This window comes from Salsuginibacillus kocurii DSM 18087, from assembly GCF_000377705.1.
GTDB lineage: Bacteria > Bacillota > Bacilli > Bacillales > Marinococcaceae > Salsuginibacillus > Salsuginibacillus kocurii.
The window spans coordinates 1-57,671 of sequence record NZ_KB898630.1; the positions used below are offsets into that span (position 1 = coordinate 1).

At 42.8% G+C, this 57,671-nt stretch carries 55 protein-coding genes, 1 other RNA gene, 1 pseudogene and 1 other annotated feature (1 of these 58 running past the window's edge); of the genes and pseudogenes, 14 read left to right on the forward strand and 43 right to left on the reverse strand.

Annotation, left to right across the window (positions count from 1 at the left end; translation table 11 throughout):
* Positions 1 to 263: pseudogene (locus tag D469_RS0114385) on the reverse strand (RNA polymerase subunit sigma-70); the annotation flags it as partial.
* A 146-nt stretch (positions 264 to 409) separates the two neighbouring features.
* Between D469_RS0114385 and D469_RS0114390 the strand changes: the two are divergent.
* Positions 410 to 976, forward strand: a complete 567-nt coding sequence (locus D469_RS0114390; RefSeq protein ID WP_018924107.1) for an HAD-IIIA family hydrolase — start codon at positions 410 to 412, stop codon at positions 974 to 976.
* A gap of 198 nt (positions 977 to 1,174) precedes the next feature.
* Here D469_RS0114390 and D469_RS21290 read toward each other — a convergent pair whose 3' ends face one another.
* Positions 1,175 to 2,014, reverse strand: a complete 840-nt coding sequence (locus tag D469_RS21290; protein WP_018924108.1) for an NlpC/P60 family protein — start codon at positions 2,012 to 2,014, stop codon at positions 1,175 to 1,177.
* Positions 2,015 to 2,226: 212 nt separating this feature from the next.
* Here D469_RS21290 and D469_RS0114400 point away from each other — a divergent pair, with 212 nt between their 5' ends.
* Entirely contained in the window at positions 2,227 to 2,538 is a 312-nt protein-coding gene (locus tag D469_RS0114400; protein WP_018924109.1) for a HesB/YadR/YfhF family protein, read from the forward strand.
* A gap of 350 nt (positions 2,539 to 2,888) precedes the next feature.
* On the opposite strand, the gene D469_RS0114410 is transcribed toward D469_RS0114400, so the two are convergent.
* A complete protein-coding gene (locus D469_RS0114410; protein ID WP_018924111.1) occupies positions 2,889 to 3,803 on the reverse strand; it encodes a hypothetical protein in 915 nt (304 codons plus the stop codon).
* Between the two features lie 301 nt (positions 3,804 to 4,104).
* On the opposite strand from D469_RS0114410, the gene D469_RS0114415 reads away from it, so the two are divergent.
* Together D469_RS0114415 and D469_RS0114420 are read left to right on the forward strand one after the other, a co-directional pair.
* Entirely contained in the window at positions 4,105 to 4,548 is a 444-nt protein-coding gene (locus tag D469_RS0114415) for an Lrp/AsnC family transcriptional regulator (RefSeq protein WP_018924112.1), read from the forward strand.
* A gap of 30 nt (positions 4,549 to 4,578) precedes the next feature.
* Positions 4,579 to 6,570 (forward strand): S9 family peptidase, encoded by a 1,992-nt coding sequence (locus tag D469_RS0114420; protein ID WP_018924113.1) that lies wholly within the window; start codon positions 4,579 to 4,581, stop codon positions 6,568 to 6,570.
* A 235-nt stretch (positions 6,571 to 6,805) separates the two neighbouring features.
* Here D469_RS0114420 and D469_RS0114425 read toward each other — a convergent pair whose 3' ends face one another.
* Complete coding sequence (locus tag D469_RS0114425; protein WP_018924114.1) at positions 6,806 to 7,009, reverse strand: hypothetical protein; 204 nt, start codon at positions 7,007 to 7,009, stop codon at positions 6,806 to 6,808.
* Between the two features lie 170 nt (positions 7,010 to 7,179).
* On the opposite strand from D469_RS0114425, the gene D469_RS0114430 reads away from it, so the two are divergent.
* A complete protein-coding gene (locus tag D469_RS0114430; RefSeq protein ID WP_018924115.1) occupies positions 7,180 to 7,827 on the forward strand; it encodes an NUDIX hydrolase in 648 nt (215 codons plus the stop codon).
* Between the two features lie 95 nt (positions 7,828 to 7,922).
* On the opposite strand, the gene mtnN is transcribed toward D469_RS0114430, so the two are convergent.
* Positions 7,923 to 8,615 carry a 5'-methylthioadenosine/S-adenosylhomocysteine nucleosidase gene (gene mtnN, locus D469_RS0114435; protein ID WP_018924116.1) on the reverse strand — a complete coding sequence of 231 codons (693 nt, stop codon included), beginning with the start codon at positions 8,613 to 8,615 and terminating at the stop codon, positions 7,923 to 7,925.
* Positions 8,616 to 8,727: 112 nt separating this feature from the next.
* Here mtnN and D469_RS0114440 point away from each other — a divergent pair, with 112 nt between their 5' ends.
* Positions 8,728 to 8,943: a DUF2536 family protein gene (locus tag D469_RS0114440; protein WP_018924117.1), complete on the forward strand. Its 216-nt coding sequence runs from the start codon at positions 8,728 to 8,730 to the stop codon at positions 8,941 to 8,943.
* A gap of 414 nt (positions 8,944 to 9,357) precedes the next feature.
* Here the strand turns inward: D469_RS0114440 and D469_RS0114445 are convergent, their stop codons facing one another.
* From D469_RS0114445 to putP, 11 genes are all read right to left on the reverse strand, one after another.
* Positions 9,358 to 10,035, reverse strand: coding sequence for a YrrS family protein (locus D469_RS0114445; protein WP_018924118.1), 678 nt, complete (start codon positions 10,033 to 10,035; stop codon positions 9,358 to 9,360).
* 133 nt (positions 10,036 to 10,168) lie between these two features.
* Positions 10,169 to 10,642, reverse strand: a complete 474-nt coding sequence (gene greA, locus D469_RS0114450; protein ID WP_018924119.1) for a transcription elongation factor GreA — start codon at positions 10,640 to 10,642, stop codon at positions 10,169 to 10,171.
* A gap of 168 nt (positions 10,643 to 10,810) precedes the next feature.
* A complete protein-coding gene (locus D469_RS0114455) occupies positions 10,811 to 12,097 on the reverse strand; it encodes a peptidase U32 family protein (RefSeq protein WP_018924120.1) in 1,287 nt (428 codons plus the stop codon).
* Between the two features lie 13 nt (positions 12,098 to 12,110).
* Positions 12,111 to 13,043, reverse strand: coding sequence for a peptidase U32 family protein (locus D469_RS0114460; protein WP_018924121.1), 933 nt, complete (start codon positions 13,041 to 13,043; stop codon positions 12,111 to 12,113).
* Entirely contained in the window at positions 13,027 to 13,737 is a 711-nt protein-coding gene (locus D469_RS0114465; RefSeq protein ID WP_018924122.1) for an O-methyltransferase, read from the reverse strand. Before D469_RS0114465 ends, D469_RS0114460 begins: the two co-directional genes overlap by 17 nt.
* A gap of 86 nt (positions 13,738 to 13,823) precedes the next feature.
* A complete protein-coding gene (gene mltG / locus D469_RS0114475) occupies positions 13,824 to 14,945 on the reverse strand; it encodes an endolytic transglycosylase MltG (protein ID WP_018924124.1) in 1,122 nt (373 codons plus the stop codon).
* 210 nt (positions 14,946 to 15,155) lie between these two features.
* Complete coding sequence (locus D469_RS0114480) at positions 15,156 to 15,449, reverse strand: DUF1292 domain-containing protein (RefSeq protein ID WP_018924125.1); 294 nt, start codon at positions 15,447 to 15,449, stop codon at positions 15,156 to 15,158.
* 138 nt (positions 15,450 to 15,587) lie between these two features.
* Positions 15,588 to 16,010, reverse strand: a complete 423-nt coding sequence (gene ruvX, locus D469_RS0114485) for a Holliday junction resolvase RuvX (protein WP_018924126.1) — start codon at positions 16,008 to 16,010, stop codon at positions 15,588 to 15,590.
* A 9-nt stretch (positions 16,011 to 16,019) separates the two neighbouring features.
* Positions 16,020 to 16,280 carry an IreB family regulatory phosphoprotein gene (locus D469_RS0114490; RefSeq protein WP_018924127.1) on the reverse strand — a complete coding sequence of 87 codons (261 nt, stop codon included), beginning with the start codon at positions 16,278 to 16,280 and terminating at the stop codon, positions 16,020 to 16,022.
* Between the two features lie 76 nt (positions 16,281 to 16,356).
* The gene (alaS, locus tag D469_RS0114495) at positions 16,357 to 18,996 is read right to left on the reverse strand and encodes an alanine--tRNA ligase (RefSeq protein WP_018924128.1); all 2,640 of its coding nucleotides are present in this window, start codon (positions 18,994 to 18,996) and stop codon (positions 16,357 to 16,359) included.
* 421 nt (positions 18,997 to 19,417) lie between these two features.
* Positions 19,418 to 20,896 (reverse strand): sodium/proline symporter PutP, encoded by a 1,479-nt coding sequence (gene putP, locus D469_RS0114500; RefSeq protein WP_018924129.1) that lies wholly within the window; start codon positions 20,894 to 20,896, stop codon positions 19,418 to 19,420.
* Between the two features lie 461 nt (positions 20,897 to 21,357).
* Between putP and D469_RS0114510 the strand changes: the two genes are divergently transcribed.
* The 3 genes from D469_RS0114510 to D469_RS0114520 all read left to right on the forward strand — a co-directional run bounded on the left by D469_RS0114510 (position 21,358) and on the right by D469_RS0114520 (position 25,835).
* Positions 21,358 to 22,767, forward strand: coding sequence for a sigma-54 interaction domain-containing protein (locus D469_RS0114510; protein WP_018924131.1), 1,410 nt, complete (start codon positions 21,358 to 21,360; stop codon positions 22,765 to 22,767).
* A gap of 153 nt (positions 22,768 to 22,920) precedes the next feature.
* Positions 22,921 to 24,468, forward strand: a complete 1,548-nt coding sequence (gene pruA / locus D469_RS0114515; RefSeq protein ID WP_018924132.1) for an L-glutamate gamma-semialdehyde dehydrogenase — start codon at positions 22,921 to 22,923, stop codon at positions 24,466 to 24,468.
* Between the two features lie 455 nt (positions 24,469 to 24,923).
* Complete coding sequence (locus D469_RS0114520) at positions 24,924 to 25,835, forward strand: proline dehydrogenase family protein (protein ID WP_018924133.1); 912 nt, start codon at positions 24,924 to 24,926, stop codon at positions 25,833 to 25,835.
* A 58-nt stretch (positions 25,836 to 25,893) separates the two neighbouring features.
* Here the strand turns inward: D469_RS0114520 and D469_RS20475 are convergent, their stop codons facing one another.
* The 9 genes from D469_RS20475 to D469_RS0114560 all read right to left on the reverse strand — a co-directional run bounded on the left by D469_RS20475 (position 25,894) and on the right by D469_RS0114560 (position 34,208).
* Positions 25,894 to 27,006 carry an AI-2E family transporter gene (locus D469_RS20475; protein WP_083910829.1) on the reverse strand — a complete coding sequence of 371 codons (1,113 nt, stop codon included), beginning with the start codon at positions 27,004 to 27,006 and terminating at the stop codon, positions 25,894 to 25,896.
* 117 nt (positions 27,007 to 27,123) lie between these two features.
* Complete coding sequence (locus D469_RS0114530) at positions 27,124 to 27,303, reverse strand: hypothetical protein (protein WP_018924135.1); 180 nt, start codon at positions 27,301 to 27,303, stop codon at positions 27,124 to 27,126.
* Between the two features lie 25 nt (positions 27,304 to 27,328).
* A complete protein-coding gene (locus D469_RS21745) occupies positions 27,329 to 27,502 on the reverse strand; it encodes a hypothetical protein (protein WP_205621074.1) in 174 nt (57 codons plus the stop codon).
* Between the two features lie 147 nt (positions 27,503 to 27,649).
* Entirely contained in the window at positions 27,650 to 29,971 is a 2,322-nt protein-coding gene (recD2, locus tag D469_RS0114535; protein WP_018924136.1) for an SF1B family DNA helicase RecD2, read from the reverse strand.
* Positions 29,972 to 29,989: 18 nt separating this feature from the next.
* Positions 29,990 to 30,652, reverse strand: coding sequence for a tetratricopeptide repeat protein (locus D469_RS0114540; RefSeq protein WP_018924137.1), 663 nt, complete (start codon positions 30,650 to 30,652; stop codon positions 29,990 to 29,992).
* 97 nt (positions 30,653 to 30,749) lie between these two features.
* The gene (gene mnmA, locus D469_RS0114545) at positions 30,750 to 31,862 is read right to left on the reverse strand and encodes a tRNA 2-thiouridine(34) synthase MnmA (protein WP_018924138.1); all 1,113 of its coding nucleotides are present in this window, start codon (positions 31,860 to 31,862) and stop codon (positions 30,750 to 30,752) included.
* A 104-nt stretch (positions 31,863 to 31,966) separates the two neighbouring features.
* Positions 31,967 to 33,109: a cysteine desulfurase family protein gene (locus D469_RS0114550; protein WP_018924139.1), complete on the reverse strand. Its 1,143-nt coding sequence runs from the start codon at positions 33,107 to 33,109 to the stop codon at positions 31,967 to 31,969.
* A gap of 45 nt (positions 33,110 to 33,154) precedes the next feature.
* Positions 33,155 to 33,574, reverse strand: a complete 420-nt coding sequence (gene cymR / locus D469_RS0114555; protein ID WP_026286258.1) for a cysteine metabolism transcriptional regulator CymR — start codon at positions 33,572 to 33,574, stop codon at positions 33,155 to 33,157.
* On the reverse strand, positions 33,507 to 34,208 hold the full coding sequence (locus D469_RS0114560) for a DUF6198 family protein (RefSeq protein WP_018924141.1): 702 nt from the start codon (positions 34,206 to 34,208) through the stop codon (positions 33,507 to 33,509). Before D469_RS0114560 ends, cymR begins: the two co-directional genes overlap by 68 nt.
* A 211-nt stretch (positions 34,209 to 34,419) precedes the next feature.
* Between D469_RS0114560 and D469_RS0114565 the strand changes: the two genes are divergently transcribed.
* Positions 34,420 to 35,694, forward strand: coding sequence for a replication-associated recombination protein A (locus D469_RS0114565; RefSeq protein WP_018924142.1), 1,275 nt, complete (start codon positions 34,420 to 34,422; stop codon positions 35,692 to 35,694).
* Between the two features lie 105 nt (positions 35,695 to 35,799).
* On the opposite strand, the gene D469_RS0114570 is transcribed toward D469_RS0114565, so the two are convergent.
* Entirely contained in the window at positions 35,800 to 36,252 is a 453-nt protein-coding gene (locus D469_RS0114570) for a sensor histidine kinase (RefSeq protein WP_018924143.1), read from the reverse strand.
* 376 nt (positions 36,253 to 36,628) lie between these two features.
* Between D469_RS0114570 and D469_RS0114575 the strand changes: the two genes are divergently transcribed.
* Positions 36,629 to 36,904, forward strand: coding sequence for a cache domain-containing protein (locus D469_RS0114575; RefSeq protein WP_156817007.1), 276 nt, complete (start codon positions 36,629 to 36,631; stop codon positions 36,902 to 36,904).
* 586 nt (positions 36,905 to 37,490) lie between these two features.
* A complete protein-coding gene (locus D469_RS20480; protein WP_240473350.1) occupies positions 37,491 to 38,123 on the forward strand; it encodes an RsfA family transcriptional regulator in 633 nt (210 codons plus the stop codon).
* 317 nt (positions 38,124 to 38,440) lie between these two features.
* Here the strand turns inward: D469_RS20480 and D469_RS0114590 are convergent, their stop codons facing one another.
* The 4 genes from D469_RS0114590 to ssrS all read right to left on the reverse strand — a co-directional run bounded on the left by D469_RS0114590 (position 38,441) and on the right by ssrS (position 40,593).
* The gene (locus tag D469_RS0114590) at positions 38,441 to 39,133 is read right to left on the reverse strand and encodes a class D sortase (protein ID WP_018924147.1); all 693 of its coding nucleotides are present in this window, start codon (positions 39,131 to 39,133) and stop codon (positions 38,441 to 38,443) included.
* Between the two features lie 147 nt (positions 39,134 to 39,280).
* The gene (locus D469_RS0114595; RefSeq protein ID WP_026286259.1) at positions 39,281 to 39,622 is read right to left on the reverse strand and encodes an LPXTG cell wall anchor domain-containing protein; all 342 of its coding nucleotides are present in this window, start codon (positions 39,620 to 39,622) and stop codon (positions 39,281 to 39,283) included.
* Positions 39,623 to 39,681: 59 nt separating this feature from the next.
* Positions 39,682 to 40,023 carry an LPXTG cell wall anchor domain-containing protein gene (locus D469_RS0114600; RefSeq protein WP_026286260.1) on the reverse strand — a complete coding sequence of 114 codons (342 nt, stop codon included), beginning with the start codon at positions 40,021 to 40,023 and terminating at the stop codon, positions 39,682 to 39,684.
* Between the two features lie 387 nt (positions 40,024 to 40,410).
* Positions 40,411 to 40,593: non-coding RNA, 6S RNA (gene ssrS / locus D469_RS21750), on the reverse strand.
* Between the two features lie 147 nt (positions 40,594 to 40,740).
* On the opposite strand from ssrS, the gene D469_RS0114605 reads away from it, so the two are divergent.
* On the forward strand, positions 40,741 to 41,037 hold the full coding sequence (locus D469_RS0114605; protein ID WP_018924148.1) for a hypothetical protein: 297 nt from the start codon (positions 40,741 to 40,743) through the stop codon (positions 41,035 to 41,037).
* 118 nt (positions 41,038 to 41,155) lie between these two features.
* Here D469_RS0114605 and aspS read toward each other — a convergent pair whose 3' ends face one another.
* The 12 genes from aspS to D469_RS20495 form a co-directional block, all read right to left on the reverse strand.
* Entirely contained in the window at positions 41,156 to 42,931 is a 1,776-nt protein-coding gene (aspS, locus tag D469_RS0114610; RefSeq protein WP_018924149.1) for an aspartate--tRNA ligase, read from the reverse strand.
* Complete coding sequence (gene hisS, locus D469_RS0114615) at positions 42,931 to 44,211, reverse strand: histidine--tRNA ligase (protein WP_018924150.1); 1,281 nt, start codon at positions 44,209 to 44,211, stop codon at positions 42,931 to 42,933. The genes aspS and hisS overlap by 1 nt, the downstream gene beginning before the upstream one ends.
* Before the next feature lie 381 nt (positions 44,212 to 44,592).
* Positions 44,593 to 44,825 (reverse strand) — a binding site (T-box leader).
* A 46-nt stretch (positions 44,826 to 44,871) separates the two neighbouring features.
* Positions 44,872 to 45,045, reverse strand: a complete 174-nt coding sequence (locus tag D469_RS22160) for a hypothetical protein (protein WP_018924151.1) — start codon at positions 45,043 to 45,045, stop codon at positions 44,872 to 44,874.
* Positions 45,046 to 45,108: 63 nt separating this feature from the next.
* Positions 45,109 to 45,546 (reverse strand): D-aminoacyl-tRNA deacylase, encoded by a 438-nt coding sequence (gene dtd / locus D469_RS0114625; protein ID WP_018924152.1) that lies wholly within the window; start codon positions 45,544 to 45,546, stop codon positions 45,109 to 45,111.
* A gap of 27 nt (positions 45,547 to 45,573) precedes the next feature.
* Complete coding sequence (locus D469_RS0114630) at positions 45,574 to 47,757, reverse strand: RelA/SpoT family protein (protein WP_018924153.1); 2,184 nt, start codon at positions 47,755 to 47,757, stop codon at positions 45,574 to 45,576.
* A gap of 226 nt (positions 47,758 to 47,983) precedes the next feature.
* A complete protein-coding gene (locus D469_RS0114635) occupies positions 47,984 to 48,496 on the reverse strand; it encodes an adenine phosphoribosyltransferase (RefSeq protein ID WP_018924154.1) in 513 nt (170 codons plus the stop codon).
* A complete protein-coding gene (gene recJ / locus D469_RS0114640) occupies positions 48,486 to 50,864 on the reverse strand; it encodes a single-stranded-DNA-specific exonuclease RecJ (RefSeq protein ID WP_018924155.1) in 2,379 nt (792 codons plus the stop codon). Before recJ ends, D469_RS0114635 begins: the two co-directional genes overlap by 11 nt.
* Positions 50,865 to 50,944: 80 nt before the next feature.
* Positions 50,945 to 51,274: a LapA family protein gene (locus tag D469_RS20485; RefSeq protein WP_018924156.1), complete on the reverse strand. Its 330-nt coding sequence runs from the start codon at positions 51,272 to 51,274 to the stop codon at positions 50,945 to 50,947.
* An 18-nt stretch (positions 51,275 to 51,292) separates the two neighbouring features.
* Positions 51,293 to 52,201 carry a cation diffusion facilitator family transporter gene (locus tag D469_RS0114650; RefSeq protein WP_018924157.1) on the reverse strand — a complete coding sequence of 303 codons (909 nt, stop codon included), beginning with the start codon at positions 52,199 to 52,201 and terminating at the stop codon, positions 51,293 to 51,295.
* Between the two features lie 385 nt (positions 52,202 to 52,586).
* Positions 52,587 to 53,522, reverse strand: coding sequence for a protein translocase subunit SecF (gene secF / locus D469_RS22610; protein WP_018924158.1), 936 nt, complete (start codon positions 53,520 to 53,522; stop codon positions 52,587 to 52,589).
* Positions 53,512 to 54,825, reverse strand: coding sequence for a protein translocase subunit SecD (gene secD / locus D469_RS22615; protein WP_018924159.1), 1,314 nt, complete (start codon positions 54,823 to 54,825; stop codon positions 53,512 to 53,514). The genes secF and secD overlap by 11 nt, the downstream gene beginning before the upstream one ends.
* Before the next feature lie 251 nt (positions 54,826 to 55,076).
* The gene (locus D469_RS20495) at positions 55,077 to 55,394 is read right to left on the reverse strand and encodes a post-transcriptional regulator (protein ID WP_018924160.1); all 318 of its coding nucleotides are present in this window, start codon (positions 55,392 to 55,394) and stop codon (positions 55,077 to 55,079) included.
* Positions 55,395 to 55,541: 147 nt separating this feature from the next.
* Here D469_RS20495 and spoVB point away from each other — a divergent pair, with 147 nt between their 5' ends.
* Positions 55,542 to 57,098, forward strand: a complete 1,557-nt coding sequence (gene spoVB, locus D469_RS0114665) for a stage V sporulation protein B (RefSeq protein ID WP_018924161.1) — start codon at positions 55,542 to 55,544, stop codon at positions 57,096 to 57,098.
* A gap of 227 nt (positions 57,099 to 57,325) precedes the next feature.
* Here spoVB and D469_RS0114670 read toward each other — a convergent pair whose 3' ends face one another.
* Positions 57,326 to 57,671 carry the 3' portion of a DUF421 domain-containing protein gene (locus tag D469_RS0114670; protein WP_018924162.1) on the reverse strand. The gene runs 299 nt beyond the window's last position, so only the last 346 of its 645 coding nucleotides appear in the window; its start codon lies off the right edge, out of view — the gene reads right to left on this strand; the stop codon is at positions 57,326 to 57,328.

Sequence of the window (57,671 nt, forward strand, 5' to 3'; positions counted from 1 at the left end):
ATTAAACCAATCGTACCGATTGAAATGAGATCCTCGGTTTCTTCTTTTGTATTTTCAAATTTCTTAACGATATGGGCCACTAGTCGCAAGTTATGCTCGATCAGACGGTTTCTTGCTTCCTGGTCGCCTTCCTGCATAGCCTCTAAACATCTCGCTTCTTCCTCTTTAGACAAAGGTTGTGGAAAGGCATGATTTTTCATGTACGCGACAAAGACCATCACTTCACGGAACACAAATCCCAGCAAGGTCATAACACTCGACATTCCCATCCCTCCTTTTTGCCTCTCCTTTACGCTATGCAGGCTATTGCCTACCCGTGCGTGTACACTTAAGAAAATAAGTATAAGCTTTTTTAGAGCATAACTCGTTCTGCGTTAAGTTCTAAGCGTATAAGAAAGGATGGGATGCAATGAACCCGTTTTCGAAAAACATTGAAGCAGTATTTATTGATCGCGACGGAACACTGGGAGGAGATGACTATGAGCTTTTACCGGGAGACTTTTGGTTTTATCCGGGCATAAAGAATTCTATTAAGCGATTAAAACAACATAACATCCCGCTGTTCACCTTCACCAATCAGCCACTGATTGCTTACGAAAAAACAACGATAGAGGCGTTTAAAAAGGAGCTGAAAGGTGTGGGGTTTGATTATATATATGTATGCCCCCATGACCCAAAGAGTAAATGTGAGTGTAGGAAACCAGCGTCAGGCATGTTAGAGGCCGCTGCATTGAGACATGGGTTACATTTGAAGCATTGTGTTGTAATCGGTGATAGATGGACGGACATGCTAGCAGCTGAAAAAACAGGCTGTCACAAAATTTTAGTTAAAACAGGAGCAGGGAAAGACGCTTTTGAACGATTGTACAACGATAAATATCGGGGCGAATGGGCAAACGTTTCACTTGAGTTTGCAGCCGAGGATTTTAACAAGGCCGTCACTTGGATACTAGAACGTATCAATTCCAACAGGTAAGCGGCGAGGTCTGACAGCAGGTCATTTTTACCCCTTTTACTACTAAGCTATATAAGGCATCAAATAGGTTCACCTATCCTAAAATAATTTAAAAAGTCGTTTAAAACTAACGAAAACCGGTTATATCGTAACTAGAGGCGGTGGGTGCGCCAATAAGAAAAACCCGCCCATGTTAGTGGACGGGTAAGAACAAGCGAATTACTGGGTGATACTAACTGTCTGGGTGGCTTCATCCCACTCTACTTCTGCACCAAGAGTCTCACTTACAAAACGCAAAGGTACCATCGTGCGATCATTCATAGTTTGAGCCGGCTCATCTAGTTCAACTGTTCCGTTATGCGTTTCAACTGTAGTCTGTCCAAGTTGCATAGCTACGTGCATATCATCTAACGACCCGTTAACTAGTCGGTCTGCTTTCTCATAGTTCACTTCAGCCCCTAAAGCTTCAAACGTTCCTCGCATAGGGACAAGCGTTCTCTCATCTGCCATCACGGCATCTTGACCATCAAACGTTAGCGTTTCGCCGTTCAGAGTGACTTCAACTGTTTGTTCTGCTGCGGACTCAGCTTCAGCCAGTACATCTTGAGACTCTTGCTCTTCTAATACTCGGCGTGCGCCAAGGTAGCGTTCAGACCAATAAGGGTTATTCATGCTGGTGATCGAAACGCCTTGCGAAGAAGAAGCATGAATAAATTCATTTCCCCCAATATAAATACCATTATGGGAAGCTCCAGAACTGTATGTAGTAAAAAATACAAGATCACCAGGCTGCAACTCATCTTGATTCACTGACTCACCTACGTTGTACTGTTCGGCTGCCGTCCGCGGCAGGTCGATTCCAGCTGCTGAGAAGGCATGCTGAGTAAATCCAGAGCAGTCAAAAGCAGAAGGAGTAGTTCCGCCCATTTGATAAGGTGTGCCGAGTTGTTCTTTCCCTGCATCAATTACATTTTGTGCTTCACTTGCTTCAGCTTGTTCAAGCGAAGCAACCGGATATATTAAAAAGAATGCTAGAATTGTCATAAAGAGTTTTTTCATAGTACTTTCTTCCCCCTGATCAATTTCTCACAAATGTCATTTTAACACGCAAATTTATATAAAAGATTACAGGGAGATAACAAGATGATAAGAATTGTATAACATTTCTTATCAAAGCTATGTTACTTTTGTAATATCATTAACACCCAGACAACTTATGTTTGTCTTTTTTTATTAGATTCATGTTTAGCTCACTAATAAGGAGATTTTGTATGAATATAACAGTTACTGAAAAGGCATTTGCATGGTTTGACGAAGAATTTAACCTTGATTCAGAGGAATCTATTCGCTTTTTTATACGGTACGGGGGACACAGTCAAATCTTAAAAGGGTTTTCTGTCGGGATTTCCCAGGAGTTTCCTAAACGGCCAGCTGTAACCTCAGAACTACACAACGTTCAATTTTTTATTGAAGAAGACGATCGTTGGTTTTTTAACAACTATGACTTGCATATTACATATGATACTAAAAAAGAAGAAATTGACTTTGAATTCCACTCCACTTCCCAAGGAAATGAAGCGTAGTACCCTGGTAAAAGCAAGTTCATGCGCGTGGATTCATAAAAACACGCCAGCTATTATTACCGTCACTCTTGTTTTTCATCAACTAAAGACTTATAGAAATAAACAGCAACAGCACAAAAAAAGACCTGCCCAATCTACTGGGCAGGTAAAGCTAGAGGGGAGAGAGGTGAATACTGCAGAGACTCACATGGATTGGGGCATCCATGCGACTTTCATCCAGGGGAAATGAGCATCAATGGATGAATCGGTACGTCTCATGAAGACTATCACCGGACAATCTTAGTATAACTAAAGATTTCCCTCTCGTAATAATTCTTGTTAAAAGAGCTCACACACTTTTTCGAAAGTATTTATTGGCCCGTCGATAAATTGCGATCAAAACCAGCAGGAGTGTTATCAACATGGGTGTCCATATCCAATGTCAATGTTTGTTGATTGTCTTCAGGGGCTGGAATCCTACCTTCTTCGGTAATATATAATCCGTCAATAATCAAATGTTCCGGGCTTCCTTCAGCGTCTGGGAACTCCATTACAGCCAGATTCTCACGTCCTGGTGACAATTCTGACTGAAAAGTCCCTTTCTCGGTGTATAATGTCCCCATAGCGGGATTCTCCCCGAATCCTAAGCGCACATCCTCTTCGTCCTGTGAAGCTTCTAATTGTAAATCAATCCGCAACCCCTCAACCATTTCATAAAAAGTAGTGTCTTTATATTCAATGGCTCCCTGGCTTCCTTCATCAAGATCATTGGCTTCACGAACTCCAGCCATATCAACTTCCCAATTTCCATTTTTATTAGAGAGCAAGATGGACTCTTCCTCTTCAATGCGTTCTTCCTTTTCAGAAGAAGTAGCTGAAATTACAGCCCTTCCATGAGCAAATGTATCATCGATAGCCTCTACGCCGGTAATCTCAATTTCTTCATAGGATAGTTCATTTGACTCAATGTGGGTTTCCATCATAGTTATCCATTCATCGACCGAAGCTTGGGGAGTTACACTCCAATTAAAAGCCTCAGCATGTAAGTAAGTTGAAGCTTTTTCTATATCATCTTCTACCATTGCTTGATAAAAAGCTTCCAATACATCGTCCGGCGGCACTTCTTCTTTCTCTTCGCCTATATCGTCATTCTCAGCATCTTCCTCTTCATCTTTCATGGTATCAGCCAGTGTATGACTTTCTGTATCTATATCATCCAAGGCTTCTTCATAAGTAAGCCCACAACCGCTGAGTACGATTAAAGTAAGCAGCATGGTTGTTTTCATCTTTATCACCCAAATGTTTTTATTATAGTATACTCGACTAGTTCAACCAGTGACAGCAGGGCTAAAGAACCACTTCTCTTCCTAAAGTTAATAGTTGTCAGTGCTGTAATATACTTTATTTTCTATTCTGAACTGAGTTGTCAATTTCACTTTTATCTATTATACTTCTACCATTAGTAAAAAGACGAAATCCTTCTTCTTTTTTAATTATTTTAAAGGAATTCGTCTGACTTTTCTTTAAAAAGGTTCTTTTTATCTGTTTTGATTTGTAAAATGGGTCGAATTTCGGGAGTGTGAATGAATGGAATACCTAGATGAACTGGACCGAGCCATCATCCGCTGTTTATCACAAGATGGCCGCCGCTCGTTTACGGATATTGCTCAAACTCTTGATGTGACGGAAAAAACAATCCGAACACGTTACAGAAACTTGACAGATTCAGGGTTATTACAAGTTGGGGCTATTGTAAATCCAGTGGCCCTAGGTTTAAAAGTGAGTGCAATTGTTTTAATTAAAGTAAATAATACTTATTTTGAACCTGTTCATGATGTTCTGGAAAACTATCAAGAGGTTCGCTATGTCTCCTTTACTTCGGGAGAATATCCTTTACTTATTCAAGTTCAAGTCGAAGACCATGAAGCATTGACTGACTTTTTAAAACAATTGCATCAGCACGAAGGTATTCAAAGCACAAACGTAATGATCCAATTAGAAGTTTCAAAAAACACCTTTGAAATCTATTGAAGTACCTAGTGAACTAGAGGAGGAATCAGGATGGGAAGAAATAAACGTCCAATGCAAGCTGAAGACTTATTAAATATCTCCGTAGTAGGAGAGCTGACTTTGTCGCCTGATGGCAAGACGTATATGTACACAGAACAAACGGTAAATGAAGATCATTCCTATCAAAAACACCTCTTCATGCAACCGCTCGACCCGAATCAAGAAGCTAGACAATGGACGTTCGGGGATGTAAAAGATTCTCATCCAGCCTATTCACCAGCTGGAGATACGATTGCTTTTTTATCTAACCGAAGTGGCAAAAACCAAATATGGATCCTGCCTGTTCATGGAGGCGAACCCCAACAATTAACCCACCTTAAACACGGGGCTGGCGCTCCAAAATGGTCTCCGGACGGAAAGTCAATTTATTTTTCTGCTCCACTTGCACCAGATGAAGACATTAATTCTACTACTCATGTCGATGAGCAAAAAGATGAAAAACAACTCAAACCTCTTGTCGTAGAAACGTTAAAGTATAAATCTGACAGTGCTGGCTTTCATGATGAGAAGCGCCAACAATTAGTATTATGTGAAGTCGAAAACGGCTCATGTCGAAAGTTAACAAATGCTGACGCCGACCACACGCCTGGGTCTTTTTCACCTGATGGCCGCATGGTTACCTTTACAGCCAATCGGGAACGAGATGCAGACGAGAGGCTGTGCCAGGACGTATATACACTTGATTTAATTACTTCTGATATCACCCGTCTTACCGATTCAACTGGCATGTACGTTCAACCTGTTTACTCACCAGATGGTTCAAAAATCGCCTGCCTGGGGCATGAATATGAATTCGATGGCGCAACGATTAATCAAATTTGGATCATTGACCCTGTAACAAAGAAACGTACTTGTATGACCGAAAAATGGGATGTGCAATTGGGTGATGCTATGATTGGCGACTTGCGCAGCGTGCCAAATCCAGGCCCTGTTTGGTCTAAATCGGGGGATAACCTGCTGTTCACAGCCAGTGATCATGGCTTCACCGGTCTTTATCAAATAGATATGGAAGGTGAAATTACTACTGTTTATCAAGAAGATAATCATGTATTTACATTCGGCCTTCATAAAGAAAGCGGCAAAACAATCCTCGGTGTAAGTGATCCGTCTAACCCGGGAGATTATTTCTTACTTTCTCCTGAAGAAAAGGGAAAAAGACGCTTAACTGATGTGAATGCCAACTTTTTAAAAGAAGTCCACGTTTCTATTCCGGAGCCAATTACGGCCAAAGCTGAAGATGGCTGGGAAATCAATGGTTGGATCCTTCGTCCCGTCGATTTTGATGAAACACGAAAGTATCCGCTCGTTTTAGAAATCCATGGTGGCCCGCATGCCATGTACGGGCAAACATTTTTCCATGAGCTTCAGCTTTTAGCGGCTAAAGGCTACGTCGTCCTTTATACAAATCCGCGCGGAAGCCACGGTTATGGCCAACGTTTTGTCGATGCTGTACGCGGTGACTATGGTGGAAAAGATTATACCGACCTCATGTCTGCTGTTGATCATGTGTTAAACACATACGATTTCATTGACCAACATCGCCTAGGTGTAACAGGCGGAAGCTATGGCGGCTTTATGACCAATTGGATTGTAAGCCATACGACTCGCTTTAAAGCCGCAGTAACTCAGCGTTCGATCTCAAACTGGATTAGCTTTTTTGGCGTGAGTGATATTGGTTTCTTCTTTACAAAATGGGAGATCGGCCACCATTTACTTGAAAATCCAGACAAGCTATGGGAGCATTCTCCTCTCAAATACGCAGGCAATATTGAAACACCATTGCTCATCCTGCACGGCGAGCGTGATTTCCGTTGTCCAATCGAGCAAGCCGAGCAACTTTACATCACGTTAAAACACCGCGGCAATGAAGTGAAATTTGTACGCTTCCCTGAAGCCAACCACGAACTCAGCCGAAGCGGTCAGCCTGCCTTGCGCCTAGAACGCTTAAACCACATCACCACCTGGTTCGAAACCCACTTGTAAAAAGAAAAGCGGAGGCGCTTTGCTCAGATGCGACAAGTTTTTCAGCATCCGCGCAGCGTGGCTTGCCGCGCGGAGCCGGAAGCTGAAAAAACCTCGAGCATCTAAGCGCCGCAGCTGGACAAGAAAAGCGGAGCGGGCTTGCTTAGCGGCGACAAGCAATAGATGAACGCCCCACCCCACTCTCCTGTCCTAACAAAAAGACCCGTACTCTTCTAATAAAACAGAAGAGACGGGTTTATTTATTTTTGCCACGATCTGACGGTTTCGTTTCTTCAGGGGGATGCTTTCTTTCATCGCGTAAATCTTTCTCCACTTCTTCTATCGGGATTTCATCATGAAAAATGCTTTCCTGGCCAATCCCCGTTTGTTTATTTTTATCCGTTTTTGCCTCGTTTTCACCTTGTACTCGAAGGCGGTCATATTTTTTCTCTTGCCCCATTATCCTTCCCTCCTTCATTTGTATTCTCGAGCCAATATTCCCTCTTCTCCGACTACATAAACCTAGGCACACTAAGCCATGGGCAAATCCCTGTAGCAACGATGGTGCTGAAATGAAGTAGCCACTTCATAGGAAGTTACGATACAATAATAATAACGAGGAGGTACTCTATGCGTAAAAGTGATTCAATCCAAACCATCAAAAACCAATTATACGAACGTGAAGCAGGTATCCTTGGTGAAAACACCTTCGTTCACTCTGCTATCGTCCTACCATTAATTGAAAAAGAGGGCGAAGTGCATCTACTATTTGAAGTGAGAGCCAAGCATTTAAGCAGCCAGCCCGGCGAGATTTGTTTTCCAGGTGGCAAAGTTGATGTGACAGATGCTTCGACTGAAGCAGCTGCTGTGCGAGAATGTGTAGAGGAAACAGGGATACAAGCAAATGAAATTGATATTATAGCTCCTCTCGATAAATTAATCACCCCTTTTCGAGCAATTGTTTACCCTTATGTAGCTACTATTGATCCTGAGAGCCAGTTTTCACCTAACCGCGCCGAAGTAGAAGAATTGTTTACTGTACCGCTTTCATTTTTTCGCTCAACTCAGCCTCTGTATCACGAAGTGCACCTACGGGTGGAGCCTGAAGCACAGTTTCCTTATCACTTAATTCCCGGCGGGGAAAACTATCCATGGCGACGTTCCATAGTACCAGAGTATTTCTTTCAGTACGGCCCATACATTATATGGGGGATGACTGCTCGCATACTCATTCACTTCATGCAGACCACGCAGGAAAACTTATATAAAGAGCATTAAGAGGCAGGGGTAAAATAATATGACAAACCTTAAAAGCAAAAAAGGCTACTCGTCTTATCAGTAACGCGAGCAGCCTTTTCATTTTATATTTCCTATTAGTCGATCTTCTTTATCATAGCTGTGACAAGCTTTGCCGATTCATGCCCAGCTTTTTTCAGAAATTGATCATAGGACATTTTAGCATCCTGGCCGGCTATGTCGCTCAATGAGCGAATAATTACAAATGGAGCTGCAAATTGATGACAAACATGAGCGATAGCAGCCGCCTCCATTTCAGCACATTGTGGCTCTGTGAAGGTTTCCCGCAGAAACTGAATGCGTTTTTCATCACTCATAAACGAATCTCCGGAAATAATCAACCCAGGCTGTGCTTTTAATCCGACTTCTGCAGCGGCATCTTTTGCCGTAGCCACAAGCGAGACGTTCGGTTCGTAAAATGCTGGCATACCAGGTACTTGCCCAAATTCATAACCAAAAACACATGCGTCAACATCATTGTAGCGCACTTCTTCTGAAATGACAAGATCGCCGACTTCAAGCTCACTATTAAAGCCGCCAGCTGAGCCTGTATTAATCACTACATCTGGCTCAAAAAGTTGCATTAAAAGGGAAGTAGCAATTGCTGCATTCACTTTTCCAATACCTGAACGTAATAATACAACGTCCTTCTCCTCCAATTTACCATGATAAAAGAGGACACCCGCCCGCTCTGACTCCTTTACTTCTTTCATGTCGTCTTTTAACCAATCGACTTCTTCATCCATTGCACCAATGATTGCAATTCTCATTCCATTCAACTCCTGTTATCTGCCATATCGCTTATTCTTCACTTTCTTCCTGATCTATTCTATAATACGAACGGGTTTTAAAAAAGGGATACTTCAGAAATGGGGAATGACAATGGAGTTAAAAATTGAGCAATTACGAGATAAAGTGGAGTTCTTTGAAGCAAAAAGCCTGCAAGAGCTTGAGTCTGCCATTCAGCAAAAAATTGAGACAAATGAGCAGATAATGCTGGAGGTACATCATGTACAGCATAATGTATACAGCGACCCTAAAACATCCCGGCCAGTCTATACGGCTCATGTTCATTTCAAACTAAGAGCGATTACGTAATATAAAGATGAGGATTAATCAGTTTATGAAGATTTAGCTTCACATGAAATTATCGTGACAAATTTTTCGGTTTGCTTGGGGAACAGTGGAAGCCGCAAAGAGGAGCTTTCTTTGCTAAAAGCTCCTCTTTGCGGCTCCATATTTAACGCTCTTGAGGGGTTGTCCCATAAGTCAGTTCTCAGAATTAGCAGTTGGAATAGAACGACAGGGCATACATCGACTTCGCCTTCACTGCATGTGATATCATCACGTCTTCTTCGTTGCGGCTAGACATCGGTTTAACAGCCATGCCAACAAAAAAACACTCACTGGGAGCTTTTCACCCTTTCGCATTTGCTCCCAGATGCTTGGCGCATTCTGGTTGGTGACCAGCTTTCATACCATAAACGAACGTTTTGGTAAGCCTACTCGTCGTTAACTAGGATTATAATCAACTTGTTCCACTTCTGTTGGAAGCCAGCCTTCCCCTTCAATAAATTCCATTTCCACCCGGTACGGCGAACTCCGATTTTCATTTGTACTGGCATATCCAGTGACTAAATTAGGGCCGCCTCCATTTTCTATGCGCCAAATTTGAATGTCATCTTCGTTTATACCAGTAGCATAGCGTAAAGCCTCTTCCATCTCTTCCCAATTTTGTGAATTAGTATTAAAATCATGATTAAATTCTCCGCTCTGCTCCGTTCCAATTGGTTCAAAATCCCCGTGAGGTCCTGCCAGCTCTTCTTCTGTCTCCTCTTCGTCCACTTCTATATCATCTGCTTCCTCGTTTTCTTCAGGGTCTTGATTTTCTTCGCTTTCTTCTTCAGCCAGGTCCGGTTCTTCTTCCGGTCCGCCGTCATCTAGCTCATCTTCTTCAATCATATCATCATCCGGAATTTCTTCTTCCTCTTCTTGTGGTTCTTCAGGTTCTTCATCTTCCTCATTTGCTTCTTCTTCTGCGACATCATCAGAAGAGAAAAAGAGTTGAACACCGAAAAATAAGATTAAAGCTGCTACCAGGCCAATTGCCCCATTCATAAGGCGGTTCATCCGTTTTTTCCGCCGCATGTCAACTCGGCGTGTTTCATTTCCATCTATACGCTCTGACATCGTATCATCACCTTCTATAGCAATAATTCCTCATCCATATCATAAAAGATTTTAAGATGAGAAGCGAGAGACTTTTATCATTTTTGTTAGGTAAGCAAAAACGCCCTTCATCAAGAAGGGCGTTTACGTGGTATTAAATGATTTCTACAATTTTTACTTCCATTTCGCCGCCAGGTGTATTTACAGTAACAGTATCTCCTACTTTACGCCCCATCAAGCTTTGTGCCATTGGCGAATCATTAGAAATTTTCCCTTCAAGTGGGTCCGATTCTGCGCTTCCTACGATGGTATATAGCTCTTCTTCGCCATCTGGAATTTCTTGAAACTTAACTGACTTACCAAGGCTGACTTCGTCTTTATTGCCATCGTCTTCGATAATTTCTGCGTTTCGGATCATTTGTTCGATTTGATTGACCCGTCCTTCTACAAACGCCTGCTCATCTTTGGCTGCATCGTACTCGGAATTCTCGGATAAATCACCAAAATCACGCGCGATTTTAATGCGTTCCACCACTTCTTGGCGCTTGGTTGTTTTTAAATATTCAAGTTCTTCCTCAAGATTCTTTAATCCTTCTTCTGTCATATAATGAGTCTTTTCTTCTGCCATTTGATTCACTCCTCTAAAACATAACAATGATAGCGTTTAATGTATCATTTAATAATAAGAGGAAAAGCAAGAGGATATGCCTCTCACTTTTCCAGCTGACCAACCAATCCTTTCCATACACATGAATGATCATACCTGCTTTTACTTTTTCACGCAACCCTTACACATTTAATCCCATGCTGCTAATCGGCTTACATGGTCTTTTCTCATCATGTTTTTCGGATAAACCGGCCGGTCCACTCGGAAAGTTACAATTTGCAGCGGATGTCTGGCTGCATCGATCTCCTTTCCGTTTTCATCCCAGATGGTTTCAACTTCTTGCGAAAAGACCTCAATCTCTGGCCCGAAAAATTCGATAACATCTCCGGGCTTAAAATAATTTCGTTGTTGGAGGGTCACCATTTGTGTGTCTTGATTATAATCAAGGACAAGACCAGCAAATTCATAACGGGTATTCTTTTTTGATTCATTGTCCCAAATCTGTTCATCATACGTTGGCACATTTTCAAAGAAAGCCGGAGCAGTGTCGCGATTGGCGCACTTATTTAATTCCTCGATCCATTCTTTTTTAATCGTAAAATTCTCCGGGTCTTCATAGTAAGCATCTATGACTTTCCGGTATACGGAAGCAACCGTAGCGACATAATGAATAGATTTCATACGTCCTTCAACTTTCAAGCTATCTATACCTGCGTCCATTGCCTTTGGTATTGATTGGATTAAATTTAGGTCTTTAGGGCTCATAGTGAATTGTTCTTCATTTGGATGAAAAAGTGGAGCTGCTTTTGAGCCATCGCTCTCATATAAATCATAATCCCAGCGGCAGGACTGACAGCATCCGCCACGATTAGAATCGCGAGCTGTCATGTGATTGCTTAATACACAGCGACCGGAGTAGGAAATGCACATCGCTCCGTGTACAAATGCTTCAATCTCAATATCAACATGTTTTTTGATCTCTAGCATTTCTTCGAGGCTCACCTCTCGGGCTAACACCACCCGGTCCAGTCCTTCGTCTTTCCAGAACTTAACGGCTAACCAGTTGGAAAGTGACTGCTGAGTGGATAAATGAACTTCAAGCAAGGGCGCTACACGACGGCATGTTTCAATAATTAACGGGTCAGCCACAATTATTCCAGTCACTTTGGCTTCCTGCAAAGATGACAAGTACTCTTCAAGCCCGATCATGTTTTCATTGTGAGCATAAATATTCGTAGTTACATACACTTCCGCCCCGTAGCGGCTCGCAAATTCAGCCCCTTCTTTCATTTCTTCAAACGTAAAGTTATCAGCATTTGAGCGAAGGCCAAATTCCTGCCCGCCAAGGTAAACTGCATCCGCCCCGTAATGAATAGCGACTTTTAATTTTTCAAGGTTCCCAGCTGGCAGCAATAGTTCTGGCTTCTTAGTTATTTTTCGTTGTGGTGCCTGTTCATAGGCAACTGTTTCGGCCATCTCCACGCCCCCCTTAATAAACTGTTTCCTTAAAGAAAAACCCAGTATCAATGTCCCGCGCTTCAGGTTGTAATGTTTTTGCCTTATTCAGTAATTCTTCTCTTTTCTCGTTATAACGAGCCGGATCGTTAAGATAAAGATGTATAGCTTCATGGTACAGCTTGGTAGCCTCAATGACATATTGACTCGATTTTAACAGCCCTTCAATCTTCATACTGCTCACTTCGGCATCTAGTAGTTCATCTAATTCATCTATAATACAAATATCCTTGGCACTGATAATATGGGTCCCATTTGCATCTTCAAAGATCGGATACGCTGCATTACGTTCTGGGTCATGTAAAAACAGGTTTCGGGATTGATCCGTTTTTTCCACTTCCAACTGCTTTCCCTGAAATGCCATGTAGTTACCTACGAGCTTCCGTTTGGATTGAAACATACAGGTTGCCCCGTGTACCTGTACTTCAGTCTCCACTTCAGCATGGTCAGCAATCTCTGTAATCGCATCAAAATTAATTTCTCGGGAAAGTACAGCCCGCTCTGCTCCTTTACGTCCCCAATAATTGGCAGTATACCAATTGGTGGCTGTGGTTTCCGGATTCCAATGTAACTTTAGGCCAGGCGCTACTTCCCGTGCGGCCACAAGTACGGCCGGATCTCCAAAAACTATCGCATCAACGTTAAGTTCGTTTAAATAGCAAAGATAATCATAGAGTTGGTCTATATAGTCATTATGAAACAGGGCATTTACCTTAACATAAACCTTTTTCGCATAGTTTTTTCCAATGTTAACTACCTCTTCAAGCTGAGCTCTATCGAAATCTCCGGCCAAACGTAATCCATATGTTTGCTCACCTACTAAGACCGCATCAGCACCCGCCTCATAAAGAGGGGCAATGTCTTCAACAGCAGTTGGTGTAACTAAAAGTTCAGGTAAGTAAGTCATGCCTATCCCCCCTGGCTCTTCTATTACATTTTTGACTAATCGCTACACCGTCTCCCACCGAATAGAAGGTTGTATTTAAATCAGTCCGCTCGCTTAACCACTGATTATAAGTAAAAATTCTTTTGGCCATCGTTTGCATCCGTTTTGGCGCTTCATCAGGGTTTAAGGCATGACCTCGGCATAAGATGTTATCAGAAATAATATAGCCATCAGTACGCAAATACGGCTCAAATTTCTCAACAAAGCGTTTGTATTGACCTTTAGCAGCATCAATAAATATTACATCAAACGCCTCTTCATCTTCAAGGTCAAAACCTCCATCTAATGCATCAGTACAATGGATGGTAATTTGATTGCTCAGTCCTGCTCTTTCCACAAAACTTCTAGCATCTTGAGCATGATGCTCCTCTTTTTCTATAGTGACTACATGCCGTAAAGCGTCGCCGGCCCCAGCAAATTGTATTGCTGAATAACCAATAGCCGTCCCTACTTCAAGAATACGCTTTACTTGCCCCATGCCTAAAGCAGCTTGAATAATTGCTAATGCTTCTTTTTCAATAATTGGGATATTTTCTTCGGCTGCTTTACGCTCCATGTCTTTGAGAACATTTACGACCTGAGCATATTGTTCTCCACGTTGTGTAAGGTTCAGTTTCTCAATATAACTTTCTTCTTGTCTTTGAGCTTTGCTCACGTGCCATCCCTCACCAAACTTGATTTAGCTTCATATTTTAACATAGAAAAACCGGGAAAGCGACTCGCTTTCTCCGGTTTTATCATTTAATCAGCTGAGTCTTCTCCTTCAATCCATTCATGTTGGTATTCATCCCGTGCTGCTTCATGCTCTTCTAGGTTTTGATTATAAATCACTTCCCCGTTTCTGCGGGCGTAGAAGTATAAATACTCACTATCGTCAGGTTCAAGCACAGAAATAAGAGCATCCTCTCCTGGACTTGCAATTGGACCAGGCGGGAGACCGGAATACATGTAGGTATTATAAGGATCATCTTCTTCTAAATCACTAAAGCTTGTCATATACAGATGTGTACCTATAGCATAGGCCACTGTGGGATCTACTTGTAATGGCATGCCTTCTTCTAACCGATTATGCAGCACTCCTGAAATTCTGCGTCGGTCTTCAGCAGTTTGGGCTTCTCGCTCTACAATTGAAGCAAGGGTGAACCATTCATGGATGGATAAATCTCTTTCTTCTAAGGCTTCATGTTGTTCTACCGCTATATCATTTGACCGGTAGAGCATGTCTTCAATAATGCCAGTAAGTTCAGGCTCTTCTTCATAAAAGTCATACCTTGAGGGAAATAAATATCCTTCTAATGGATGACGAACCTCTTCAGTAAAAATCTCGTCTGTCAGTACTTCTACATGTTCAACAAGTTCTTGCAAATACTCTTCATCATGAAGCGTTACATCAATTTCTTCTTCCGTGTAAGGAGTATCTTCAGCTAAGTTCTCAATAATTTCTTCCAACCAGAGCCCTTCAGGAATCGTAAATGTAATAGCAGCTTCTTCTTCCAATCTGCCTTCTTTCAATTCCTCTATTATTTCATCAACATCCATGGCCGGGGATAATTCATATTCCCCTGCTTGAAAGCCGCCTTCATTTTGAAAACGGACATAATAACGAAAAAACGTGGCATTTTCTATAACTTCTTCTTCTTCCAAAATTTCACCAATATCGACAGCCGTAGAACCAATTGGAATCTCAACGACTTCCATATCTTCGCTGTCTTCATCCTTAGGACCCATAAGAGTCTGTATGTACATATAACCGCCGAATGCTCCCACACCCAGTAGTAAAATGATTCCTACAAGCGAATACAAAACGATACGACGAATGATGCGAGATTGTTTCTGCATACGATCAGGATCTTGTTCACTCAACGATAGTCCCCTCCTTCACCGCCTTAATTATACCGCATTTGTCAATAGAGCTCGAAACCAATCGCTATTTCTGGTTACAGAAAAACTTCGTCACTCGTTTCTATAAGTTCTATGAAACCCATTGGCACCCTATTGACCGATACTTTTCGGACACAGTAAAAACGCTCACCAACCAAGGGAAGCCCTTATTAGTGAACGTTTCATTCAGTGCTATTCTTCTTCTTCGTTCTCGGCAGTGAAAGTTTCGATCATTTCTTCTACCATTTCCCATTCCTTATCATCTTCGATTGGGTACAGAGAAACGTCCTCTTCTTCATTTTCTTCAAATCGAAATGCGAACACATCTACTTCGCCATCTTCTGTTTCTTCATTTTGTTCTACCGGTACGACGACCATATAAGCACTTTCTGTTTCATCCACTTCAAAAGTGAATAAAATATCAAATAAATGCTCAACCCCGTCTTCGTCAGGAATAATAATTCGCTCTTTTTCTTCTTCGCTCATGAGAATCCTCACTTTCTTTTTGTCTAGGCGGCTTGCCTTCCTTCTGCACCGTCTGGCGGCGCAGGTCGTGTATATCAGCGACAAAGAATTGTGCAAACTCGCTATTCACATACCCGTTATTACATGCTCGTGGGTCTGCTACTTCGTTTGGTGGTCTAGATATCCTTGCAAAATCATAACTGCAGCCATTTTGTCGATCACATTTTTACGTTTCTTTCGACTCATATCGGCTTCTAGCAATGTCCGCTCAGCGGCGCGGGAGGAGAGACGCTCGTCCCACATCGATACAGGAAGGTGTAATGTTTCTTCTAAGGCCGAGCCAAATTCTTCACATTTCTTGCCGCGATCTCCAATGGTACCATCCATATTCTTCGGAAGTCCAACCACAATTTCGGTAGCCTCATATTCGCGGGCAATTTCTTGGATTCGGTTTATTCCTTTGCTGGAATCTTGGTCTTTAATGTGTACCGTTTCAATACCTTGCGCAGTAAGGCCAAGCCAATCACTGACTGCTACGCCAATTCTACGATCCCCTACGTCAATTCCCAACACACGTTTCATAACATACGACTACCTTTCTTGCTGCAAATAAGAACGCACAAGTTCTTCAATCAACTCATCCCGTTCTAAACGACGGATCAGTGATCTTGCATCATTGTGGCGTGGGATGTACGCCGGATCGCCAGACAACAAATAGCCGACAATTTGATTAATTGGATTGTACCCTTTTTCTTCTAATGCTTCATACACATTAAATAATACTTCTTTTGCTTCTTCACGTTCCTTCTCATCATGTACACTAAATTTCATCGTGTTGTCCTTTGAACCCATTGAACATACACCTCTTTTCTGCCCATGACTCGCTGCCACGGAGGTTTCTTCCTTCATTGTACACGAAATCGGGAAGTCAAGAAATGGATTCAACGATTTCATAGACAGCATCTAGTGCTTCGCCTAATTTTTCAGGGTTTTTCCCTCCGGCTTGAGCCATATCTGGACGGCCGCCGCCACCTCCTCCGCAGATCGAAGCGGTTTGTTTAATAATATCTCCTGCTTTATATCCTTCGCCGACTAAATCTTTCGTAACACCTGCTATAAGGTTTACCTTCTCACCTGCGCGCATTCCCAATACCACGATTCCTGAGCCTAGTTTATTCTTTAATTCATCGGCAGTAGAACGCAGCGCATCCATATCACTTGCGGAAACCTCTTTGGCAATAACGGAAACCCCAGCCACTTCTCGTGCTTCATTTACAAGGTTACCCGCTTCCATGTTGCCCAATTTGGCAGCCAATGATTCATTTTCCCGCTGGGCAGTACGCAGCTCTTCAAGGAGACTATCAACCCGGCGTGGAATGTCCTCTCTTGTTTTTGCTTTCACTTTTTCCCCTACATCAACAAGCAGCGAAAGTTGGTCGTTCATAAACTGGTAAGCGTGCTTGCCTGTGACAGCTTCAACCCGGCGAATGCCCGCTCCGATGCCTGATTCCGAAGCGATTTTAAACAATCCGATTTCGGCTGTGTTTTGCACATGGCAGCCTCCGCACAGTTCAATGCTGTAATCATCAATCTGCACAACCCGGACCTGGTCCCCGTATTTTTCTCCAAACAAGGCCATTGCCCCCATCGCTTTCGCTTCTTCGAGACTCTTTTCTTGAATTACGACCGGGAGGTTCTGCCATACCTTTTCATTAACCTTTGCTTCAATTTCGTATAATTCTTCTTCTTGCACCTGCCCAAAATGAGAAAAGTCGAAGCGCAAGCGGTCATCTTGCACAAGAGAGCCTGCTTGGTTTACATGTTCGCCTAATACATCTTTAAGGGCTTGATGCATTAAATGAGTGGCAGTATGGTTTTTGACAATGTCAAGGCGTGCAGCTGCTTCTACCTTAGCCTCGACCGTTTCACCTTTCTTTAAATATCCTTCTTCGACTCGAATTGTATGAAGGTTTTGGCCATTAGGTGCTTTTTGCACATCAAGCACTCGCGCCTTGCCACTTGGGCCTTTAATCACTCCTGTATCTGCAACTTGTCCGCCGCTTTCAGCATAAAATGGTGTTTCCTTCAATACAGCATACGCTTCCTGCTCTTCATGTACGGCATCTACAAACATTTCATCCATGATAAGAACAGCTGCGCTCGTCTCTGCCGAAGTCGTGTCATAGCCGATAAATGAACTTGTTTCATTGATGCCTGCCAGCAGTTCGCTTTGCGTCTGCATGGAATCGCCTTCCTGCCTGGCTGCCCGAGCCCGGCTGCGTTGAGCTTCCATCTCTTCTTCAAAGCCTTCCATATCAATAGAGAAGCCACGTTCTAACACATATTCCTCTGTTAAATCGACCGGAAAACCGTACGTATCGTATAAACGGAACACCTCAGAGCCGTTAATCATCGTTTGCTGCTTGGACTCAGCGTCGTTCATTACTTTATTTAAAATCGTCAGTCCATCGCTTAATGTCTCGTGGAAGCGGACCTCTTCATTTTTCATAACTTTTTGAATGAAAGCTTGTTTTTCCTGAACTTCAGGATAATGGTCTTTCATGATCTCACCGACCACCGGCACCAGCTCATACATAAACGGACGATCAATATCAAGCACGTGAGCATAGCGGACCGCCCGGCGCAATAAACGGCGCAGGACATAACCCCGGCCTTCGTTTGAAGGCAGGGCTCCGTCGCCAATCGCAAAAGCGACTGTACGGATATGGTCTGCAATCACTTTAAAGGCAACATCTTTTTCTTGATCTTCATTATAGGCGGAGCCTGCAATCTTTTCTGTTTCTTTAATGATCGGAAGAAATAAGTCTGTCTCAAAGTTTGTTACGGTGTCTTGAATAACTGAAACAATCCGTTCAAGCCCCATGCCCGTATCTATATTTTTTTTCGGAAGTGGCGTGTAGCTTCCGTCTGGATTGTGATTAAATTGAGAGAAGACAAGGTTCCAGATTTCAAGGTAACGTTCATTCTCTCCACCCGGATACAATTCTGGGTCATTTAGGTCATCGCCATAGCTTGGTCCGCGGTCATAAAAAATCTCTGTATTTGGTCCGCTCGGTCCTTCCCCAATATCCCAGAAGTTTTCTTCAATCCGGATTATTCGTTCTTCCGGCAGCCCGATTTCATCTTTCCAATACTGGTATGCTTCATCATCTTCCGGATGAACCGTAACAGAAAGCCGCTCCGAGTCAAACCCGATCCAGCGCTCACTCGTTAAAAATTCCCAGCCCCATTCAATGGCTTCTTTTTTAAAATACTCACCGATTGAAAAATTGCCAAGCATCTCAAAAAATGTATGATGCCGGGCCGTTTTCCCCACGTTTTCAATGTCATTTGTGCGAATCGATTTTTGCGCATTTACAATTCGGGGATTGTCTGGAATTACTCGTCCATCAAAATATTTCTTTAAAGTCGCCACCCCGCTGTTGATCCATAGTAATGATGGATCTTCATGTGGAACAAGCGGCGCACTAGGTTCTACTCCATGTCCTTTTTCTTTGAAAAAATCAATAAATAGTTGACGTACTTCTGATGCGGTCAAACGATTCATAATTAACTTCTACCTCCTATATCTACTGAGCAGTTGTCCGTTTCATTTATGCTTCCTACGTTTTGGCAGAAATAACTGGCCGAACGATATTTGTTCTATGATTGTTCATTATTCCCCAGACAATTATTCTTCTAAAAAGCACAAAAAACCCCCGCCCCTACTAAACAGGGACGGGAGCTGCCCGCGGTACCACCCTGGTTACGAATATGACTTTTCATATTCGTCCCTTGGAGCCTGTTAACGCCAGGTGAAACGGCAGTGTTTAGCTGCACTCCGGAATAGCGTTCCACTGCTCTTCGCTGGACGTTTCTTTCAGCCTGGGAAAACGTCTCTCTGTCACGCGGGCTTCAGTGTACTCGTTCCTTCAACGTATTCATGTCTTTTATTCTCCTCTAGTTATATAAAATAATCCCTTTCTTTGTCAAGTCGAGGGCCGCTTCACCTGCTCATACTCTGCCAACACTTCTGCTTCCGGCTCTGGCGTTAATAAGCTCACGATAATAATAGCTGCTAAGCTAAAGAGGAATCCAGGAACAAGCTCATACAAATCAAAGATACCTCCTTCTGGGAGAGCCCAAAGTATCACTGTTAAGCCACCAACAAGCATGCCTGTTAAAGCCCCCCATTTTGTTGTCCGCCGCCAAAATAATGCAAGTAGTATAACTGGCCCAAAAACTGCGCCGAACCCGGCCCAGGCATATTCAACCAGTTCGAGCACTGTACTCTCAGGGCTGTAGGCAAGGATCGTGGCAATGAGGGCAATAAGTAAAACGCCGATCCGCCCGACCCAGACGAGTTCTTGTTCAGAAGCATGCGGACGCAAATACCCTTTATAAAAATCCTCCGCCAAAGCGCTTGAAGATACAAGCAACTGCGAATCAATCGTACTCATCATCGCTGCAAGGATAGCCGCCAGCAAGAAGCCGGCAACCCAAGGATTAAAAAGGACTTGGGTAAACACTATGAAGACTGTTTCCTGGGCCCCGTCTGCCAGTGGCGCACTCACTCCTTGCGCTGAAAAATAAGCGATACCGACAAATCCAGTAAAAATTGCACCAAATAATGACAGCACCATCCAACTCATCCCGATGAGACGAGCCTTAGGAATTTCACTTTCAGATTTTATCGCCATATAGCGTGTAATGATATGAGGCTGGCCTAAATAGCCTAACCCCCACGCCAACAAGGAAATAATGCCAATTGCTGAAGTGCCGGCAAAGACATCCAGATGGCTTGGATCTACTTCTCCCACTGCTTCAAGCGTTTGGCCCCAGCCCCCTATTTCAGAAATTGCCACAATCGGCACAATAATGAGTGCTAAAAACATTAATATTCCTTGAAAAAAATCGGTCCAGCTGACAGCTAAAAAACCGCCTAAAAAGGTGTATAAAATAATGACCGATACACCAATCCATAAAGCTGTCGTATATTCCCAGCCAAACGATTCCTGAAATAAGGTAGCTCCGCCTACCAACCCTGAAGACGTATAAAAAGCAAAAAAGACTAAAATGAAGAGCGCGGAAACCATACGCAAAAGTCTGGAATGGTCACGAAAACGATTTTCAAGAAAGTCTGGTATTGTAATAGAATCATTGGCTACAGCCGTATAGCGACGCAACCTGAGAGCTAAAAACTGCCAATTAAAATAAGCCCCTAAAGCCAAACCAATCGGTAGCCAAATTTCACTCATTCCGCCGAGATACATTGCACCAGGGAGCCCAAGAATGAGCCAACTGCTCATATCAGAAGCACCCGCACTAAGAGCAGCCACTCCTCCTCCCAGTTTACGGCCACCAAGAACATAATCAGACAAATTGTGCGTTAATTTATAAAAAATAATACCAATCGTAAACATGCCAATTAAATAGAGTAAAAACGTAATAACTGTGGCTTGGTCCATTGCTTAGTTCTCCCCTTCCCTGCGTTGATGCCGTACATATGAGATAATTGAAAAAATCACGACTAAAGGCATTGGCACAAGAAGCCAAAACCAAGTTGCGCCTGTAAACGCATATTCCATCATCCTGCCTCCTTATTTTTAATTTCCTATGTTTTATTGCAATATTAATGCCAATACATGAAATCAATCCCCTGTGTTTCACGTCTGCTTCACGTACAATACTATTCCCTTACCCTTCAACACAATCTAGGACATTTACTCTGCATAAAAAAAGAGAAACCAAAACAATGAAACGCTCAAGGACGTGTCCGTAAAGGCTCGCGTCACTTTCAAATTATATCAATTACCGCAACGATAGATACAGACACTTCGAAAAAATAAACTATTCCTTTTCTTTTAAGTTATGATATGTTTTAACAAATAAGGTTACGACTTATCAATTTAAAGGAGGTTGCCTCTCCATGATTCATTCTCGCTCTGCCTTCACAAAAACCCAACTAACTGATTTGTTTAATCAATTAGTCGAGCATGTAGACCAGGGGATCCGAGTGATTGACGCTCAGGAACAACTTATTATATACAATGAAAAAATGCGAGCAATCGAATCAATGTCTTATGACGATTTTACTAATAAAGGGCTCATGGAGGCCTTTCAATTTAATGATGAACGGGACAGCCGGCTTTTGCAGGCTATTAAATACGGAAAACAGTCGTTAAATGAAAAACAAACGTATTTCACATATCTTGGTGAAGAAGTTACAACAATAAATGAAGCCTTCCCTATCTATTCACATGGCAACATAATCGCCGCCGCTGAAGTAGCTAAGGACATTACCCGCATGGAAAAATTAGTCCGTGAAAATCGCAAGAAAAAAGAGAACTCGCTGTTTACGTTCTCCGACATCATCGGCAACTCCAATGAATTACGGGAAGTTATTGAAAATGCTAGCCGAGCTACGCGAACGTCCTCACCTGTGTTAATCATTGGTGAAACCGGTACCGGCAAAGAATTATTTGCACAAAGTATTCATAGCGAAAGCGACCGGGCCACAGGACCGTTCATCTCTCAAAACTGTGCGGCCCTCCCAGAAACCTTAATCGAAGGAATTTTATTTGGTACTGTAAAAGGAGCCTTTACTGGGGCAACAGAGCGAGCAGGCTTATTTGAAGAAGCGGAAGGCGGGACTCTCTTACTCGATGAAATCAACTCGCTCGCCCCTGCCTTACAAGCTAAACTATTACGGGTGTTACAAGAAAAGAAAGTTACCCGGCTGGGAGACACAAAAGAACGTTCTTTTAATGTTCGAGTGCTGACCACCATGAATGAAGACCCGGTAGAAGCAATCGCAGCTGGAAGGCTTCGCAAAGATTTATATTATCGCTTAAGCGTCGTTACTCTCCTGATTCCTCCGTTACGTGAACGGATACATGATATTGAGCCACTAACTGCTACTTTTATAGCCAAATACAATACGATTTTTCAAATGAATATAGAGAACATCTCCGTCCAACTAGAACGTCGCTTTCTATCTTATAACTGGCCGGGCAATGTACGAGAACTTGAGCACATTATTGAAGGAGCAATGAATTTAACCATCGATGAACAAATGTTACAAGTTCATCACCTCCCTCCGCACTTTCGCCATAAAACTTCCAAAAAAGGGACCTTATCTGCGCTAGCACAAAACGAAAATGCAGTCGATTTACCTACTCATCTTGCCACCGTGGAAAAAGAATGGGTCCAACAAGCACTTAAACAAGCAAACGGGAATGTCATGAAAGCCGCAAAAGATCTTGGCATCAGCCGGCAAAGTTTGCAATATCGCATGCAAAAATTTCATTTAAATCGCGATCCATTTTTAAATGGTTAATTATTTTGCGGAAAAGTGCAAGTTTTCTTGCACTTTTTTGTGTAGTTTGGTTGTTTTTTTTGAAAACCCCCTTTCTGCCCAGTTCGTAAAATTGGCACAACTTTTGCAATTAATAGGGCCAGAATGATTTTTTGATAAGGAGAGGATTTTCTTATGGTACAGCCATACACACACGAACCGTTTACAGATTTTTCAGTAGAGGAGAATAAGCGCGCTTACAAAGAAGCGTTAGATTATGTAAAAAGTCAATTAGGCAAAGAATACCCTCTTATTATTAACGGAGAGAAGGTTACAACAGACGAGAAAATTGTTTCAGTAAACCCGGCTGATACGGATATCACTATTGGTACGGTTTCAAAAGCCAATCAAGATCATGCAGAAACAGCAATGGAAGCCGCTGAAGCAGCATTTAAGTCATGGAGCAAATGGGACCCAGAAGCAAGAGCTAACGTATTGTTCCGTGCTGCTGCAATCATCCGCCGCAGAAAACATGAATTTTCAGCCTGGATGACGTATGAAATCGGTAAACCTTGGAAGGAAGCAGATGCTGACACAGCAGAAGGTATTGATTTCCTTGAATATTACGCACGCCAGATGGTTGAGCTAAAGCCTGGGATTCCTATTAACAGCCGTTCGATTGAACACAACCAATTCAGATATATTCCCCTCGGGCCTGGTCTCACGATATCTCCATGGAATTTGCCGTTTGCAATTATGTGCGGCACGACAGTTGGGCCTATGGTAGCCGGCAATACGGTGATGCTAAAACCAGCAAGCAACACGCCCGTTATAGCTTATAAATTAATGGAAGTCTTAATAGAATCCGGCATGCCAAAAGGGGTTATTAACTATATTCCTGGGAGCGGCTCAGCGATCGGTGATTATTTAGTGGATCATCCGAAAACACGTTGGATCAATTTCACCGGATCAAAAGAAGTAGGAACACGCATTTATGAACGAGCAGCAAAGATTCAGCCTGGTCAGCACCATTTAAAACGCACAGCCATTGAAATGGGCGGCAAGGATACAATTATTGTAGATAATGAAGCTGACTTGGATTTAGCCGCAGAATCGATACTGTACTCGGCTTATGGGTTCTCCGGGCAAAAATGTTCAGCTTGTTCTCGTGCGGTTGTCCATGAAGAAGTATATGACGAGGTATTAGAGAAAGTTCGTACCTTAACTGAAAACGTAAGCGTTGGCAACCCAGAAAAAGACTCAACGTACATGGGTCCTGTAAAAGACCAAGAAGCTTACGATAAAATTATGGAATATATGGAGGTCGGCAAGCAAGAAGCCCGGCTTGTCATCGGCGGAGAAGGAGATGATAACACCGGTTTCTTTATTCAGCCCACTATTTTTGCAGATGCAGCTCCTGACTCCCGGATCATGCAAGAAGAAATCTTCGGGCCTGTTGTGGCTTTTGCTAAAGCAAAAGATTTCGATGAAATGATTGAAATTGCCAACAACACCGAATACGGACTAACCGGTGCTGTCATTTCTAACAACCGCGCCCATCTTGAGCAAGCACGCGAGGAATTTCACGTCGGTAATTTATATTTTAACCGTGGCTGTACCGCAGCCATAGTCGGTTACCAGCCATTTGGCGGCTTTAACATGTCAGGAACAGATGCCAAAGCCGGCGGTCCTGACTACCTCCTTCACTTCATGCAGCCCAAAACCATAACCGACCAATTTTAGCCAGAAAAGCGGAGCGGGCTAGCTCAGCGGCGACAAGTTTTTCTAGAACTGCGCAGTACAGCCTGCTGTACGGAGTCAGGACTAGAAAAAACCTCGAGCCGCTAGCCCGCGGAGCTAGACAGAAAAGCGGAGGGCGCCTAACCATTGGCGCAGGGCCCTTCTTCACCGCCGAGGAGGCTGTTGCCGCCGCAGGGCGGGGAAAAGGGATCACAAGCCAATGGCGCCCGCAGCTAGACAAAGAAAAGCGGAGCGTGTTGATTAACGACGCAGAGCTCTTCTCTCCCACACTGCGGGGGACGCGTCCGCCGCAGTGTGGGGAAGGAAACTCGGGCCAATAGAATAACTCACAAGAGCCTGCCCGATGCGGGCAGGCTCTTGTTTATCATACTTCTTCTCCTTGTACTTTTATCAATAGATAAGAAAGACAGGCTGAGAAGATAAAAGGGGGAAGGAACATGTCTAATGTCACCAGAAATTTTTTCTTATTTCTTTCTCAAAACAAAGCCTTAAACAACAGCGCGAAAAAATGGGGACTCCGTCTCGGTGCCTCTAAAGTAGTAGCTGGTGTAACCATTGAAGAAGCTATGACTTCGATTCAAACCTTAAATCAATCTGGTCTTAAGGCCACAGTAGACCATCTAGGCGAATTTGTCACCGAAGCCAATGAAGCGGAAGAAGCAAGAAAAGCTTGTATTGAAATTATTGAAGCCATTCACAGCCAACAAATCGACTCACAGATTTCAGTTAAGCTTACAAAGCTTGGGCTCGATATTAGCCCTGACCTATGTATGGACAACATGCGCAGCATTCTAGATGCAGCAAAAGATACAGGAAATTTTATTAATATCGATATGGAAGACTATGCCCGCTATCAAGCCACACTTGATATTTTGTTTGAATTACGAAATACGTATGATAATGTTGGTACCGTTCTGCAATCGTATTTGTACCGCGGCATGGAAGACTTAGACGACTTAAAAGGGATCCCGCTGCGAATTGTAAAAGGGGCTTACAAAGAAAACGAAGATGTCGCTATGCAAACAAAAGAAGCTATTGATGCTAATTTTCTCCGCATGATTCAAAAGCATTTGCTAAATGGCGGCTATACCGCAATAGCTACCCATGACCATCACATTATTGAAAATGTTAAAACGTTTACCACTGATAACGAAATACCAAAAGACCAGTTTGAATTTCAAATGTTATACGGCTTTCGTCATGAACTTCAGCTCGCCCTTGCTAAAGAAGGATATACATTTCGAACGTATGTGCCGTTTGGGAAAGACTGGTACGGCTATTTTATGCGGCGCTTGGCTGAACGGCCTCAAAATGTGGCTTTTGCTGTACGAGGCATGCTGTCAAAGTAAACTACCAGACACTTGCTCATATTCAGATAAACTATGCTTCAAGCTGGCTGGTTACCAATCAGCTTGAAGTCACTCTCTCTAAGGCGTGAAATTCTCTTATAATTTCCCCAATAACCACCGCCAATGGCACAGCTATGATTAAACCAACTACCCCGCCTAACTCAAAACCAGCCATAAGAGCTAGCAGAATAATGAGAGGATGCAAATGCACACTTTTTCCCACAATATATGGAGAAAGCAGGTTGCTCTCAACTTGTTGGATGATAAACAAAATGACTCCTGTCCAGGCCACTAATGAAAGAGATTGAGTAGCAGCCCCGACTAGTGCAGGAGCTGCTCCAAGTAGAGGACCTACGTAGGGGATCAAGTCAAACAGCCCAATTACAAGCCCAAATAAAAGAGCATGAGGTACTCCAATTAGCCAAAGCCCCAAAATCGCAAGCCCCCCTACACATGCTGAAACAATTAATTGTCCGCGAATGTAGCCTCCGAGGGCTCGGTCTACAGCTCGAATCAAACGCTCACCCTCTTCTTCCTTTTTCGAAGGAATAAATCGTTTGGCAAGCCGTTCAAATGCTCGTACGTCTTTAAGTAAATAAAATACAATAAAAGGGATTAAAAATAGGAACACAATACCTTCTACCATAACCGGCCAATGATCTACTAAGTGAACTGCGTGTTCTTCTAAAGCATTCCCGCCTTCATGCAGCCAATCAAAAATCGCATGATGAAGGTTCTCCGGCAAGACCTCAATCTGCTCTTTTATTTCTTCTGCTTGATTTTCTACTGCAGAGATAAATGCGGGCAGTTTTACTGTCATTTCTTCTATTTGATGTAGTAGGCGAGGTCCAAATCCAATCACTCCCCCTGCTAATAAAGAAATAAAAAGGGTGTAAACCAATCCGATTGCTAAGGACCTGGGAATATGAAACCCCTCGAGCTTCGCAATAAAAGGATGAAGAAGATAAGCAATAACACCCGCTAGAAGAAACGGGACAATCAGTTTTATAACTCCCATTAATAAAGGTTGCCACCATTCCTGCAATAATTTCAGCAAACTAAAAGCGACAAGAATTAATAAAATCATCCATAACCTTTTGCTCCAACGGGTAGATGAAAATTCCATATTACTCACCTCGCCCTTAGTTTGCATCTTAAATGATGATTTCATGTGTCTTTCCTGCTGCAGAAAAAGAAGGGGGATGCAGCAGCTCACATCAATTACACATCAAGTGGCTACCCTTCTTTTAAAATAAACGCGGCCCTCTAATTGCAGGGCCGCGTTTATTTAGGTCAGCTGTTTTGACAACTGCTTTTGCATTTTTTGCCATCGTTTTCTCATGGCTCGCGTATTTAATTGCTTTGACCAAGTGGAGGTCATTGATCGCTTTTTATTATTTTGATTCCAGCGAGATAGAGCAGCTGTTGTAACTCCAGCAGCAACTATCGCCATTAATGCTCGTCCCATGTATCCAACCTCCCTGTCTGATTGGTTAGTCGGCTTCCGAAAACAAGTCATCTAAACAATCCAAGCTACCATCCTGGTCAACTTGAAACAAACTGACTCCATCGTTTGTCTTACGCCATTCAATGCAACAGTTCCAACAGTAATAATGATACACGCCGATTTTCCCTGTTTGTTTTGAGCTGCAATTTGGGCAATACACTCTTTCCACCTCTTTTATTTTAGCCTAGGACCAGTATAGGCAGGATAAAAAAGGCTTAAACACCCTGTGCAAAAAAGCTGAATGAACCCGCTTTTAAGCTTCTTATGATAAAATAAGCTCTTCTCGAACAAACAATCGGACGTACAATTAGTCTGCACCCCCGATTGTTTTTTCATGTATAGGAGAACTTTCCATACGGTCTGCTAGTAAAGACACCAACCTCGTATATCGGTTCCCGCTTGTTTTTGTGCGAATGGCATAGTCAAGTGCTTTCATCTCTCCGCACAGAATTAAATATTCCTTTGCCCTAGTAATGCCTGTATAAATGAGATTTCGTTTCAGCATGCGGCGGTAAGCCATCACCACTGGAGCGATCACAATTGGAAATTCACTCCCTTGTGCCTTATGAATCGAAGAACAGTAAGCAAGCGTAATTTGATTTAAATCCTTCTTTTCATACGTGATCTCTTTTCCTTCAAAAGAAATGACAATTTGCATTTTTTTATCGGCAGTTTCATTTGCTTTGAATATGGCTACAATTTCACCTCTGTCTCCATTATAGATCCCTTCTTCCGGTACATTGACAAGCTGGAGCACCATATCACCAGTACGATAAGTAGCTTCGCCATGAGCGACTTCACGTCGTCCTTCTTTTTCTGGATTGAATAATGCTTGCAGACGTTCATTCAAGGTATTGATACCAGCTGGACCTTTGTACATCGGTGCTAATACTTGAATCTCTTTCGCCGTATATCCTCGGTTTACCGCCCCGCTGCAGACGCGTTCCACTACAGCGATAACCTGTTCGGTTTGACAGTCGAAAAAACGGCGGTCTGACTTTGGTTCTGCTAAATCATCCGGCATTTCTCCAGCTTTTAGATGGTGGGCCATGTCAATGATGGAAGATCCTTCGGCCTGCCGGTATACAACAGAGAGCGCAACTGCTGGCAGCACATTAGCTTCCAATAGATCGCCAAGTACTTCGCCAGGACCAACAGATGGCAATTGATCTTCATCCCCTACAAGTATCACTTTCATGCCATCTGGAATGGCGCGAAACAATTGGTTCATGAGCCACATATCCACCATCGAGACCTCATCGATAATCAGCACATGACCGGCCAATGGATTTTCTTCGTGATGTTCAAGCGGTTCATCTTCTGCTTCTGTACCTTTATAGCCAAGCAAGCGGTGGATCGTATACGCGGGAAGGCCTGTCGTTTCTTTCATCCGCTTGGCTGCTCTTCCTGTCGGAGCAGCCAGAAGAACGGGAAACGGCTCTTTCTTATAATCCGCGGGCTCAAGCGAGAACCCTTCCAACCTTGCGTAAATGTCTACGATAGCCTGAATAACCGTCGTCTTTCCAGTACCAGGACCTCCGGTTAGGATCATTAACGGATTTTCAATGGCCGTGCGTATCGCTTCATGTTGTTTATCTGCATAGGTCATGTCAAACCGTTCTTCAGTTTCACCAAGTGCCTCTAAAAACGCTGCTTCCTCTAATCCTTCTTCATCTTCAGCTTGTTCCATTAATCTTGATATATGTGTGACAAAGCCTTTTTCCGCAAAATAGAGTGAGGGAAGATATACCCGTGTCTCATCGACAGCAAGCTTGCTCTCTTCGGCCAATTCCACAATGGCCTGAAGTAAATGTTCCTTTGTTAGCTCTGGAGTGTGGGCAGCCAAAAGCTGATAAGTCTCCTCCACTAGCTCGCCTTCTGGATAATATACGTGACCTTCCTGCATGGACTTTTCGTATAAACTGTACATTAACCCCGCTTTCAACCGTTCTGCATCAAGGGGGTCTATGCCAAGCTCTCTTCCGAGCATATCTGCTTTGTAAAAACCGATGCCCTCAACGTCCCAAACGAGCTGATAAGGATCTGCTTGAACCTTCTCCAACGTCTCTTCTTCATATGTATTGTAAATGCGTGTAGCTAAATCGAGACCAAACCCGTGCTGGGTCAAATATATCATTGCCCGCTCCATGCCCTGGTTTTCCATTAATGTGTCATGGATTTGTTTTTGTTTTTGCTCCTTTAAGCCTTCTACTTTTTGTAAGCATGCAGGGTCCGCCAAGATTTTCTGAACTGCTGTATCTCCTAAAGCTCCCACCACTGCTTCAGCAGTTTTGCGCCCTATTCCTGGAAAGCGGTCACTTGCTAAATATTGAATGACAGCGTCCACTCCGGTCGGCATCACTCGTTCAAATTGTTCCGCTTTAAACTGCACCCCGTACACCGGATGTTCAATCAGTCCACCATAAAAACAATAGGTTTCTTCTTCCTCTAAAGATGGAAAAGAGCCAACAACAGTTATCTGTTTTTCCTTTGGAGCGAATGAAGCTTCTTCGGGTTTGAGGTGAAGGACGCTGTAACCATTGTCCTGATTCCTAAAAAGCGTGCGGAGGATTTCCCCTTGAACAAACTCCATCTCCTCTTGTTGGGCTGTGCTTGACTCTTCTGCCATCTTGAAAGCCTCCCCGTATTACTTGCCTAACATGCCTTCAACTTGCTTCTTGCCATTAGCTGCAAGCACGTGATCTGGCTGAATGTTTAATGCTTCTTCAAATGCACGCAGAGCTCCTTTTGCATCATCTTTAAATGCATAAGCAACGCCAAGATTAAAATATGCATCCGCATGGTCTGGTACTTGCTCAATTAAGCGTTCGAACTCAGGAATCGCTTCATCCACATATTCAAGCTGAGCAAGGCAGAGGGCATAATAAAACCTTGCATCTTCATCTTCCGCCTCTTTATCAAGTGCTGTTTTCAACATCGGCATGGCCCGGTGTAAATCACCTAGCTCGTAGTGGCACATGCCAAGCATATAAAAAAGGCTGCCATCTTCCAATCCTGCTGTTTGTGCTTTTTGATAAGAGGTTAATGCTTCCGCGTATTTTTCATCATTATATAATACATTCCCGGCTCCGTACCAGGCACTCGCTTGCGTGGAATCAAGCTCAGTTGCTTTTTGAAAAAAGGACATTGCTTTTTCCGGTTCTCCTACTGAAGCTAACAAATTGCCAAAATTCGTATATGAAACTGGGTCTTCTGGGTTTTGTTCGATAGCTTCATGTAAAAGTTCGGCTGCTTCTTCCATTTTTCCTTCTTGCAGTTTTTCGACTGCTTTTTTATTTAACTCACTCATGCCTTCTCCTCCTCATACTCCTGTGATTCTATTTGCAAGGAGCAGTTTATCAAACATACATTGGCTGGTAAAAGAGAAAATCGAAAAAAGGAAAGCGCTACGCTTTCACGCTTTCCTTTTCTTTTACAACTTGTTCAATTGTCCCACCGCCAAGACAAATTTCTCCGTCATACAAAACGACAGCTTGGCCCGGTGTTACAGCCCGTTGTGGCTCAATAAATTCGATATAGCGCTCTCCATTTTCATCTGGGTGTACGATTACTTCCTGGTCGGGCTGACGGTATCTAAATTTAGCAGTGCAGCGTTTCGGTTCCTCGCTGGCCAAATCTTCATTTACCCAATTCATATTTGCTGCGTATAAGCCGACCGAATATAAACCTGGATGGTGGTAGCCTTGCCCTACAATTAGAATGTTTCTTTCCAGGTCTTTATCCAATACAAACCAGGGCTCTCCGGATCCACCAATTCCCAGTCCTTGTCTTTGCCCGAGGGTATAATACATCAGCCCTTCATGTGTGCCTTTCACTTCACCGGCTGGAGTCTGCATTTCACCAGGCTGGGCAGGAATGTAGGTTTTGAGAAATTCTTTAAAATTCCTTTCCCCGATAAAACAAATTCCGGTGCTGTCTTTCTTTTCCGCCGTCGCCAGGCCATGTTCTTTTGCTTTTTCACGGACTTCAGCTTTTGTCATATGGCCAAGTGGAAACATCACATGTTTTAATTGTCCGTTTGTTAACTGACTCAAAAAGTACGTTTGGTCCTTATTATGGTCAACGCCTCTAGCCATTTGCACTTCTTCTTCCGCAGGACGCAAAACTTGCGCATAGTGGCCTGTTGCCAAGTAATCAGCACCTAGAGAAAGGGCATGATCAAGAAACGCCCGAAACTTAATTTCCTTATTACAAACGATATCTGGATTAGGGGTGCGCCCTGCTTTATATTCCTCTAAGAAATACGTAAAGACTTGATCCCAATACTGCTTCTCAAAATTCACAGCATAGTAAGGAATATCAATTTCATTACAAACACGGATTACATCTTCATAATCTTGGGTGGCTGTGCAAACACCAAATTCATCGGTATCATCCCAGTTTTTCATAAAAATCCCTATGACTTCATAGCCTTGTTCTTTTAACATCAAAGCTGCTACTGACGAATCCACCCCGCCGCTCATCCCGACTACAACCCGAATATCTTTATTTGCTTTCATGGTCGTCCCTCCTTTCTCGATACGAACTAAACTTACTCTTGGGGGCATTTTATTTTATCGTTTCCTGTGACAGGAAGCTATTTAATTGCTTATAGCTTTTGTGTTTACTTAGCTTGCAGTCGTTCTGTTACTTTCTTTAAAACTTGAGCAATTTTCTCGGCTTCTTCCTCGGTATTTTGATAGCCGAAACTAAAACGTACAGAACTGTAAATACGCTCTTCTTGCCCATACATAGCATAAAGCACATGTGAAGGTTCTATTGACCCAGCTGTACAAGCAGAACCGCTGGAAACTGCCACCCCTTCAAGATCAAGATTCATCAGCAATTGCTCAACCGGTATACCCGGAAAATAAACATTCACAATGTGAGGTAAACGTTTTGCTCGTTCAGCATTTACTTCATGGGCTACTTCATTTTCCTTCAATGCTTTCAAAAAGGCATCTGCCACTTGAACATAAGTCTGTTCCCGCTCTGTTCGTTCCTCCATTAAGAGCGTAACAGCTTTCGCAAAACCAGCCATTGCCGGCACGTTTTCAGTCCCCGCTCTTCTTTTTCGTTCTTGTTCTCCACCTTTTAAAGCAGCTTCTAGTCTAACGGAGGGCCCTACATAAAGAAAACCGGCTCCTTTTGGCCCGTTAATTTTATGAGCAGAGGCGGTCAGTAAATCGACAGGCAGTGATGTCACATCAAGAGAGACACTTCCATAAACTTGAACTGCATCGGTATGAAAGGCAATCTCAAGTGGTTCTAAATAAGAGGCAATCTCTTCGACAGGCTGCATAGCGCCTGTTTCGTTATTTCCATACATTACGCTGACTAGAATAGTATCTTCACGTACTGCTTCCTGAAGGTCTTGAAGTGAAACGATACCTTCTTCATTAACAGACAAATAAGTCACTTCAAATCCCCGTGCTTCTAAGTGTTCACACGGGTGAAGAACAGCATGGTGTTCAATTTGTGTTGTAATAATATGCTTTCCCCGCTCTTGGTTTGCTTCAGCATAACCAATGATAGCTAAATTATTAGCTTCTGTGCCACCACTTGTTAAAATGATCTCTTCTGAGTTGGCATGAATGGAAGTAGCTATGACACGGCGAGCCTGATCGAGCGTTTTTCTTGCTTCTCTTCCAAATTGATGAATGCTTGACGGGTTGCCAAACCCGCTTTGCATATGCGGGATGACCTCGTCAACGACTTCAGGACGAACTGGAGTCGTTGCCGCATGATCCGCATAGATCGCTTGCATGTTGTCACCTGCTTTCTAAACTTCTGCCACCACAAGAAGGATGTGCTAGATATAAAACATATAATATTCCTGTTCGCCTGTGTCTTCATACGTAGCCAGGTCGTTCAGTGTAGTGGAATCAAGTACATCTTTTACTGCATCACGGATTTTAATCCATAAATCTCTTTTAGCCGGTTCTTCATCATCGACCACTTCTACCGGGCTGATGGGACCTTCTAAAACACGGATAATATCGCCAGCTGTAATCTCTTCAGGCTCTTTTGCCAACATATACCCGCCGTATGCCCCTCTGACACTTTTTACATACGTAGCATTTCGCAAGGGAGCAATTAACTGCTCCAAGTAATGTTCAGATAGGTTATGATCTTTGGCAATCGACTTTAGAGAAGTTGGTCCTTCACCGTGCTTTTTCGCTAATGCGATCATAATCGTGAGCCCGTAGCGCCCTTTTGTTGATATTTTCATCCTTGTCACCTCTTTCAAGAAGTCGCGTGACTGCAGCTTGACATTGGGGCATGGCTTTACCTACTACATGCCCAATTCCTACAGAAAATAATATCGTACCAATAAAGACTGGACCTCCCAGCAACCAGCCGACGGCCAACACAGCAATTTCCATAACGCCGCGGACGCGGGATACGTTCCAGCCTGTTTTCTCTTTAATGGCAAGCATGAGAGAATCTCTAGGTCCTGCACCGCAATTTGGGGCAATATAGAGTCCAATCCCATAGCCCATAATTATAATACCAGCCAGCAGCATAAGAAAACGAAAAACCATACTGTCCGGCGTGCTTAAAGTCAGTAAAAATATATCAATAAAAACCCCGACTAGCAACATATTGATAATTCCGCCAGCCTGAGGTCTTTCTTTCATCATCAGCGAAGTTACGCCTATGATGACAATCCCAACTATAATACTCCATGAGCCAACTGTTAAGCCAAACTGTGTCGTTAAACCGATATGCAGTACGTCCCAGGGAGCACTACCAAGCTCAGCTTGAATCATTAAAGCAACCCCAAAAGACATTACGACCAAGCCTACCATAAAAATAAGCCAGCGCAACATCAAATGACCTTGCTTTCTTTTACGCGTCTCCACATGCACCCTTCTCTCTCTCTACTATTAAATTCGTAGTCATTATAGCACGAATTACCTGCTTTTCACAGTTTGCTAACTCTTGGTTAGAAGGTTAAAATACGACTAATACGAAAAATCGAGGGCTAGAGACGCTTGATTTTTGAAAAGCAGAGTAGCGGAAGATTCATTCAGCACTTATAACGCATGTAGAAAAGACAGGAGCGATGTCTTCGTGACAAGTCAACCTCTCGCTTATCGGTTAAGGCCGACGAGCATTGAAACGATTTTAGGCCAAACGCATTTAATCGGACAAGGGAAAATGATTGAACGAATGGTGCGTGCGCGTAAGCTTAGTTCAATGATTTTATTCGGGCCGCCTGGAACAGGAAAAACCTCGATTGCCAGAGCCATTGCCGGCAGCACAGACACACCTTACAAAATGCTTAATGCCGTCACAAATAACAAAAAAGATATGGAAATAGCAGTTGAAGAAGCAAAAATATCAAACCAGTTAATTGTGATCATGGACGAGGTCCACCGCTTGGATAAAACGAAGCAAGATTTTCTGCTGCCTCACCTGGAAAAAGGCTTGCTTATCATGATTGGAGCTACCACCGCCAACCCTTATCACAGCATGAACCCAGCTTTGCGCAGCCGTTGTCATTTATATGAAGTCTATCGACCGGAACCAGCTGACATAGAAGCCATAGTAAAACGGGCGGTGGACTACCTTGAAAATGAAAATAATCAAAAGATTGACCTGACTGCTGAAGCTTTAGAGCACTTGGCTGTGTCTTCAGGTGGGGATATGCGCACAGCCGTAAATGCACTCGAGTTGGCCGTGCTTTCAAGCGACACCGATGACTCCAATACACTTAACATCGACTTGGAAACAGCTTCTGAATGTATCCAGAAAAAACAATTTAATCATGATAAAGATGGAGACATGCATTACGATGTACTATCTGCCTTTCAGAAATCCATTCGCGGCAGTGATCCTGATGCAGCTCTTCATTACTTAAGCCGCTTGATTGAAGCAGGTGACCTTATAAGCATTGGACGCCGCCTCATCGTTACAGCGTATGAAGACATTGGGCTCGCCAATCCGCAGGCAGGAAGCCATGCCCTTCATGCGGTGGAAGCAGCTGAACGGCTTGGCTTTCCAGAAGCCCGCATTCCGCTTGCTAATGCAGTCATTGAGCTTTGTCTTTCTCCAAAATCAAATAGCGCTTATCAAGCATTAGACCGAGCAAGTGCCGAGTTAAAACACACAGGCACGCCTGAAATTCCACTCCACTTAAAAGATGCCCATTATAAAGGAGCCTCTGACCTAGGACGGGGCAATGAGTACCTTTATCCTCATCATTTTGAAAGCGGCTGGGTCCAGCAACAGTATATGCCGGATAAGCTGAAGCGGAAACAATATTACGAACCAAAATCTAACAGCAAGTTCGAAAAGGCTTTTAAAGAAGTGTATGATAAAATAAAAGCCTCCAAAAACATTTGAGTCCACAGTTCTCATGGTATCCCATTCTTATCTAATCATATGTAAGCAAAGATTTTGCAATAAAAAACAAGGCCCTCCTTCGAAGAAAAAGGGCCTTGTTTTCAATTAAGCGTTGGATACCTCTATTATTCGGTCAGCTTGTGGCAAGAAAAAATCTACTGTTGTACGTTCCTCGAGTTCACTATTTACTTGAAGCCGCCCTCCCGCTTCTTCAATAATTTGTTCACAGCTCATCATTCCAAGTCCAGTTCCGTGTTCTTTAGTAGTAAAGAAAGGTGTTCCGATTTGAGAAAGAGTGGCTGGGTCCATCCCCTTTCCGGTATCAACTATCCTAACCTGAACCATCCCCTCCTGGCTGGCTTTTGTATCAATGCTCAACGCCTTGCCTATTTCTATGGCCTTTATCGCATTACTTAACACATTCACTACCACTTGCTGAAATTTTGAAGCTTCTCCTGCTACTTTAGGTATTTCCTGAAGGTGAATACGAAATGTAAGCTCCTTTTTCCTAATAAGCGGCTCATATAAGATGAGAGCTTCTTCTAACATTTTATTCATATCAGTACTTTCCTCAGTGTTGCGGCTTTTTTATCGTATGAATATCAAAAAATGACCTGACGAAACAGTTGGAACAGGCAATGTTTGTGTTCACCAGAAATTTGGCGGTCGGGACGGATGAGACGATAACCAATCGTTTAATGGACGTTTAGCTTCTAGCCCAAAATCCTGTAGTTTCGGATGAAACAAGTTCTAATATAGAAGTGCAGCAAGAGTTTAGTACATTTGTGACCAATCAAGAAGACTATAATAGTGTAATTCTCACCGATATAAATGGTAGGATGCCCATTGATTTTGGGAGAATATTTCAGGGTATGATATGTCAAACCGCACTTGGTTTGAAAAGATCAACGAGCATGAATAATGGCTTTCAGAGATGTATATGCCAGAGGTGCTTAGCCGCCCGATTATGCCCTTCGCATCTTCAGTTCATAATCAAGAAAATGAAGAGATTGGTTACATAGCTGCTTCTTATAACGTAGAAAAAATAGTAGAAAAGATTGAAGGATTTAATGCTCAAACAAGAGAGTTTGGCATTGATGGCTATGCCTTTATGCTAAATGAAGACGGGGAGTACATAGCTCACCCGCAAGAAAATAAGGTATTGCAAGAAAACATCTTGAAGAGGCTGAGATTGATAAAGAACTATTGAACCATGTCAGCCAGGCAGATGAGTTATTGTATCGAGAGGACAATAACTCGAAAAACTCGCTTGCTAAGCTTGACCACATGCCGGGGTTTACAAATGATTGGTATATAGGTGTTTCTGTTACTGAAGATGAACTTTAAGTTCCGCTGCAAGAGCTATTGTGGAAATATATCGTTTTATTTGGGGTCGTGATAATGGCCTTAAAGACATATGGGAAAACGATTGAACAATTGAGTGCTCAATCTAAAGCTTGGCGCGATATTTTCAGCAATTACGGCAACCTGCAACATAATTACAAGTAGTTGATTTTTGAGAGTTTTCAAAAACAGTCGTCCTCACTTTAAAGCGTTTAATAAAGAATGTTCGTCAGAAAAGAAAAGCATAGCAAATGGTAGCTATCGCACCAACCATGCATAATGATTTATAGGGCTCAATTTCTATCTTTTGTTTCCGTGGCAAACATAGCCTCGGCTCATCATAATATCAATCCTTTCGAACCACAAGAACTTTTCACTATTTTAAAAGGTATATTTTCCTAACGTTCTGCCCATGATAGAACCATAATTTAAGAACGTTGAAAAGGAGAGATATGATGAAAGTTAGACAAGATGCATGGTCCCACGAAGATGATCGACTATTAGCCACTACCGTTCTACGCCACATAAAAGAAGGAAGCACTCAGTTACAAGCTTTTGAAGAAGTTGGTGATCTTTTAAACCGTACGTCAGCAGCTTGTGGCTTTAGATGGAACGCTGTAATTCGTTCCCGTCATGAACATGACGTTGCCGAGGCAAAAAGAGAACGAAAGCAACGACAAAGGAAGCATGCGAAAGAAGCATCGCCTTTTCTCCGCAACCAACCTGTAGTTAATGAAACGAAAGCTTCAACTGCCCTTAGTTTTGATGAAGTAATCTCTTTTTTACAAACAATGAAAGAAGAACAACCTGCTCAACAAAGTGAACTAGAAAATGCACTTTATTCCTTACAACAAGAAAATGAACAACTTAAATCAAAAATTCAACAAATGGAACAGGAAAATCTAACAGTACAAAAGGATTACCAAACCATGCTAGCTATATTAGACCGAGCCAGAAATCTTTCAAACAACCCTTCTCAAATTGATAGCCAGGAAGATACTAAACTTCCAATTAACCGAGAAGGGAATGTAGACTTAGACCCCTTTAAATTTCTAAACGACAGCCACCTCTCCACCTCATCGTGATAGAAATGTGGAGGGTGCTTTGCTCAGATGCGACACGTTTTTCTAGTACTGCATAGAGGTACCCTGCAACTTGGAGTCAATACTAGAAAAATACTCCATCCGCTAGCATCGGTGTCACCTATAACAGCGAACCAGATGTCCATTGTGCTTGTTAATTGTATGTTCTGCGTAAAAAAACGGCCTTATGTTCATCCAAGGCTGTCGCAACCATTGCAGTGTGAAGCTAAACTACTTCAGCTTCCAAAAAAGCATCAGCCCAAACAAAATCCTGCTATCAAAAAACTGGCTCTTCAAAAAAGGGGAGCCAGTTTTAATACTTATGCAGTTTGGTCATTTTTCTCGGAAACGTCAATCAGTTCCGCCTCCATAATATAGCGTTCAGGTGCAGGACCTATATATGAGAAGGGATAGCATGTTGTCAGCGTCAGCGTTGGGTCATCTTTTTTTACAATAACTGAACGGTCGTCTGCATCAGTGATCCAAATATCACGAATTTGATACTCATACGTCTGACCATCATAATTCACGTACAGACGGTCGCCAATATCTAATTCGCCCATTTCACTAAATACAGTATCTCTATGGCCTGAAAGCACAGTATGTCTCATTCCATCGGGAGGGGTCGTGTATTCACTTACGTGGTTTCCTACCCCTTGCTCAAGCGTGGCGTCATCTGTGCCCCAATAAACTGGATAAATTTGATCAAGAGCTGGAACCACCAATTCGGCCATTTCTTCGCCTTGTTCGTACGTATACTCTTTTTCATAAGGGTCTTCTTCCGGCTCTTCGTACCCAGTTTCTTCTTCTGCTTGTTCTTCTGCTAAAAGTTTATCCAATTCTTTTGTACTGTACATTTCCTGTTCTTCATTGTCGTCCCAATCATCACTTACCGACCGCGCCGCCTCCGAATCTTCAACTACTCCAGAACTCCCGCCTAACCATTGCCACCCACTGAAGCCAGCAATACTGATTCCAGCTGCTAAAACAATGATGGCGAACTTATTCTTCATTCTGGCTCCCTCCAATAATTTCATTTTTTCATTTCTCTTATCTTATCACATAGAGATTAAGAAAAGCAGGCACCTAGGCCTGCTTCGCTTAAATTTGATACTTTTGTCTCTTCCGGGAATGAAGGGAAGTTACTGCTTATACCTATATTACGCAGTTTGACGGCGTTTCATAAGCATAAAGGCTCCAAGACCTGCCATCAAAGCACCAAAGAGAAGACCCATTGGATAAGAAGTCGCTGTTTCTGGTAGCTCGTCTCCTTCTTCATCCTCTTCTTCCTCGTCTTCTTCTTCGTCCTCGTCTACTTCGTCCTCATCTTCATCTAAGTCTTCGATTTCTTCTCCGTTGTCGTCATCTAAGTCGTCTTCATCTTCATCTTCTTCCCCAAACGCAATTGTTGCATTTGCCAAAGTCAGCCCAATCATAAAGATGAAGGCGATCAATCCCATCCATACAGACTTCATGTTAAAATCAAAACTTCCTGCTGTCATACCATCTAACCTCCCATATTATATTAACTTAAAAACCTTAAGAACCACATTAGAAACGATTACGCAGTTTGACGGCGTTTCATAAGCATAAAGGCTCCAAGACCTACCATCAACGCACCAAAGAGAAGACCCATTGGATAAGAAGTCGCTGTTTCTGGTAGCTCGTCTCCTTCTTCATCCTCTTCTTCCTCGTCTTCTTCTTCGTCCTCGTCTAATTCGTCTTCATCTTCGTCCAATTCTTCGATTTCTTCTCCGTTGTCGTCATCTAAGTCGTCTTCATCTTCATCTTCTTCCCCAAACGCAATTGTTGCATTTGCCAAGGTAAGTCCGATCATAAAAATGAACGCGACCAATCCCATCCATACAGACTTCATGTTGAAATCAAAACTTCCTGCTGTCATAAGATGTAAACCTCCTCTTAAAATTGGATTCATTTTACTTATAACCAAATTAGTTAAATTTTAGTCATTAACAACTAAATGGATTTATTTTAAGGTAAATAATTTGCGCTGCCCAATTAATATTTCATTCTCACTTCCTCTTTGCGTGAGCCCCCTGCTATTAAGCTAGAGGGCTCACAAACTTCCCTCTTTCCCCTTCTTCTGTTAAGTTACCCTCCCTATCCTAGTTGAAACGGAAATACACACTTTTGTTTGAAAATTAAAACAAATTAAGTTGCAGTCCTTGTGTAGCACATATCAGCTGTTCTATCTTTCCTACCTCCATCAAAAAAGGCTTCTCCATATAACGGAGAAGCCTGGTTGTTTAATTATTTTTGAAAGAAAAGGAAGAGTCCCGTAGTGCCGTATGACTAACTCGATTTGAAGCCTGCCTCGGCAGGTGGGTGCTTTGCTCCACTCTTTGTACGTCCTCATGGTAGTGAGGCGTGTACTCCGAGTAGAAACGTCAAGCTCCCTAGATTAAAGTGTTGGCTCAAAACGGTAAGAGTTTTACGAACACCTCAGGACTCTTCGTTTGTATATATAATATAGCATTTCATGTTTTTAAGGTCAATACCATTGTATATAATTACTGAATATTCCCAAAACAGTAACAATTATTATTGTTTTCCTACACTCGCTCTTTTTTGTATACTTTTTGTATAGGAGGGGATTTAGTTGACTGTACTAAAAGAACAGCCCGTTGTTCATCCCGTACAAAAAATTGGCTGGACTACAAAATACACAGAGGAAGAACATGACACGATGCAACTATGTAAAGATGGGATTTATACTTCGGTCTCAAGGTACAATATTAAAGATGTTTTGGATATGTCTTACCGGCATGAACCTAATCAAATTGGCTTTCTTTACTTACACACGATAAAAGGAGTGCGTACATATTATGTGCGTGATAACCCCCAGGATTTTGTCGAAACCTTCCGCGAATATCGAAAAAAATTAGATACGGATTAAAAAAGCTGTCCCCGCAGCCGTTCAAATTGGACGACTATGGGACAGCTCTCTCCGATTTCTTCATTAGAAATCATTTGTTCTTGTCAGCTAGTTTGCTAGCATTTATCTTTTCCCCATATTACTCTTCTTTATTCCCCGTTATTGCCAAGTTTAATTCATTAAGCTGAGCAGCTGAAACTTCTCCTGGAGCCCCTGTTAACAAATCACTCGCACTGGCCGTTTTTGGAAACGCTATGGTGTCCCGCAAATTATTACGACCTGCTAGAATCATAATCAAACGGTCAAGCCCTAACGCAATACCGCCATGTGGTGGCGTTCCGTATTCAAAAGCATCCATTAAGAAGCCAAATTGCTCCTTAGCTTCTTCTTCTGAAAACCCTAGTACTGTGAACATTTTTTCTTGTAGTGCACGTTCGTAAATACGCTGTGATCCCCCGCCTAATTCGTAACCATTCAAGACGAGATCATAGGCTTCAGCCCGTACATTCGTTAGATCCGAGTCCAACTTATCCATATCTTCAGCTAACGGACGAGTGAATGGATGGTGAAGTGCTACATAGCGATCTTCATCTTCGTCGTACTCCACAAGCGGAAAATCAGTGACCCAAAGGAAATTAAACTTCGATTCATCAATAAGGCCAAGTTCTTTACCAAACTTTAAACGTAACGCTCCCATTGCATCAAAAACGACTTGTTTTTTATCAGCGCCGAAGCATAACAGGTCGCCTGGCTCTGCATCCATTGCTTCGCGGATTGCCTTGGTCTCTTCTTCAGTGAAGAACTTAGCAATCGGTCCTTTTAATTCATCCTCTTCCACTTTCAGCCAAGCAAGGCCTTTCGCACCGTAGATTGCTACAAAATCAGCGAGGTCATCAATTTCTTTCCGAGACATCGTGTTGGCGACACCTTTCACATTTAAACCTTTTACAATACCGCCCTGTTCTACCGCCTGGCGGAAGACTTTAAAATCACTATCCTTTACGATCTCAGATAGCTCAACCAACTCCATGCCAAAACGCGTGTCCGGCTTATCTGAACCATAGCGGTTCATCGCTTCATCATAAGTTAAACGCAAAAACGGACGAGGAACTTCTACATCATGAATTTCATGTAAAATCCGACCCATCATTTCTTCCATCATATCGAGCAAATCTTCTTTGTGTAAGAACGATGCTTCAATATCCACCTGAGTAAATTCAGGCTGGCGATCAGCTCGTAAGTCTTCGTCACGGAAACAACGTACAATTTGATAGTAGCGCTCAAAGCCAGATACCATTAATAATTGTTTAAATAACTGTGGTGATTGCGGGAGGGCGAAAAACTCCCCATGATGAACTCGGCTGGGCACGAGATAATCACGTGCGCCTTCCGGCGTGCTGCGCGTAAGCATTGGTGTTTCTAATTCTAAAAAAGACTTCTCATCTAAAATGTCACGGATTAACTTGGTTGTGCGATGGCGAAGTTTAAAGGTTTCTTGCATATCCGGTCGGCGCAAATCCAAATAACGATAACGCAAGCGCACATCTTCTGACACTTCCACATCTTCTTCCACCGGAAATGGAAGCGGCTTTGATGCGTTCAAAATCTCAATCCGATCTGCCCGTACTTCAATGGTTCCAGTCGCTATGTTTTCATTAATTGTTTCCTCATCACGTTTAACGATGGTCCCTTCGATATCAAGGACATATTCAGTTCGCACGCGATCTGCGACCTTTAATGCTTCCTCTGAAAGTTCAGGGCTGTAAACAGTCTGGACCACTCCTGTACGATCACGCAAGTCAATAAATATAACCTGACCAAGGTCACGGCGAGTTTGGGCCCAGCCTTTCAATTGAATGCGTTCTCCAATCATGCTTTCTGTTAATTCTCCGCAGCCATGTGTTCTACCTATCATTATGATGCCTCCTCTAATGTCTTACGTACATGATTTACAAATTCCTCAAGAGCCACTTCTTCTTGTTCACCTGTTTTCATGTTTTTGACCGTGATTTTTCCTGCATCCAACTCATCATCACCTAAAATTGCCGTAATCCGTGTGAGCTGGCGATCTGCGCTTTTAAACTGCCCTTTCATTTTCCGGTTAAGATAATCTTTATCTGCTTTCACGCCAGCTTTTCGCAATTGATGAAGAAGTGCTGTGGCCTTATCATCGGCCCGATCACCCATTGTAACCATATAGCAATCTAACTGTTGTTCATCAGTTAATTCCACTCCTTGGGTTTCCAAGGCCATTAACAAACGTTCAATACTTAAAGCAAAACCGATGCCTGGCGTTTCTGGACCATCTAATTCTTCAACCAGTCCATTGTAACGGCCGCCTCCGCTTAATGTCGTGATCGCACCGAACCCTTCTCCTTCGATCATGATTTCAAAGGCAGTGTTGTTATAATAATCAAGGCCTCGCACTAAGCCCGGGTCAACTTCATAAGGGATGTTCATTTCATCTAATAGATACTTAACCCGTTCAAAATACTGCTTAGAATCTTCATTTAAAAAATCAAGAATCGAAGGGGCCGTATGCATTAATTCATGCTCACGGTCTTTTTTACAATCGAGAATGCGGAGCGGGTTTGTATGAAGTCGTTCTTTACAATCTGAACAAAATTCATCAATTCGTGGTTCAAAATGGTTAACCAGTGCTTTTGTATGTGCTTCGCGACTTTCTTTATCTCCCAGGCTGTTAAGTACTAGCTTCAAATTTTTTAAGCCAAGTTCGGTATACATATCCATATTAAGAGCAATCACTTCTGCATCAATCGCAGGGTCAGCACTCCCTAAAGCTTCAATTCCAAACTGAACGAATTGTCTCATTCGTCCTGATTGTGGTCGTTCATACCTGAACATGGGGCCCATATAATATAATTTCACTGGTTGTTCAGGCCAGCCGTGCAGCTTATTACCAACGAATGAACGGACAACCGAGGCTGTACCTTCTGGACGCAAGGTTAAGCTTCGATCCCCTTTATCCTTAAAGGAATACATCTCTTTTTGGACAATATCAGTAGTGTCTCCTACCCCTCGTTGAAAAAGCTTTGTTTCTTCAAAAATTGGTGTTCTGATCTCTTTATAATTGTAGCGATTGCATAGTTCACGAGCTTTTTCTTCTATGATCTGCCACTTTTCCACCGTTCCGGGTAGAATGTCCTGCGTTCCCCGTGGTATGTTAATTTCCATCGCTCTCATGCTCCTTTCAATCCTATATTTTCCTTAGAATGAAACGACTCTGAAGGGAGAAATAATATTAATCATAATTGTATTCACCAATGATGAACCGGCCGGGACGACCAAAAAACCATCGCGCGAAAATAGAAGGCTGTGTTCTAGACTTTTGGAGAAGATGGGCCCTCTTTGAATTCGCTGCAGGCGTACGGTTTCACCACAGGCAAAAGGGCGGTATCTGCGTATTTTCACTTCATTTAATGTTGCAATGTCTTCTTTGCCGCTACGAGCGTCTTTTTCCTGTTGGAGACATCGCCTTCCGCTCCTTCCATTTTTTCACAAACAAACCATCGTTTGCGAAAACAGCCAAATAAAAAGACCCCGTCCCCCTGTAAACAGAGGGACGGGATCTTCCCGTGGTGCCACCCTTTTTGAAACCAGTTCTACGTTCTGGTTTCCACTTTGCACAGTTAACGCCTGCCTACGTCCGCTCCTAGTAATTAACAAACGTTCAGAGCAGCACCTCAGGAGTGTTCGTTCACCGGTCCTTGTGTAAAAAGGCTTTCAGCCGTGGCCCTTTTTCTCTGTACACTGGATAGTCGGTTACTCTTCTCCGTCCTCAGTCCATTTTATTTTCATCATTGCTTTCTATCATACGAAGAGGGCTAGTCGTTGTCAACCGTTTGTTAACCTTACACTCTCTTTCCATTTTTTCAATGCGAGCGAGTCATAACTTAATTCCTGCATCGTCAATCTATCGTTTTCTTCCCGCCATTCAAATGCCTTATAACGACTGTCAGCAAGTTCGATCCGATAAATGAATAAAGAACTCTGTTGAGAAATTCGCATAGAGCCAATGTTCCTTTCTATCCATTTACCTCTATATTGGCCATCCTCTCGCTGTTCTAACCGTTATGATTCAAGCATTAGGGTAACCGGTCCTTCGTTAGTCAGTGTAACTCGCATCATTTCCCCAAAACGGCCGGTCTCTACTGGTACGCCAAGCTCTTTTAATTTCTCGTTAAAGGCTTCATATAGCTGTTCCGCTTGTTCTGGCTTCGCAGCCTGCATGAAGTTTGGCCTGCGCCCTTTTTTAGCATCTCCATATAAAGTGAATTGAGAAATAGAGAGAACAGCCCCTTCATTATCGAGGAGGGAGTTATTTAATTTCCCTTCTTCATCTTCAAATATGCGGAGATTGGCTACTTTTTCGGCAAGCCAGAAAGCATCCTTCTCGGTATCTTCATGCGTAACGCCGACTAATACGACGAGACCATGGCCAATTGCTCCTGTTTGTTCTTCTTCGACGGTAACTTCACTGTTTGAGGCGCGTTGTATGAGTACTCGCATGCTTGTCTTTCACTCCTGCTTTGTCGTTTAATGCATAACCCGCTGCACGGCATAGATATCCGGCAGCCCTTTAATTTTTTCGACAACACGGTGCAAATGATCAATATTGCTAATGGCAATCGTCATATCGATAATAGCTACCCGGTTTTTATCTGAGCGGCCAGACACTGCATTTATATTTGTTTTGGATTCCGTAACAGCCTGGAGCACTTCATTTAATAAACCTCTGCGGTCATAGCCGGTGATTTCAATATCGACATTATATTGTTTCTGCTTGCTTGAAGCCACTTCCCATTCTACTGGAAGTAGACGATTTTCAGCTTCCTCATTTTTAATGTTTAAACAGTCCGTTCGGTGAACTGAAACGCCGCGGCCCTTTGTAATAAATCCTACAATATCATCACCAGGCACAGGGTTGCAGCATTTAGAAAGCCGGATCAACATATTATCCACGCCTTTAACGCGAACACCGCTGCCTGTTTTTTTCGTCTCCCGCTGCGGCGATAATTCCTTGACCGCTTCTGCGACTGTCTGCTTTTGTTCTTTTTCTTGCTGCTGTCGTACTTTATCAGTGAGGCGGGTTACGATTTGTTTAGGGCTAATTCCATTATAGCCAACGGCAGCATACATATCTTCTTCTGTATTAAAACTAAACTTACTAGCAACGTCCTCAATATTTTCCTGGGTGAGCACATCTTTTGGCTCCATATCAATGGCACGAATTTCTTTTTCCACTAATTCGCGCCCCTTATTGATATTTTCTTCCCGGCGTTCTTTTTTGAAGAACTGTTTAATTTTATTTTTCGCTTGCGAACTTTGCGTAATTTTTATCCAGTCCTGGCTCGGCCCATAAGAATGTTTTGAAGTGAGAATCTCGACAATATCCCCTGTGTTCAATTCGTAATCCAACGGGACCATTTTTCCGTTCACTTTAGCTCCTATCGTCTGGTTGCCAATTTCAGTGTGAATGCGGTAAGAAAAATCAATTGGCACCGACCCGCGCGGCAATTCTATTACATCACCTTTTGGAGTAAAGACGAAGACCATGTCGGAAAACAAATCAATTTTTAGTGATTCCATGAATTCTTGAGCATCTGATGCATCATTTTGCCATTCCAATATTTCACGGAACCACGACATTTTATTTTCCAATGATCCTTGGCCAGCGCTTTCAGCAGATTTGCCTTCTTTATAAGCCCAATGAGCGGCAACACCAAATTCAGCAATGCGATGCATTTCTTCTGAACGGATTTGCACTTCGAGCGGCTCGCCTTTCGGCCCGATCACAGTGGTGTGAAGAGATTGATACATGTTCGCTTTAGGCATGGCAATATAATCTTTGAATCGACCAGGCATTGGTTTCCAGGCTGTATGGATAACACCTAACACTGCATAACAATCTTTAATATTCTTTACAATGATACGCACTGCCAGCAAATCGTAAATTTCATTAAACTGTTTTTTTTGCTTAACCATCTTGCGGTAAATGCTATAAATGTGCTTAGGCCGTCCGGACATCTCTGCTTCTACATTAATCTCTCTCAAACTGGCATTGATGTCACTAATCACATGTTCAATATACTCTTCCCGTTCATCCCGCTTTTGTTTCATAAGGTTAACAATCCGATAATATTGTTTCGGATCGAGGTACCTTAACGCGGTATCTTCCAACTCCCACTTAATGGTAGAAATCCCTAACCGGTGAGCCAGCGGGGCAAAAATCTCCATCGTTTCATTGGATATACGCCTCTGTTTTTCAGGCGGAAGATGTTTCAACGTTCTCATGTTATGCAGACGGTCCGCCAATTTAATCAAAATGACGCGAATATCATTTGCCATTGCAACGACCATTTTTCGATGGTTCTCAGCTTGCTGTTCTTCTTTAGATTTATATTTAATCTTTTTAAGTTTGGTGACTCCGTCTACGAGCATGGCAACTTCTTCGCCAAATTCTTCTGATAATTGTTCGACGGTAGTATCTGTATCTTCGACTACATCGTGTAAAAAGGCAGCGGCAATTGTAGACGGGTCCAGTTCAAGCCCCACAATAATACCCGCCACCTGAATGGGGTGATGGATATAAGGCTCGCCAGATTTTCGGTATTGCTCCTGATGAGCCTCCTCTGCATACAGAAAAGCCCTTTCTAGAAACGAAATATGCTCGTCTCCTAAATACTCTCCTGCTTTTTCTAATACTTCATCGATCGTCATGGAATCACCCTGAATGATTTCTAAATTTCTTCTTATTATCGTTAAAAATCAACATTATGTAAAGTCTTTCTGCCAAAAGCTTGCTAGGTTGACTTAATTAATAAACGTTTTATTAATTTTCCCTTCTTCAAGCTTCACTAAAACTATTTTTATCACTCGATTGAACAAGTTTATCCTGAAATAAAGAGCGCTTTCCTATGTGGAAAGCACCCTTTTTCTCGTTTTACTAATAAGAGACAAGAGAGTAAATATCATAATCATTTAACTTCGCTCGGCCGTCAAGGTAACCGAGTTCAATTAAAAAAGCTAAGCCTACTACTTCTCCTCCGAGTTGTTCTACCAGGTTAATCGTCGCGTGAATCGTACCGCCTGTAGCTAGTAAATCGTCTGTAATGATGACACGTGCCCCCGGCTGTATAGAATCTTTGTGAATAGCTAGCCGGTCACTGCCATATTCCAATCCATAATCTACTTCTACAACTTCACGTGGGAGCTTCCCTGTTTTGCGCACAGGAACAAAACTTGCTTCCAAATCATAAGCAATCGGACAACCGACTACAAATCCGCGTGCTTCTGGCCCTACAATCACATCAGCTTGTTTGGCGCGAGCATATTCTGTCATATCAGAAATAGCCTGTTTATAAGCCGGTCCGTTTTGCATAAGCGTAGTAATATCTTTAAAACGAATTCCTGGTTTTGGATAATCTTCTACAATCGTAATATATTCTTTATAATCCATGCCCAACCTTCTCCTCACCTTCTGTCTTTTCATCCACAAACTTGTCTATCATCTGTTTTAATTCTTCTTTTGTAGAAAAAATGAGCTGCTGTTCTAAATCTAAACGTTCTTTTACGCTTTGATATGTTCTAGAATCTTCTAATCCTTGTGACACCGGATTTGAACATACTTTGACAACTCCGCCGTCCATTGTAACAAACTCAAGCTCAAAAAACACCTGTGTCATAAATGTGATGGTGCGTTTGGACCAGCCTTTGTGTTTTGCTAGTTCTTCTGCGTGCTTTCGTACATCAAATGACTCTCTCTGTTTTAAAAAGCCATAATACCATTTAAAATGCTCACGTGTTGGCTGGGTTTCGAAATAAAGATCCTCATCCCTATGAAAGATGGCATAGATTCGACCCGGAAGCCCCTTGCAGCCTTGAAAAACTGCTCGCAACTGCTGCATAGTTTGCGGCATATCAATAAATAATAAATGGCTGCCTTCTTCAATCTGAGGTAGTTTTTCGTCTGGGTCTACAAGCAGTACGTTTTTAAACCACGCTGCATCTTGAATTAGCCCTTGATTTTCGGATTGAAATAGTATAGGAACCAGCTTCTCATCTTGACTTACTTTAAAAGATGCCAGGGCATTTGCTTGATTTCGATAATCGAACAGCTGCCAGGTGGCCACGCTCATATCCCGCAGAATTAACTGTGGCTTTCTGAACCCATTCCATTCATTGATCGATAGTTCTCCCATCGCTGATACAGGGGTTTGCTGATCTAATTCTTCATGCAGATAACCAAATTGAAAACCAATGGCTTCTACTTCAGCCTGTTGCTTCGTTAAGGTTAACTTTAAGTGATTCATATCAGAACCGATCTTGCGCATTTGGCTGATATGAACATCTTTAAATACCACTTTAGGTTTAGGATTGCCCATTCCATACGGAGCCAGCGATTCAACTTCTTCAATTAAAGGCAGTGTCGCTTCTTCGACTGAAAGAACAGCATCGACTGCCGTTAATGGAATGAATTCCTCCTCACTCAACGTTGATAGAGCTTGATAATTCAAGCGTTCGCTTAAAAGTGAAATGTCAGCCGGATCCATCGTGAGGCCGGCAGCCATGGGATGCCCGCCAAAGTGAGGAAGAAGCTCCCTGCTTTTTGAAAGTTCATTAAACATATCAAAGCCTTCAATACTTCGCGCCGATCCTTTTGCCTCGTTGGCTGCAGGGTCAATTGCAAGTACGATCACCGGTCGGTAATACCGTTCTACCAGCCGTGAAGCAACAATTCCTATAACCCCCGGGTTCCAGCCTTCTTTTGCAACTATAATAGCTCCCCTCTTATCTGGGTCGCCTTTGCTCTCAACTTCTTCTATAGCTTCTTTACAGATTTTATCTACAATCTCTTTTCGTTCCTTGTTGTACGAATCGATCGTAAGAGCCCATTCTTTTGCCTCTTCTACATCCTCAGTTACTAACAAGTGTACAGCTGGGTCTGCACTGTCCAATCGTCCTGCTGCGTTCAACCGCGGTCCAAAAGCAAAGCCCACGTGATCTGCGTTTAATTCAGTCTCCTGAATGCCGCTCACTTCTTTTAATGCAGCAACGCCTGGCCGGGCCAGACGAGAAAGTCGGCTGAGGCCTTGTTTTGCAAAGTATCTGTTTTCCCCTGTTAAAGGTACCAAATCGCTAATCGTGCCGATGGCTACTAGATCCAACCATTCTTCTGGCTCTCGGCTCAGGAGAGCAGAGGCTAATTTGTACGCCACGCCTACCCCTGCTAATTCTTTAAACGGATACGGACAACCGGGCTGCTTCGGATTAATAATGGTACACTCAGGCAATACGGGGGGTGGCTCATGGTGGTCCGTTACAATGACATCAAGCCCCCAGCTAGTTGCTTCTTGGATCACCTCTGAAGCTGAAACTCCTGTATCAACTGTAATGATTAAGCCGGCCCCTTCTTCATATGCCTGCCTCAACGCAGGGACATTCGGTCCATAGCCTTCATGAAAGCGATTTGGAATATACCAGCTAAAGACAGCTCCCAGTTCGCGTAACGTTTCGATCATAAGAGCTGTACTCGACACCCCATCTGCATCGTAGTCACCAAACACAAGAATCGCTTCTTGATTAGCGACCGCTTGGTGGATACGGTCAACCGCTGCTTCCATTCCTTGTAAGTGAAAAGGGTCATGCCGATCGATTTGATGTGTATGTAAAAAAGCAGACGCTTCACTAACGGTAGTTATTTTTCTATTTATGAGTAATTGCGCTGTCACAGTGGAAACATTCAATTCTCCTGCTAAAGCTTCTACAGAATCCGTTGTTTTCTGTGGCAATTGCCAACGCATTTTTGATTTTAGCAATAAAAACACCCCTCGACCTTCTTATTATACAAGAGTGGGAGAGGGGTTACAATGTTTATGCTGTTGGTGAAACTGGTTATTATAACCTGTTATTCAGCTGAATTATTTTTTTGACCCATTCGGCGGGAGCTTCTCTTTTTCTTTGCAGTATCAGCCTGACTGTCTTCACTTTCTGTTGTGCTGTCATTAAATTTATTTAAACGTTTAATTTCCTGTTGAAGCTGATAAATCCGATACATCCCGATAGAGCCAACTGCCAGCCCCCCTAACAAAACGGAGACGATAATGACGAGTATTAGCGGCCATTCAGCAGTACCTACTAAAAAGTTGACTTGAACATCATCTACATTAATAACAGCAAAAATTGCAATTAAGAGTGCTACGATTAAGCCTAAAATTAATGTCCATTGCCCCTTCATGTTACCACCTTCACTTCTTTATAATTTCTCCTCCTCGTCATATGGATTAATATGGACGAGGACATCTTTCACCCTTGCTTCTTTTAAAAGCTCCGTTTTTACTTGTTTTCCAATCGTGTGTCCTTCTTCCACTGTGATCATAGGGTCCACAGAAATCTTAATGTCAACAATCACATAGTGGCCATGCTCTCTGGCATGGAATTCATCCATTTGCAATACCCCAGGAACCTTGGCAGCTACTTCTCGCATATGGACAGTATCTTCATCGTGAAGCACGTGATCAAGCGCATTGTGAATCGACTCTTTTCCTAATTTCCAAGCCATTCGCATAATCAGAATGGATACAAAGATTCCAGCTACAAGATCGGCATACAATAACCAGCTGACTTCCAACCCTTGGCCTATAAGCGCTGCACTTACCCCAATTAACACAGCAAGTGAAGAGAAAACATCGGAGCGGTGATGCCAAGCATCTGTTATCAACGCTTCGCTATTGTATTTTTTACCCAAATAATGTTTGTACCGAAACATGAGTTCCTTTGCTAAAATGGAAAAAATAATCACATAAATTGCGAGCATTCCTGGTACAACCACGGGCTCCGTTAGATCCTGAATTGAATTTAAGGCTATTTCAAATCCTACAATAAATAAAAGTACAGCTACAATAATTGCAGCGACAGATTCTGCTTTTCCGTGCCCGTATGGATGGTCTCGGTCGGGCGGAAGCTTTGCCGCTCTCACCCCTATTAATACAGCGACAGAACCAATGACATCAGAAGCAGAATGGACAGCATCCGCAATGAGAGCCCGGCTATTTGCAAGTACCCCGGCAACACCTTTAATTACCGCAAGCAGGAGGTTTCCTATAATCCCGATCCAGGCTCCCTGTCTTACCTTTTTATATCTTTGCTCCTCATCAACAGGCATCCAATCCCCTCCGCACACTAGTCCCTATGTAGTATATCGTAACTGTCTCATTTCTAGCCTATCACGTTTAGAACCGCTCAATTCTCACTCATTTTACTACCATTTTATTGCTTACGAAAGCTCCTCAATAACATAGCAAACAAAGTTAATCATTTTCTTACCAGTTTAAGTTTCTACCTCAGGACCAAGGCTATTATCACAAGTTGGTTTAAAGAATTAAAGAAAGAGGACACCCCCTTCAAAAATTAGACGTAAACGAAGACAAGAGCTTGTCCCTAGTTAAAGCTGAAGCTAACTGCGTAATTAGATGAGGAATGAGCTTTCTGAGGCCGAAAACGTTGGTCGATGAAAAAAGGAGCCGACCCATATGTCAGCTCCTTCTTCTTTATGCTTCACCTTCAGTTTCAGCAAGTGCTTCTTTCTGTTTACGTCGTTCCAGCTGTTTCCCTTTCCAGACAAGCCAAACTTGAGAAGCAAGAAAGAGTGAGGAATATGTTCCTGCTACTAGACCAATAAGAAGGGCAAACGCAAATGTGCGGATTCCTTCACCGCCCAACAAGAAAATAGCTCCTGCTGCAAATACTACAGTTAACACGGTATTGATCGAACGAGCGAGCGTCTGAAGCAAGCTCGTGTTAACGATCTTCGCTAAATCATCAAATGTCTCAATCACTTCGGCATTTTTCATGTTTTCACGGATGCGGTCAAAGGTAACAATCGTATCATTAATGGAGTAGCCTACAATCGTAAGCACTGCAGCAATGAACGGAATATTCACCTCTAACTGAGTCAATGAAAACACAGTAATGATAAAGAAAGCGTCGTGCAAAAGCGCTAAAATCGCCGCTAGTCCATATAAAAACTCAAAACGGATCGATACATATATAATAATCCCTACAGAAGCGATCATTACCGAAATTAACGCATTCATGGCAAGCTCCTGGCCTACCTGCGGGGAGACGGTTCCGACACTAGGTTCAGCCCCGTATTCTTCCGTGAAATGCTCTTGAATTTCCGCGATTTCTCCTTGGTCTAAAACACCAATAAAGCGGGCATGCGCCATCTCATTGTCGTCTCCAGCCATCGTAATATCATCAGGCTCATAACCGATCGAAGCAAATTCATCATACACTTCATCTGCGGTTAACGTTTCCTCAGACATTACTTCTACGCGCGAGCCACTTTCAAAATCGATGCCTAAATTCAATCCAAGCGTCGACAAAAGGATAATGCCTATTAAGGCAATTGCTGCCGGGATGGTAAAGAAGAGCTTCCGATGTTTTACAAAATTAATGTTTTTACGTTCGAAATTAAAGTTCACGGATTTCACTCTCCTTTACCCCAAACACACGCGGCTTCTTGTTAAAGACCCGGCTTTTCACCCAGAAGCCAAGCAGCAAGCGTGAACCGTAAACGGCTGTTAAGAAACTCGTTATAATACTTACGATCAACATAACTGCAAATCCTTGGACTGCACTATCTCCATAATAGAAAAGCACCCCTGCTGCTAAAATGGTGGTAATGTTGGCATCAAGAATAGTAGAGAGTGACTTACGGCTGCCCGCTTTAAAGGCCGACATGACTGACCGTCCATACTTCAATTCTTCTTTTATCCGTTCATACGTAATGATGTTAGCATCAACCGCCATACCGACACCAAGAATCAATGCAGCAATCCCAGGGAGCGTCAATACACCTTGCATCCATTGAAAAATGGCCAGAACAATATAAATGTAAGCTGCCAACGTAATAGCTGCTATAATGCCCATAAATCGGTAATAAACCATCATGTAACCCAAAATAAGGGCAACTCCAATAAAGCCTGCATAAATCGTACTTTCCATTGCCTGTTCCCCAAGCGAGGCCCCTACTGCGTTGGAGTATATTTCTTCCATATCTACAGGTAAGGAACCTGCATTCAACACCTCAGCAAGAAATTCAGCTTCTTCGACCGAGAATCCTCCTTCAATTTGAACATTGCTCGTATATAATGGCCCACGTGGAAAGCCTGGAGCAGACAAGAATTCAGGGTCTTCTTCCATTACTTCCTCTTCATACGAATGTTCATCTTCATCAAAGTCCAGCCAAATGACAAGACGGTCGTCAGGAGGAGAGAATTCTTCAATAACATGCTGGCTCGCTTCACCAAACTCTTCACTGTCTTCAAGCGTAATGGCAACAACAGGCTCATTGGACTGAGCATCAAATTCTAAGCTGGCTCCTCCTTCTTCAAGTGAATCACCAGAGAGCAACAGGTTATCATCTGTGTCTCTAAAGGTAAGATCAGCCTCTGTGGACAGCATTTCCCGTGCAGTTTGCTGATCTTCAACCCCAGCAAGCTGCACGCGAATTCGGTCTTCTCCTTCAATCGAAATATACGGCTCAGAGACCCCCAAAGCGTTTACGCGCTGATCCAAAGCACTAACTGTAGCATTCAGCATTTCTTCAGTAACTTCGTCCTGCTCACTATCTGCAGGCTCAATTTCATACAAAATCTCAAAGCCGCCTTGCAAATCGAGCCCGAGATTGATGTTTTTAGCGATTCCCATTGCAGTTTGGGACATTAAACCTCCCAACAAAATAACAATGAGGAAAAACGCCACAATCCTCCATTTTTTAACCATGAAGCAAGCATCCTCCTTATGTAGCATACGAACCAACGACCAAGGCGCATGTTCGGACAATCACATGTTTATTATCGTTATCATGTTAACCTGCTTTCTTCGTATCTCGATATCATGCCTGAACATTTCCAAACATGGGCACGTGCCTCCGCATATGAAAGAACATCACACATAGAGAAGCGCCGCGAAGAAATCGGCGCTGCATCCTTAAACAAACTCATTATACAGATGCAATTTTTTCCCTGTCAATTTTAATCTGAGGAATGGTCGAGAACCTCTTGAAATAAATCTCCTAACTCTTCTCGTCCATCTTGGTCCATACGTGCTCCTTCTACAAGTGACATCTTTGTTACATTATTCATATAATCATTTGGCCTAATCGATAAAATGACACGCACAATAGTATGTAAACGAGGGTAAGCCTGTTCTTTTTTTAATTTTCGTTTTGCTAGGTCAAACAGTTCGTCGTGCGCTATTCTCCCATAACCAAGTTGTAGAAATTCAGCTGCTTTACTTTCAAGCGCAGGTTCTACGTCCTCACGAAATCGCTCTACATTAGCATCATCCATTTTTTCAGCCTCCTAGCTGGTTGTTTTATTTCAACTATTCATAAAGTGATACCTGCCAGATTTTCATTTTAAAAGCTTGTCATGAGCGACTCACTTCATTGCATACACATGAACGTAGGCTCGTACACATCGAGCGGAGGTGTATGCATGACCAAACAAACGTTTATACAAGGAACAGTCATTCTTGTACTAGCAGGGCTTTTAACACGAATTCTCGGCTTTATCAATAAAATGGTGGTAGCTAGAATCATGGGACCTGAAGGAGTAGGCCTGTATATGATGGCCACTCCCACTTTGATTCTACTTATAACGTTAACACAATTTGGCTTACCTGTGGCAATTTCAAAATTGGTGGCAGAAGCAGAAACAACTGGGGATGAGGCAAGGGTCAAACGGATCCTCGTCGTATCCATCGCCATCACTGCCAGTCTAAGTGTAATTTTCACTGTCGGGATGATGCTTGCTATTCCATTTTTGTCTAATTACTTACTAACGGATGAAAGAGCCATCTACCCATTGCTTGCCACGATCCCTATTGTTCCTATTGTTGCTCTTTCTGCAATTTTACGAGGGTATTTCCAAGGGAAACAAAATATGCGCCCCACTGCAATGTCACAGGTTATTGAACAACTTGTGCGTATTACCTTAGTAGCTATATGTACAAAAGCACTTCTGCCCTTTGGAATTGAATACGCAGCCGCTGGAGCAATGATTTCAGTAGTGATGGGAGAACTAGTTTCTCTATTATACATGATTTGGCAGTTTAAAAAGCAGCAATCCTTTCGCGTGCGCAGACGTTCTTTCACAGCTTTAAAAAGTGGCAAGAGAGATTTCTCGGATCTCATGCAGGTGGCCCTTCCGACAACAGGCAGCCGCATGATTGGTTCTTTGTCCTACTTTTTTGAACCAATTGTGGTCGCCCATAGTCTAGCAGCTGCCGGGGTTGCTACTGCAGTGGCAACAAGTCAATACGGTGCCTTGAATGGGTTCGCTCTTCCGCTTTTATTTTTGCCAACGTTTATAACCCATGCCTTGTCAATATCGCTGGTGCCGGCTGTTAGTGAAGCATGGTCTAATCAAAACTTTGAACTGATACATCGCCGCTTATCCCAGTCTATCCGTACAGCTACTATATTTGGGGGAGCTTCAGTCGCTATCTTGTTCATATTTGCCGAACCATTGATGGATCTATTATATGAAGCGCCTGAAGCAGCTATATATGTTCAATTAATAGCTCCGTTCAGCTTGTTTCTCTATTTTCAGGGTCCTCTGCAGTCAGTACTACAAGCATTGAATCTTGCCAGAACTGCTATGATAAATAGTTTGATCGGTGCAAGTATAAAGCTTTTATTAATTGCAATCCTTGCTTCCCAACCAAATCTGGGGATGACGGGGACTGCTATAGCGATTTCTTTTAGTATGGTGCTTGTCACCCTCTTGCACGCTCAAGCTATTGCTAAAACATTGAGTCTTGTCTTTCGCTTTCGACCGATTGTTTCTTGGGTTGTTGTGATTGGTGCCACCATGTGGATTAGCGCCCAAGCAAAAGAAGTATTTTCATTTCTTGATTCGGTCTTTTTAATTACTACAGCGGGAATTTTGTTTTCCTTACTTTCTTACCTGTTATTAATGTTTTCGTTTCGATTAGTAAATTTTAAAGATCTTCGGCATTTTCGGGTGTTGTTTACGATGTTTAAAAAATAACGGTTACTAAAAAAAGGGGGGACCCCATCGTTCTCGAAAAACGCCACTGGAATATACACCCCTTCCTGGGCGAGCAGCGAGCCTAGGAAGGTTGCCGCTTTGCGGAGTCTCACCAGGCTCGCTCGCCCCACAGTGGTGTCGGTCATTTCCGGTATATAAACGCACGTTAGGTTCTTTGTAGCTACTCCACGTCTGTTTTCCGCGCTATTGTTTATTCCTCATTCTTTTTAGTTGTCTTTTAAATCAATGTAGAGTTCTCCCCCGTCTTGGTACATGCAGAGGGAGACTTTGTCTTGTTCAATGTCTTTTTTTGAAAGTTCTCTCTGTAACCATGTCTCCGTAACACCAAGCATCTCTAAATGCCTTGACTGCACCTTCCCATCCATAATTAAAGCAAAGGGGAAGGTTTTGCTATGCACACCATCCCCTTTTTTTATTACAGACAATTCTCCAGAAGGTTCTAAAATCCCATACTTTATGTCATCTATTGCAGTAATTCCTTGCTGCCTTAACTGTAACAACAAATCATCAAAATTATAGCGCTCACGCCGCATGTTCTGTTCGTTAACCTTT

Bases quoted from the DNA above. Each gene is read 5' to 3' on its own strand.
- D469_RS0114600 (WP_026286260.1), bottom strand. From the start codon at position 40,023: ATGACAGCAGGAAGTTTTGATTTCAACATGAAGTCTGTATGGATGGGA.
- alaS (WP_018924128.1), bottom strand. From the start codon at position 18,996: ATGAATCGTTTGACCGCATCAGAAGTACGTCAACTATTTATTGATTTT.
- D469_RS0114575 (WP_156817007.1), top strand. From the start codon at position 36,629: ATGTATATGCCAGAGGTGCTTAGCCGCCCGATTATGCCCTTCGCATCT.
- D469_RS0114445 (WP_018924118.1), bottom strand. From the start codon at position 10,035: ATGTCAGAGCGTATAGATGGAAATGAAACACGCCGAGTTGACATGCGG.
- mnmA (WP_018924138.1), bottom strand. From the start codon at position 31,862: ATGAAAGCAAATAAAGATATTCGGGTTGTAGTCGGGATGAGCGGCGGG.
- D469_RS0114630 (WP_018924153.1), bottom strand. From the start codon at position 47,757: ATGACGATCGATGAAGTATTAGAAAAAGCAGGAGAGTATTTAGGAGAC.
- D469_RS20480 (WP_240473350.1), top strand. From the start codon at position 37,491: ATGATGAAAGTTAGACAAGATGCATGGTCCCACGAAGATGATCGACTA.
- mtnN (WP_018924116.1), bottom strand. From the start codon at position 8,615: ATGAGAATTGCAATCATTGGTGCAATGGATGAAGAAGTCGATTGGTTA.
- dtd (WP_018924152.1), bottom strand. From the start codon at position 45,546: ATGCGAGTACTCATACAACGCGCCTCAAACAGTGAAGTTACCGTCGAA.
- D469_RS0114455 (WP_018924120.1), bottom strand. From the start codon at position 12,097: ATGGCCGAAACAGTTGCCTATGAACAGGCACCACAACGAAAAATAACT.
- D469_RS20475 (WP_083910829.1), bottom strand. From the start codon at position 27,006: ATGAAATCATCATTTAAGATGCAAACTAAGGGCGAGGTGAGTAATATG.
- D469_RS20485 (WP_018924156.1), bottom strand. From the start codon at position 51,274: ATGAAGGGGCAATGGACATTAATTTTAGGCTTAATCGTAGCACTCTTA.
- secD (WP_018924159.1), bottom strand. From the start codon at position 54,825: ATGGTTAAAAAATGGAGGATTGTGGCGTTTTTCCTCATTGTTATTTTG.
- recD2 (WP_018924136.1), bottom strand. From the start codon at position 29,971: ATGGCAGAAGAGTCAAGCACAGCCCAACAAGAGGAGATGGAGTTTGTT.
- D469_RS0114635 (WP_018924154.1), bottom strand. From the start codon at position 48,496: ATGGATTATAAAGAATATATTACGATTGTAGAAGATTATCCAAAACCA.
- D469_RS0114400 (WP_018924109.1), top strand. From the start codon at position 2,227: ATGAATATAACAGTTACTGAAAAGGCATTTGCATGGTTTGACGAAGAA.
- D469_RS0114650 (WP_018924157.1), bottom strand. From the start codon at position 52,201: ATGCCTGTTGATGAGGAGCAAAGATATAAAAAGGTAAGACAGGGAGCC.
- pruA (WP_018924132.1), top strand. From the start codon at position 22,921: ATGGTACAGCCATACACACACGAACCGTTTACAGATTTTTCAGTAGAG.
- ruvX (WP_018924126.1), bottom strand. From the start codon at position 16,010: ATGAAACGTGTGTTGGGAATTGACGTAGGGGATCGTAGAATTGGCGTA.
- D469_RS0114425 (WP_018924114.1), bottom strand. From the start codon at position 7,009: ATGGGGCAAGAGAAAAAATATGACCGCCTTCGAGTACAAGGTGAAAAC.
- D469_RS0114540 (WP_018924137.1), bottom strand. From the start codon at position 30,652: ATGAGTGAGTTAAATAAAAAAGCAGTCGAAAAACTGCAAGAAGGAAAA.
- D469_RS0114595 (WP_026286259.1), bottom strand. From the start codon at position 39,622: ATGACAGCAGGAAGTTTTGATTTTAACATGAAGTCTGTATGGATGGGA.
- D469_RS20495 (WP_018924160.1), bottom strand. From the start codon at position 55,394: ATGGATGATGCTAATGTAGAGCGATTTCGTGAGGACGTAGAACCTGCG.
- hisS (WP_018924150.1), bottom strand. From the start codon at position 44,211: ATGGAAATTAACATACCACGGGGAACGCAGGACATTCTACCCGGAACG.
- D469_RS0114460 (WP_018924121.1), bottom strand. From the start codon at position 13,043: ATGACTTACTTACCTGAACTTTTAGTTACACCAACTGCTGTTGAAGAC.
- putP (WP_018924129.1), bottom strand. From the start codon at position 20,896: ATGGACCAAGCCACAGTTATTACGTTTTTACTCTATTTAATTGGCATG.
- D469_RS0114420 (WP_018924113.1), top strand. From the start codon at position 4,579: ATGGGAAGAAATAAACGTCCAATGCAAGCTGAAGACTTATTAAATATC.
- D469_RS0114390 (WP_018924107.1), top strand. From the start codon at position 410: ATGAACCCGTTTTCGAAAAACATTGAAGCAGTATTTATTGATCGCGAC.
- D469_RS0114590 (WP_018924147.1), bottom strand. From the start codon at position 39,133: ATGAAGAATAAGTTCGCCATCATTGTTTTAGCAGCTGGAATCAGTATT.
- D469_RS0114430 (WP_018924115.1), top strand. From the start codon at position 7,180: ATGCGTAAAAGTGATTCAATCCAAACCATCAAAAACCAATTATACGAA.
- D469_RS0114510 (WP_018924131.1), top strand. From the start codon at position 21,358: ATGATTCATTCTCGCTCTGCCTTCACAAAAACCCAACTAACTGATTTG.
- greA (WP_018924119.1), bottom strand. From the start codon at position 10,642: ATGGCAGAAGAAAAGACTCATTATATGACAGAAGAAGGATTAAAGAAT.
- D469_RS0114415 (WP_018924112.1), top strand. From the start codon at position 4,105: ATGGAATACCTAGATGAACTGGACCGAGCCATCATCCGCTGTTTATCA.
- aspS (WP_018924149.1), bottom strand. From the start codon at position 42,931: ATGATAGGTAGAACACATGGCTGCGGAGAATTAACAGAAAGCATGATT.
- D469_RS21290 (WP_018924108.1), bottom strand. From the start codon at position 2,014: ATGAAAAAACTCTTTATGACAATTCTAGCATTCTTTTTAATATATCCG.
- D469_RS0114480 (WP_018924125.1), bottom strand. From the start codon at position 15,449: ATGAGCGAAGAAGAAAAAGAGCGAATTATTATTCCTGACGAAGACGGG.
- D469_RS0114440 (WP_018924117.1), top strand. From the start codon at position 8,728: ATGGAGTTAAAAATTGAGCAATTACGAGATAAAGTGGAGTTCTTTGAA.
- D469_RS0114490 (WP_018924127.1), bottom strand. From the start codon at position 16,280: ATGGGTTCAAAGGACAACACGATGAAATTTAGTGTACATGATGAGAAG.
- D469_RS0114520 (WP_018924133.1), top strand. From the start codon at position 24,924: ATGTCTAATGTCACCAGAAATTTTTTCTTATTTCTTTCTCAAAACAAA.
- D469_RS0114410 (WP_018924111.1), bottom strand. From the start codon at position 3,803: ATGAAAACAACCATGCTGCTTACTTTAATCGTACTCAGCGGTTGTGGG.
- spoVB (WP_018924161.1), top strand. From the start codon at position 55,542: ATGACCAAACAAACGTTTATACAAGGAACAGTCATTCTTGTACTAGCA.
- D469_RS0114530 (WP_018924135.1), bottom strand. From the start codon at position 27,303: ATGGGACGAGCATTAATGGCGATAGTTGCTGCTGGAGTTACAACAGCT.
- D469_RS0114570 (WP_018924143.1), bottom strand. From the start codon at position 36,252: ATGAATAAAATGTTAGAAGAAGCTCTCATCTTATATGAGCCGCTTATT.
- D469_RS0114550 (WP_018924139.1), bottom strand. From the start codon at position 33,109: ATGCAAGCGATCTATGCGGATCATGCGGCAACGACTCCAGTTCGTCCT.
- D469_RS22160 (WP_018924151.1), bottom strand. From the start codon at position 45,045: ATGCGAATTTCTCAACAGAGTTCTTTATTCATTTATCGGATCGAACTT.
- cymR (WP_026286258.1), bottom strand. From the start codon at position 33,574: ATGAAAATATCAACAAAAGGGCGCTACGGGCTCACGATTATGATCGCA.